At 30.9% G+C, this 57671-nt stretch carries 52 protein-coding genes (1 of these 52 running past the window's edge); 43 read left to right on the forward strand and 9 right to left on the reverse strand.

Features of this window, described 5'->3' with window-relative positions; genetic code table 11:
- The first annotated feature begins 285 nt into the window (after positions 1-285).
- The 9 genes from Q361_RS10095 (at position 286) to acs (ending at position 11438) form a co-directional block, all read left to right on the forward strand.
- Complete coding sequence (locus tag Q361_RS10095) at positions 286-705, forward strand: IS1/IS1595 family N-terminal zinc-binding domain-containing protein (protein WP_103726613.1); 420 nt, start codon at positions 286-288, stop codon at positions 703-705.
- A gap of 91 nt (positions 706-796) precedes the next feature.
- Positions 797-2110 carry a hypothetical protein gene (locus Q361_RS10100; protein WP_146047006.1) on the forward strand — a complete coding sequence of 438 codons (1314 nt, stop codon included), beginning with the start codon at positions 797-799 and terminating at the stop codon, positions 2108-2110.
- A 34-nt stretch (positions 2111-2144) separates the two neighbouring features.
- Entirely contained in the window at positions 2145-3683 is a 1539-nt protein-coding gene (locus Q361_RS10105; RefSeq protein ID WP_103726615.1) for an MFS transporter, read from the forward strand.
- Between the two features lie 13 nt (positions 3684-3696).
- Positions 3697-3918, forward strand: a complete 222-nt coding sequence (locus Q361_RS10110) for a DUF6814 family protein (RefSeq protein WP_103726616.1) — start codon at positions 3697-3699, stop codon at positions 3916-3918.
- A gap of 97 nt (positions 3919-4015) precedes the next feature.
- Positions 4016-4210 carry a hypothetical protein gene (locus tag Q361_RS10115; RefSeq protein WP_103726617.1) on the forward strand — a complete coding sequence of 65 codons (195 nt, stop codon included), beginning with the start codon at positions 4016-4018 and terminating at the stop codon, positions 4208-4210.
- Positions 4203-6893 carry an ATP-binding protein gene (locus tag Q361_RS10120; protein ID WP_103726618.1) on the forward strand — a complete coding sequence of 897 codons (2691 nt, stop codon included), beginning with the start codon at positions 4203-4205 and terminating at the stop codon, positions 6891-6893. The genes Q361_RS10115 and Q361_RS10120 overlap by 8 nt, the downstream gene beginning before the upstream one ends.
- A 50-nt stretch (positions 6894-6943) precedes the next feature.
- On the forward strand, positions 6944-7306 hold the full coding sequence (locus tag Q361_RS10125; RefSeq protein WP_103726689.1) for a response regulator transcription factor: 363 nt from the start codon (positions 6944-6946) through the stop codon (positions 7304-7306).
- 167 nt (positions 7307-7473) lie between these two features.
- Positions 7474-9372, forward strand: a complete 1899-nt coding sequence (locus Q361_RS10130; protein WP_103726619.1) for an acetate--CoA ligase — start codon at positions 7474-7476, stop codon at positions 9370-9372.
- Positions 9373-9530: 158 nt separating this feature from the next.
- Positions 9531-11438: an acetate--CoA ligase gene (gene acs, locus Q361_RS10135; protein WP_103726620.1), complete on the forward strand. Its 1908-nt coding sequence runs from the start codon at positions 9531-9533 to the stop codon at positions 11436-11438.
- A 58-nt stretch (positions 11439-11496) separates the two neighbouring features.
- Here the strand turns inward: acs and Q361_RS10140 are convergent, their stop codons facing one another.
- On the reverse strand, positions 11497-13587 hold the full coding sequence (locus Q361_RS10140; protein WP_103726621.1) for an LTA synthase family protein: 2091 nt from the start codon (positions 13585-13587) through the stop codon (positions 11497-11499).
- A 153-nt stretch (positions 13588-13740) separates the two neighbouring features.
- Here Q361_RS10140 and Q361_RS10145 point away from each other — a divergent pair, with 153 nt between their 5' ends.
- The 6 genes from Q361_RS10145 (at position 13741) to ygiD (ending at position 22898) form a co-directional block, all read left to right on the forward strand.
- Positions 13741-14412, forward strand: coding sequence for a response regulator transcription factor (locus Q361_RS10145; protein WP_103726622.1), 672 nt, complete (start codon positions 13741-13743; stop codon positions 14410-14412).
- Positions 14405-15787 (forward strand): sensor histidine kinase, encoded by a 1383-nt coding sequence (locus Q361_RS10150; protein ID WP_103726623.1) that lies wholly within the window; start codon positions 14405-14407, stop codon positions 15785-15787. The genes Q361_RS10145 and Q361_RS10150 overlap by 8 nt, the downstream gene beginning before the upstream one ends.
- A gap of 74 nt (positions 15788-15861) precedes the next feature.
- Positions 15862-20208, forward strand: coding sequence for a CusA/CzcA family heavy metal efflux RND transporter (locus Q361_RS10155; RefSeq protein WP_103726624.1), 4347 nt, complete (start codon positions 15862-15864; stop codon positions 20206-20208).
- A gap of 13 nt (positions 20209-20221) precedes the next feature.
- Positions 20222-21343, forward strand: a complete 1122-nt coding sequence (locus tag Q361_RS10160) for an efflux RND transporter periplasmic adaptor subunit (protein WP_245874626.1) — start codon at positions 20222-20224, stop codon at positions 21341-21343.
- Between the two features lie 17 nt (positions 21344-21360).
- Positions 21361-21864, forward strand: a complete 504-nt coding sequence (locus Q361_RS10165; protein WP_103726626.1) for a DUF2231 domain-containing protein — start codon at positions 21361-21363, stop codon at positions 21862-21864.
- A 197-nt stretch (positions 21865-22061) separates the two neighbouring features.
- A complete protein-coding gene (ygiD, locus tag Q361_RS10170) occupies positions 22062-22898 on the forward strand; it encodes a 4,5-DOPA-extradiol-dioxygenase (RefSeq protein WP_211290375.1) in 837 nt (278 codons plus the stop codon).
- A 363-nt stretch (positions 22899-23261) separates the two neighbouring features.
- On the opposite strand, the gene Q361_RS10175 is transcribed toward ygiD, so the two are convergent.
- Both Q361_RS10175 and Q361_RS10180 read right to left on the reverse strand, forming a co-directional pair.
- On the reverse strand, positions 23262-24317 hold the full coding sequence (locus Q361_RS10175; protein ID WP_103726628.1) for a M28 family metallopeptidase: 1056 nt from the start codon (positions 24315-24317) through the stop codon (positions 23262-23264).
- A 2-nt stretch (positions 24318-24319) separates the two neighbouring features.
- Positions 24320-25375 carry a DUF3667 domain-containing protein gene (locus Q361_RS10180; protein ID WP_103726629.1) on the reverse strand — a complete coding sequence of 352 codons (1056 nt, stop codon included), beginning with the start codon at positions 25373-25375 and terminating at the stop codon, positions 24320-24322.
- 75 nt (positions 25376-25450) lie between these two features.
- Between Q361_RS10180 and Q361_RS10185 the strand changes: the two genes are divergently transcribed.
- The 23 genes from Q361_RS10185 to Q361_RS10295 all read left to right on the forward strand — a co-directional run bounded on the left by Q361_RS10185 (position 25451) and on the right by Q361_RS10295 (position 46687).
- Positions 25451-25915, forward strand: coding sequence for a DUF1801 domain-containing protein (locus tag Q361_RS10185; RefSeq protein WP_103726630.1), 465 nt, complete (start codon positions 25451-25453; stop codon positions 25913-25915).
- Positions 25916-25917: 2 nt separating this feature from the next.
- Entirely contained in the window at positions 25918-26559 is a 642-nt protein-coding gene (locus Q361_RS10190; RefSeq protein WP_103726631.1) for a Crp/Fnr family transcriptional regulator, read from the forward strand.
- A 56-nt stretch (positions 26560-26615) separates the two neighbouring features.
- The gene (locus Q361_RS10195; RefSeq protein ID WP_103726632.1) at positions 26616-27413 is read left to right on the forward strand and encodes a sulfite exporter TauE/SafE family protein; all 798 of its coding nucleotides are present in this window, start codon (positions 26616-26618) and stop codon (positions 27411-27413) included.
- Positions 27414-27502: 89 nt separating this feature from the next.
- Complete coding sequence (locus tag Q361_RS10200) at positions 27503-28927, forward strand: MBL fold metallo-hydrolase (RefSeq protein ID WP_103726633.1); 1425 nt, start codon at positions 27503-27505, stop codon at positions 28925-28927.
- Between the two features lie 123 nt (positions 28928-29050).
- Positions 29051-30457, forward strand: a complete 1407-nt coding sequence (locus Q361_RS10205; RefSeq protein WP_103726634.1) for an MBL fold metallo-hydrolase — start codon at positions 29051-29053, stop codon at positions 30455-30457.
- Positions 30458-30467: 10 nt separating this feature from the next.
- Positions 30468-30674 carry a hypothetical protein gene (locus Q361_RS10210; protein WP_103726635.1) on the forward strand — a complete coding sequence of 69 codons (207 nt, stop codon included), beginning with the start codon at positions 30468-30470 and terminating at the stop codon, positions 30672-30674.
- Entirely contained in the window at positions 30664-30966 is a 303-nt protein-coding gene (gene trxA / locus Q361_RS10215) for a thioredoxin (RefSeq protein WP_103726636.1), read from the forward strand. The genes Q361_RS10210 and trxA overlap by 11 nt, the downstream gene beginning before the upstream one ends.
- A complete protein-coding gene (locus Q361_RS10220; RefSeq protein WP_103726637.1) occupies positions 30967-31170 on the forward strand; it encodes a DUF6132 family protein in 204 nt (67 codons plus the stop codon).
- A 54-nt stretch (positions 31171-31224) separates the two neighbouring features.
- Positions 31225-31821: a TetR/AcrR family transcriptional regulator gene (locus Q361_RS10225; RefSeq protein WP_103726638.1), complete on the forward strand. Its 597-nt coding sequence runs from the start codon at positions 31225-31227 to the stop codon at positions 31819-31821.
- Positions 31814-33046 (forward strand): TolC family protein, encoded by a 1233-nt coding sequence (locus Q361_RS10230; RefSeq protein WP_103726690.1) that lies wholly within the window; start codon positions 31814-31816, stop codon positions 33044-33046. The genes Q361_RS10225 and Q361_RS10230 overlap by 8 nt, the downstream gene beginning before the upstream one ends.
- Before the next feature lie 105 nt (positions 33047-33151).
- The gene (locus Q361_RS10235) at positions 33152-34042 is read left to right on the forward strand and encodes an HlyD family secretion protein (RefSeq protein ID WP_103726639.1); all 891 of its coding nucleotides are present in this window, start codon (positions 33152-33154) and stop codon (positions 34040-34042) included.
- 5 nt (positions 34043-34047) lie between these two features.
- The gene (locus Q361_RS10240) at positions 34048-34947 is read left to right on the forward strand and encodes an ABC transporter ATP-binding protein (RefSeq protein ID WP_103726640.1); all 900 of its coding nucleotides are present in this window, start codon (positions 34048-34050) and stop codon (positions 34945-34947) included.
- A 17-nt stretch (positions 34948-34964) separates the two neighbouring features.
- Positions 34965-35684, forward strand: a complete 720-nt coding sequence (locus Q361_RS10245) for an ABC transporter ATP-binding protein (protein WP_394335863.1) — start codon at positions 34965-34967, stop codon at positions 35682-35684.
- A gap of 1 nt (position 35685) precedes the next feature.
- Entirely contained in the window at positions 35686-36798 is a 1113-nt protein-coding gene (locus Q361_RS10250; protein ID WP_103726642.1) for an ABC transporter permease, read from the forward strand.
- Positions 36799-36820: 22 nt separating this feature from the next.
- On the forward strand, positions 36821-37948 hold the full coding sequence (locus Q361_RS10255; protein ID WP_103726643.1) for an ABC transporter permease: 1128 nt from the start codon (positions 36821-36823) through the stop codon (positions 37946-37948).
- Positions 37949-38015: 67 nt separating this feature from the next.
- Positions 38016-38222 (forward strand): hypothetical protein, encoded by a 207-nt coding sequence (locus Q361_RS10260; RefSeq protein ID WP_103726644.1) that lies wholly within the window; start codon positions 38016-38018, stop codon positions 38220-38222.
- Between the two features lie 103 nt (positions 38223-38325).
- Positions 38326-38649 (forward strand): hypothetical protein, encoded by a 324-nt coding sequence (locus Q361_RS10265; protein WP_103726645.1) that lies wholly within the window; start codon positions 38326-38328, stop codon positions 38647-38649.
- 48 nt (positions 38650-38697) lie between these two features.
- Positions 38698-40302, forward strand: coding sequence for a hypothetical protein (locus tag Q361_RS10270; protein ID WP_103726646.1), 1605 nt, complete (start codon positions 38698-38700; stop codon positions 40300-40302).
- A 140-nt stretch (positions 40303-40442) separates the two neighbouring features.
- Entirely contained in the window at positions 40443-41753 is a 1311-nt protein-coding gene (locus Q361_RS10275) for a TolC family protein (RefSeq protein ID WP_103726647.1), read from the forward strand.
- Positions 41754-41772: 19 nt separating this feature from the next.
- On the forward strand, positions 41773-42873 hold the full coding sequence (locus tag Q361_RS10280) for an efflux RND transporter periplasmic adaptor subunit (protein ID WP_103726648.1): 1101 nt from the start codon (positions 41773-41775) through the stop codon (positions 42871-42873).
- A gap of 40 nt (positions 42874-42913) precedes the next feature.
- Positions 42914-46120: an efflux RND transporter permease subunit gene (locus Q361_RS10285; protein WP_103726649.1), complete on the forward strand. Its 3207-nt coding sequence runs from the start codon at positions 42914-42916 to the stop codon at positions 46118-46120.
- Positions 46121-46184: 64 nt separating this feature from the next.
- Entirely contained in the window at positions 46185-46490 is a 306-nt protein-coding gene (locus Q361_RS10290; RefSeq protein WP_103726650.1) for a hypothetical protein, read from the forward strand.
- Between the two features lie 11 nt (positions 46491-46501).
- Positions 46502-46687: a YgaP family membrane protein gene (locus tag Q361_RS10295; protein WP_103726651.1), complete on the forward strand. Its 186-nt coding sequence runs from the start codon at positions 46502-46504 to the stop codon at positions 46685-46687.
- Between the two features lie 32 nt (positions 46688-46719).
- On the opposite strand, the gene Q361_RS10300 is transcribed toward Q361_RS10295, so the two are convergent.
- The 6 genes from Q361_RS10300 to Q361_RS10325 form a co-directional block, all read right to left on the reverse strand.
- Positions 46720-48444, reverse strand: coding sequence for a sodium:solute symporter (locus Q361_RS10300; RefSeq protein ID WP_103726652.1), 1725 nt, complete (start codon positions 48442-48444; stop codon positions 46720-46722).
- Positions 48445-48626: 182 nt separating this feature from the next.
- Positions 48627-49160 carry a mechanosensitive ion channel family protein gene (locus tag Q361_RS10305; protein ID WP_103726653.1) on the reverse strand — a complete coding sequence of 178 codons (534 nt, stop codon included), beginning with the start codon at positions 49158-49160 and terminating at the stop codon, positions 48627-48629.
- Positions 49157-49717, reverse strand: coding sequence for a Maf family nucleotide pyrophosphatase (locus tag Q361_RS10310; protein ID WP_394335864.1), 561 nt, complete (start codon positions 49715-49717; stop codon positions 49157-49159). The genes Q361_RS10305 and Q361_RS10310 overlap by 4 nt, the downstream gene beginning before the upstream one ends.
- 1 nt (position 49718) lies before the next feature.
- Complete coding sequence (locus Q361_RS10315) at positions 49719-50648, reverse strand: geranylgeranylglycerol-phosphate geranylgeranyltransferase (RefSeq protein ID WP_103726655.1); 930 nt, start codon at positions 50646-50648, stop codon at positions 49719-49721.
- A gap of 2 nt (positions 50649-50650) precedes the next feature.
- Entirely contained in the window at positions 50651-51181 is a 531-nt protein-coding gene (locus Q361_RS10320; protein WP_103726656.1) for a KdsC family phosphatase, read from the reverse strand.
- Positions 51162-51926, reverse strand: coding sequence for a Rossmann-like and DUF2520 domain-containing protein (locus Q361_RS10325; RefSeq protein ID WP_103726657.1), 765 nt, complete (start codon positions 51924-51926; stop codon positions 51162-51164). The genes Q361_RS10320 and Q361_RS10325 overlap by 20 nt, the downstream gene beginning before the upstream one ends.
- Positions 51927-52086: 160 nt before the next feature.
- Between Q361_RS10325 and ccsA the strand changes: the two genes are divergently transcribed.
- The 5 genes from ccsA to Q361_RS10355 form a co-directional block, all read left to right on the forward strand.
- Positions 52087-55233, forward strand: a complete 3147-nt coding sequence (gene ccsA / locus Q361_RS10330; protein WP_103726658.1) for a cytochrome c biogenesis protein — start codon at positions 52087-52089, stop codon at positions 55231-55233.
- Between the two features lie 111 nt (positions 55234-55344).
- A complete protein-coding gene (gene pyrR, locus Q361_RS10335; RefSeq protein ID WP_103726659.1) occupies positions 55345-55878 on the forward strand; it encodes a bifunctional pyr operon transcriptional regulator/uracil phosphoribosyltransferase PyrR in 534 nt (177 codons plus the stop codon).
- A 24-nt stretch (positions 55879-55902) separates the two neighbouring features.
- Positions 55903-56829 (forward strand): aspartate carbamoyltransferase catalytic subunit, encoded by a 927-nt coding sequence (locus Q361_RS10340; RefSeq protein WP_103726660.1) that lies wholly within the window; start codon positions 55903-55905, stop codon positions 56827-56829.
- A gap of 35 nt (positions 56830-56864) precedes the next feature.
- On the forward strand, positions 56865-57194 hold the full coding sequence (locus Q361_RS10345) for a ribonuclease Z (protein ID WP_103726661.1): 330 nt from the start codon (positions 56865-56867) through the stop codon (positions 57192-57194).
- 206 nt (positions 57195-57400) lie between these two features.
- Positions 57401-57671 carry the 5' portion of a ribonuclease Z gene (locus tag Q361_RS10355; protein ID WP_103726663.1) on the forward strand. The gene runs 638 nt beyond the window's last position, so the window shows 271 of its 909 coding nt (coding positions 1-271); it begins with the start codon at positions 57401-57403; its stop codon lies beyond the right edge, outside the window.

Consider the following 57671-nt stretch of genomic DNA (forward strand, 5'->3'; position numbering starts at 1 on the left):
ACTCTAACTTCTATTCAATTTTTTAATAAATTTGTATTTCAAAGAAACATTAACAACTTAAAAATAAATCTCGCTTAATAATGCACAACGGGTATATATAATTTAAAATATATGCTATTCTTTTTCTTTTTTGAGAATAGACAAATGTTAAAAATGGTATTTTTATGAAAATAATGTAATATTAGTTCTTAATTTTTTTATTTATTAAAAAATAATATTAAAAAAAATACGAAAATCATTTTTATATATTTGCTAAATTGGTATATTTATGCAAAATTTATATATATGGAAATTTTAGCATGTCCTAAATGTGCAACAGACAATATTGTAAAAAGCGGTGTAATAAAAGATAGACAGCGTTATTTATGCAAATCGTGTAATTACTATTTCACTGTAAATAAATTAGGAAAAAAAATAGATGTATATTATGTTACTAAGGCTTTACAGTTGTATCTAGAAGGGTTAAGTTTTAGAGAGATAGAACGTATTATAGGTGTTTCGCATGTAACTGTAAGTAATTGGGTAAAAGAGTATAAAATAAAGAAACCTACCCACACAGATTATCATCCTACCTACAAAATATTCAACCATTTAGAACTTGTTGAATTTTTAAAAAATAAAGAACAACTTTCGGGCGCAGGTATGATAATTACAGAATTGGGCGATAAGTTTATGATGATAAAATGGGAACGTTTTAAGGGATAAACTATAGAATTAACAAAAATATACACATATTTTTTTTTCATTCATAAAAATTTGGAATTTGGTCGCAGTTAACAACCAAAAACCAAAATTTATGAAAAAAATAATGATGTTATCGTTTGCAGCACTTTCTTTAGCAGGATATGCACAAACACCAACAACAACTCCAGCTGCTCCAGCTGCAAAAGACTGGGATGTAAGTTTGTATGGATTTGTTCGTACAGATTATATTTGGGATACTAGAAAATCTGCTCAAGTGCGAGAATTAAATCTAAACTTGTATCCATTAGATGAATCTAAATTAGCCGATGGTTCTGATCAAAATGCAGTTGGGCAATCAAATTTCTTATCTGTAGTATCTCGTTTGGGCGTAAAAGTAAAAGGACCCGATGTATGGGGAGCAAAAGTTGCAGGAACATTAGAGGGTGATTTTTTTGGAAATACAGAGCCAGCATCAAATACTGTTACAAACTTAGATGGAACTAAAACCACTATCAATCAAAGTTCTTCAATAGGTATGTTTAGACTACGTCATGCTTATGCTACTTTAGATTGGTCTAAAACTCAATTAACTTTTGGTCAAACATGGTATCCTACATTTATACCAGAATGTTTTCCAGGGGTAGCCAACTTTAGTACAGGAATTCTTTTCAATCCTTTTGGTTGGGCTTCTCAGGTTAAATTAAAACAAAACTTTACAAAAGAATTTTCATTTGCATTAACGGCTTACAAAGATAGAGAGTTTGCAGCCACTAACCCAGGCACTCAAAACTCTGCATCTATAAATTCAGCACTCCCAACGCTACATGGACAATTTCAATATAAAAATCAGCATTGGTTATTTGGTTTAGGAGCCGAATACCGTTCTTTAAAACCTCTAACAGTATCTAATGGCAAAATGTCTGATGAGACACTAAATACTAGTTCTGTAGTAGGTTTCTTAAAGTATTCTAATGATAAGATTATCGTAAAAGCTTATGGAATTTCGGGTAAAGATATGAGTAATTTAGTTATGGTAGGTGGATTTGCAGGATATACAGCAAATACAACAGAGCCAGAAAAGTATGAAGGATTAAAAACTACATCTGGTTGGATAGATATTGCTAGTAATGGTAAAAAAGTAGCTCCAGGAATGTTCTTTGGTTATACTAAAAATGGTGGTACAGGCGTAGATGGAGCAACGGCATTTTATGCTAGAGGAGTTTCATCAACAAGATCTATTGATAATGTTTGGAGAGTATCAGGTAGAGTAGATTTTAAAAGCAATAAATTTAGAATTTCACCAGAATTAGAATATACAGCAGCAACTTGGGGAGATAATACTACCGCAAAAAATGGAACTGCAGATAATAATCAAGTTAAGGTATCAAACTTTAGAACAATGGTATCTTGTGTTTACGCATTTTAATAATAAAAAAACCAACTAATATATAAAAATAATTATGGATCAAAACGAGAAAAAAGGAATCTGGAAAGTAATTTCAGCTTCTTCAATGGGTACCATGATCGAATGGTACGATTTTTACATCTTTGGTAGTTTGGCAGTAGTAATATCTACAAAATTTTTCCCTGCCGATAATCCAACAGCAGCATTTCTTTCAACCTTGGCTACTTTTGCTGCAGGATTTGTAGTAAGACCATTTGGGGCTTTATTCTTTGGTAGATTAGGAGACTTAATTGGTAGAAAATATACATTCATGGTAACTTTATTACTTATGGGTGGGGCTACTTTTGTAATAGGTTGTATACCTAGTTATGAAACTATAGGCTTTATGGCGCCATTACTAGTACTCGTATTACGTTTGTTGCAAGGTTTAGCTCTTGGTGGTGAGTATGGTGGAGCGGCTACTTATGTGGCAGAGCATTCTCCAAAAAACGAAAGAGGATATTGGACATCATGGATACAAACTACAGCAACAGTTGGTTTGTTTGTTTCGTTAATGGTTATATTAATTACTAAATCGTTAATGACAAAAGAAGCTTTTGAAGATTGGGGTTGGAGAGTTCCATTTTGGGTTTCTATACTTATGGTTATTGTATCATACTATATTCGTAAAGGAATGCACGAATCTCCAGTTTTTGCAAAAGCAAAATCTGAAGGTAATATTTCAACAAACCCTTTAAAAGAAAGTTTTGGACATAAATACAATCTAAAATTTGTTTTACTTGCTTTGTTTGGAGCAACTATGGGGCAAGGAGTTGTTTGGTATACAGGTCAATTCTATGCTATGAATTTCTTAAAAACAGTGCAGTCTGTAGATTCATCTCAAGTAGATACTTTACTCGGTATAGCCTTATTAATAGGTACACCTTTCTTTGTGGTATTTGGATGGTTAAGCGATAAAATTGGTAGAAAAACAATCATGATGTTGGGTATGTTTTTAGCAATAATAAGCTATAGAGGTATCTATAAACAAATGTACAAAACTACCGATGTAACTTTAAAAACTGAAATTGTTGATCAAACAAAAACAGTTCCTTCTATAAAAGAATTAAAAGATGGAAAACTAGACTCACTTTACACTACTACAAAAGCCTACACAGATGGTACAACATTGGAAGAAGTGAAAACGATTCATTTTGAAAATGGAAAAGTAATGGTAGATGATAAAGGAAAAGACAAAATAGAAACAAAAGTTACCAAAAAAATTAATAGTAGCGACCGATTTATGCTTATTTTGCTTGTATTAATTCAGGTAATATTTGTAACGATGGTATATGGTCCAATTGCGGCTTTCCTTGTTGAAATGTTCCCAGTAAAAATTAGATATACATCTATGTCATTACCATACCATGTTGGAAACGGTATCTTTGGAGGATTATTGCCAGCAATATCTACTTATTTAGTAACTACTTCTAAAGAAGCTGGAGATCCAGAGTTTTACTTAGAAGGATTATGGTATCCAATTATAGTAGCCGCTGTTTGTTTGGTTATAGGAATGATTTATATAGACAAAAAAATTAATACACTTCACGAATAATAAATAAAGAAATATGAATGCATTAAAAAAATATTTAGGAGCTGTATGGCTACTTTTGGCCGCAGTAGTTTCATACTATTGTATCTCTATATTTGGTGGTAAATTATCATCAGGTAAGCAAGAAGATTTAGTATTTGGTATTATTATATTCTTTATTTTATTACCTTTGGTAGTAACAGGTTTGGCTTTGTTTGGCTACTACTGTATTACGAATGAGTACGACGAAGAATATTAGAATACAAAAAATTATCAAAACCTATAAAGCTCTTAGTTTCTAAGAGCTTTTAGGGTTTTATTAGAAATGCTTTTTGGCATAATTTTATTTGTTTATAATGAAAAAAAGACATCAACAAAAGTTAGTAGTATTATCTATTGTATTATTGGTACTTTTTAACCTACCAATAGTACTTCTTTTTGATATATCTTCTGGAATAGTAGGTATTCCAATAGTATATGTATACTTGTTTTCTGTTTGGTTGGTGTCGATTTTGTTGTCTTTTTATATTGTAAAAAAATACCATGAGTAGTGTAGGTTTATTAATAATACTTGTAATGTATTTGGCGCTTCTTTTTTTTATTGCACATTGGGCAGAAAAAAAAAGAAATTCCAAATGGACAAATAATAAATATATTTACTCACTTTCTTTAGCTGTATATTGTACCGCATGGACCTATTATGGTAGTATAGGCGTGGCTGCAGACTCGGGCTTGTCTTATCTATCGGTTTATATAGGTCCTATCATTATAATACCTGCTTGGATATTAATTTTAAAAAAAATAATTAGAATATCTCGGGTTAATAAAGTTTCTAGTATTGCCGATTTTATTTCGCTTCGTTATGGTAATTCAAGATTTTTAGGAGCTGTGGTTACGATTATTTGCCTTTCGGGTATTTTACCCTACATAGCCTTACAACTCAAAGCCATTTCAGAATCATTTCATTTAGTAACACAAACCGTTTCCAATAAGTTTATTTTTGACGATTCTACTACTTATGTAGCCATTGCATTGGCACTATTTTCTTCGTACTATGGTACTCGGTATGTAGATGCTTCCGAAAAAAGAAGAGGCATTGTTACAGCCGTAGCCTTAGAAAGTATACTAAAATTGGTATTTTTTCTCATGGTTGGAATTTACGTAACCTACTTTGTTTTTGATGGATTTGAAGATATCTATCAAAAAGCATCATTACTTGAAAATTTCCATAAAAAAAATACAATAGGAGGATTGCCTCAAGCAATCAATTGGTTTTTTTTGTGCATCTTATCTATTTTTGCTATATTTTTATTACCAAGACAATTTCATGTATCTGTTATCGAAAATAATAGAGAAAACCATATCAATACAGCCATTTGGCTTTTCCCATTATACTTGTTATTGTTTAACATATTTGTTTATCCTATTGCTTGGGGCGGAAATGTACTGTTTGATGGCAAAAGTGTAAATTCTGATACGTATTCGCTTTTAATACCGCAATTTTTTGGTAATAAAGTACTTACTGTTTTGGTATTTCTTGGAGGATTTTCGGCAGCTATTTCTATGATTGTTGTTTCTTCTATAGGACTTTCAACTATGGTAAGTAACAATTTAATTATACCGTATGGCTTTTTAGGTCAATTGCAAAATGAAAACCAAGATACAATTAATAAAAAAATTGTAAATACCAGAAAAGTAGGTATTTTTTCGCTCATAATTATTTCGTATTTTATTTATAGATTTTTTGCACTCGATTATAATCTATTCTCCATAGGTTTAGTAGCTTTTGTAATTATTGCTCAATTAGCTCCTGCATTTTTTGGAGCTCTATTTTGGCGAAGAGGCTCAAGGCTAGGCGCAGTATGGGGTATTATTGTAGGGTTTGTACTCTGTTTATATACTTTACTAATTCCGTATGCAATTGGAATTTCTTCTGCTCAAACCACCTTTATTTCCAAAGGATTATTTGGCTTAGAATTATTAAAACCTTTCCAACTTTTTGGTTTAGATTATCTCAATCCTGTACCGCATGCTTTGTATTGGAGTTTACTTTTCAATTTTATTACGTATGTTGCTGTTTCTGTTAGTTTTAAAGGAAATTATAGAGAGCGTAACTATGCCGAAATGTTTTTGGATATAAACAAATATATTACCAATCATGAAAACGCCTTTGTATGGAAAGGTACTGCCTATAGAACCGATATAGAAAAAGTATTAATACGATTTTTAGGAGAAGAGCGTACAAAAAGAGCGATGAATATTTTTAATTTAAAATACAATGTAGATAAAAATGAAGAACTTGCAGATGCCCGTTTAATTAAGTTTTCCGAAAATTTGCTTACAGGTCATATTGGTACAGCATCTGCCAAGATATTGATTTCTAGCGTAGTAAAAGAAGAAAAAATTACACTACCAGAAGTATTAAAAATATTAGAAGAATCAAAAGAAAATATTATCATTAATAAAAAACTCATCGAAACTTCAAACGAACTTCAAGAAATATCTGCAAAATTGCAAGAAGCCAATGAATCTTTAATAAGAAAAGACAAACAAAAAGACGAATTTCTAGATACGGTAACACACGAGTTGCGAACACCTATTACGGCTATTCGGGCATCAAGTGAAATATTGCACGACGATGATGACATTCCAGATGATTTAAAAAAGCAATTTCTTCAAAATATTATTTCAGAGTCTGATAGACTTAATAGATTGATAGATAAAATATTAGATTTAGAAAAATTTGAAACCGGAAAACAAAAAGTCAATCTATCCAACAATAAAATTGTAGAAACTATAGAAAAATCGGTAGAGCCACTCATACAGCTTATTAATAATAAAAATATTTCATTTTATATAGAGGGCAGTCATGTGCTTGAGGCTTATTATGACGAAGATCGAATTTTTCAAGTAATGACAAATCTACTGTCAAATGCAATCAAATTTTGCCCCGATAGCAACGGACTTATAACTATTTCTGTAAACGATAGAATAGATCATATTTTAGTTCAAGTGAGCGACAATGGAAAAGGAATAAGTAAAAATGATTTTGAAAATATATTTGACAAATTTTACCAATCTACCAATCAAAATTTCAAAAAACCAATAGGTAGTGGGCTAGGGCTTGCTATTTGCAAGCAAATTATTGAACATCATAAAGGTAAAATTTGGGCTTCGAATAATGTTACAGGAGGAGCTTGTTTAAGTTTTACACTTTTAAAAAATAAAAATTAGATTTTTAAGTTATAGAGAGATACGTTATATTGCCAAACAAAATTGCAACTATGAAAAAGATATTAATAGTAGACGACGAACCCAATATCGTAATGTCTTTGGAATACACATTCAAAAAAAATTCATTTGAAGTCTTCATTGCTAGAGACGGACAAGAAGCATTAGATATTTTACAATCAAATCTTCCCGATGTTATTATTCTAGATGTAATGATGCCTTATGTTGATGGTTTCGAAACCATTGAGCGCATAAAGCAAAATCCAAAGTTAAACCATTGCAAGATTATATTTTTATCAGCAAAAAATAAAGATTCTGATATTGAAAAAGGACTGTCACTCGGTGCAGATGCTTATTTAACCAAACCTTTTTCTATCAAGAAAGTAGTAGACCAAGTTTTTGAATTATTGCATTGAAAAGTCATTAAACTTTATTCTAAATTAGAATAGAAATTTCGGTATTTGATATGGTTTACGAAATCGATTTCGTATATACCTAATTAGCAACAAAATTTAGATTTTAATAGATATATTGGTTATATTTACTTCACTATTACATAATCAAAATATCTATAAGAATACTAATGAAATATCAAGAATTTTACCAAAAAAGTATTGAAAATCCAGAACAATTTTGGGCTAATCAAGCTGAAGCAATTAATTGGTTTAAAGCTCCAGAAACTATTTTGTCTTACGACCATAACAATTACCCGGTTTGGTATAAAGATGCCGAGCTGAATGCGTGTTACTTAGCTGTAGATAAACATATTGAAGATGGTTTTGGAGAGCAAACAGCGATAATATATGATTCTCCAGTAACTCAAACTGTAAAAAAATACACGTACAACCAAATAAAATCTGAAATTGCAAAACTTGCAGGTGGTTTGCAATCATTAGGTTTAGAAAAAGGCGATACAGTAGTAATTTATATGCCTATGATACCACAGGCTGTTTTTGCTATGTTGGCTTGTGCAAGAATAGGTGTTACACATTCTGTTGTATTTGGAGGTTTTGCTCCACACGAATTAGCCATTCGAATAGACGATTGCAAGCCCAAAGCCATTATTACTGCATCATCGGGTATAGAAATTGAACGCCTTATTGCTTACAAACCTTTGGTAGACGAAGCTATAGAATTGGCAGAACATAAGCCTCAAAATGTAGTTATATTAAACAGAAAATTAGGAGCAAGAATTCCTTTCAAAAAATATGATATAGACTATGATGCTTTGGTGTACGGATCGGAAGAGGCTTCGTGTGTGCCTGTAAATGGGCAACATCCTTTATATGTTTTATACACATCGGGTACTACAGGAAAACCAAAAGGAATTGTACGTGATACAGCAGGCTATGTTACTGCGTTAAAGTTTTCAATGAAATATATCTATGGTGTAAATGAAGGAGAAGTTTTTTGGGCAGCTTCTGATGTAGGTTGGGTAGTAGGGCATAGTTATATTGCATATGGTCCGCTTTTAAATAGAAATACTACGGTGGTTTTTGAAGGAAAGCCTATTCGAACTCCAGATGCAAGTACATTTTGGAGGGTAATTTCAGAACACAGAGTTTCGGTAATGTTTACTGCACCAACAGCTATTAGAGCTATTAAAAAAGAAGATCCGAACGGAGAGTTTATTAAACAATATGATTTATCTTGTTTGCGCACACAATTTTTAGCAGGAGAACGATGTGATATTTCAACTTTAGAATGGTATAGAAGCCATATTCCAGTTCCAGCTATAGATCATTGGTGGCAAACAGAATCTGGTTGGCCTATGATATGCAACATGATGGGAGTGGAATATTTACCAATAAAACCAGGCTCTGCGGGCAAATCAGTTTCGGGATATAATATTCAAATTTTAGGAGAAAACGGACAAGAATTAGGTCCTAATGAAGAGGGGTATGTTGTTATTAAATTGCCATTACCACCAGGAACTTTAACGGGTTTATGGAATGATGAAATGCGTTTCAAAATGGGGTATTTAAACAAATTTGAAGGCTACTATTTTTCTGGAGACGGAGGCTTTAAAGACGAAGATGGATACATTTATATAACAGGTAGAGTAGATGATGTAATAAATGTTGCTGGACACAGACTTTCTACAGCCGAAATGGAAGAAATAGTTTCGTCTCATCACTCTGTTGCCGAGTGTGCTGTAATAGGTATAAACGATGAGTTAAAAGGACAAATACCACTTGCTTTGGTAGTAACCAAATCTGGGGAAGATATAGAACATTTTCAATTACAACACGAAATAGTTCAGCTTGTACGCGAACAGATAGGTGCAGTAGCTTCGTTAAAAGATGTAGTTATAGTACAAAGATTACCCAAAACACGTTCGGGTAAAATACTTAGAAAATTATTGCGTAGCATAGCCGATGGCGAAAACTTTCAAATACCTTCTACCATAGATGATGAAGCTATTATTGATGAAGTAACAGAAGTATTAAAACACGATAAAATAGGATGTTTCAAATCTTAAACAAAAAACCTGAGTATAGACTCAGGTTTTTTGTTTTAGCGTAAACTATATTAATTTAGCAATAATTTTCTTTTTTTCATCATCAGAATATCTAAATTTACATTACTAAATAATAAAAGTTAAATTTACATTAATTAAACAGAAAAAAGTCGAATATAATGAGTTATTATAAAATTTCGAATCTTGAAAATTATTTCAAGATGTATAAAAAATCGGTAAGAGAGCCTAGAAAATTTTGGGATAGGATAGCCGATGAAAATTTTACTTGGTATCAAAAATGGGACAAAGTTTTCGAATTTGATATGCAAGAAGCCAAATTTAAATGGTTTGTAGATGCAAAAGTTAATATTACTAAAAATTGTATCGATCGTCATTTAGCAAAAAGAGGAGAAAAAACCGCTATCATTTTTGAACCAAACGATCCAAACGAACAGGCTCAACATATTTCATACAATGAATTGTACGCTCGAGTTTCTAAAATGGCAAATGTACTTCGCGATTTAGGTATTCAAAAAGGCGATAGAGTATGTATTTATTTACCCATGATTCCAGATTTGGCCGTAGCTGTATTGGCTTGTGCTAGAATAGGAGCCATACATTCGGTAGTATTTGCTGGCTTTTCAGCCTCGGCATTAACTTCTCGTATTAATGATTGTGAATGTAAAATGGTCATTACTTCAGATGGTAGTTATAGAGGTAATAAAGCGATAGATTTAAAAGGTATTGTTGATGAAGCCTTAGAAAAATCACCTTGTGTTGAAAAAGTATTAGTAGTAAAAAGAACCAATACTGAAGTGCAAATGAAAGAAGGTCGTGATATGTGGTTACAACCTCTTTTAGATAATGCTTTGGCAAATTCGGTAGCAGAAATTATGGATGCCGAAGATCCATTGTTTATTTTATATACTTCAGGTTCTACAGGTAAACCAAAAGGTATGTTACATACTACAGCAGGTTATATGGTGTATACTGCATATACTTTTAAAAATATATTTAATTATGAAGAAGACGATGTATATTGGTGTACTGCCGATATAGGTTGGATAACAGGTCATTCATACATACTTTACGGCCCTTTGTTAAATGGTGCAACTACAGTTATTTTTGAAGGAGTACCATCGTATCCAGATTTTAGTCGTTTTTGGGAAGTAATTGAAAAACACAAAGTAAATCAATTTTATACAGCACCTACAGCTATACGCTCTTTAGCGAAAGAAAGTTTAGAATATGTTCAAAAATTTCCGTTAAGTTCTTTAAAAGTTATTGGTTCTGTAGGAGAACCTATTAATGAAGAGGCTTGGCACTGGTATAATGACCATGTAGGCGGAAAGCGTTGTCCGCTTGTAGATACTTGGTGGCAAACCGAAACAGGTGGTATTATGATTTCTCCAGTACCTTTTGTAACACCTACAAAACCTACCTATGCTTCATTGCCATTACCAGGAATTCAACCTGTATTGATGGACGAACTTAGAAATGAAATAGAAGGAAATCAAGTAACAGGTAGTTTGTGTATTAAATTTCCATGGCCTTCTATGGCACGAACTATTTGGGGAGATCATCAACGATACAAAGAAACTTATTTTACAGCTTTTCCAGGTAAATATTTCACAGGTGATGGTGCACTACGAGACGAAGTAGGTTACTATAGAATTACAGGTAGAGTAGATGATGTTATAATAGTTTCTGGTCATAATTTGGGTACAGCACCAATAGAAGATGCAATAAATGAACATCCAGCTGTAGCAGAAAGTGCTATTGTAGGTTTCCCTCACGATATAAAAGGAAATGCACTCTATGGTTATGTTGTATTGAAAGATGTAGGGGAAAGTCGTGATAGATCAAATTTATCAAAAGAGATAAACCAATTAATTTCTGATCAAATTGGACCTATTGCCAAACTAGATAAAATACAGTTTGTGAATGGATTGCCAAAAACACGTTCAGGAAAAATTATGCGTAGAATATTAAGAAAAATTGCCGAAGGAGATTTCTCTAATTTTGGAGATATTTCTACTTTATTAAATCCAGAAGTTGTGGATGAAATAAAAGAAGGTAAGGTCTAGTTATTTTTGTTTATTTAATTTTATGAAAGCTATATTTAAAATTTAAGTATAGCTTTTTTTATTTATTTAACTTTTTGTTTTTAAGTAAATAAGACGCCGTTTGGTAAAACGAAATTGTACTTTTTTCTAAACTAGCATCTATTTTTTCTAAAGGCTTTTCTTCATAATACAGTTGAAAATCAGCACCTAACTTATTGTTTGTTTGTTTTATCAACTCAAATTGTTTTACTTTCTTTACAGGAGAAATAATAGTGAGTTTATTATTTTTAATCAATCCTAAATCTTGGTAAGTAGCAATAAAAGCTCTTGGGCTGTAAGTAGGTTTGAAAATATCCTGTCCATAAAATTTAGATTGATAACTAAAATTAAGCAGTCCAAATACGGTAGGCATCAAATCTATTTGCGATACTAAAGTATTTACTTTTTGAGGTTTTATAAAGTTTGGAGCATATACAAATGCAGGTATTCTATATTTATCCAATGGCAATTCAGTTTTACCAGAGCTAGAAGCGCAATGGTCGGCTACAATAACAAAAACTGTATTAGCAAACCAAGGTTGTTTTTGTGCATTTTCAAAAAATTTGCGCAAAGCATAATCTGTATATTTTACACCACCTTCTCTCGATTTTGAATGCGAGTCGATATCTATTTTCCCTTCTGGATAAGTAAAAGGACGATGATTGCTTACAGTCATCCAATGATTAAAAAAGGGTTTGCCTTGTTTTGTTTCTTCATTCATAACCTTGATTGCTTTGTTTGCCATATCTTCATCGCAAACACCCCAAATATTTGAAAAAGTAATTTCGTTCGGTAGTAACGATTTTTTATCTACAATATCATAACCATTTCCAGAAAAGAAATCTTCCATATTATCAAAATATGCATCTCCTCCATATAAATATTTTACTTGATATCCTTTTTGCTTTAATACAAATCCTGTAGAAAATTTATTTTTATTATCGACTCTTTTTACAACACTTTCTCCAGCAGTAGGAGGTAGGCAAAGAGTAACAGCTTCGAGTCCACGTACAGTTCTGTTTCCAACGGCATATAAATTGGTGAAAAATAAACTTTGCTCTGCTAATTCATCTAAAAAAGGTGTAATATTTTGTTCATTACCGTAATGTTTCATAAAATCTGCGCTAAAACTTTCTATGGTGATCAGTACAATGTTCTTTTTGTTCTCAATAGAATCAGATTTAATAAATCGTTCACTCGTTAAATTAGTATTTCCTATTTGTTGTTGTAACAAAGCAAAGGCTTCATTGTTTGGCATAGTTTTGTAAAACTTATCATACTCTAATTCACTGTTTTTAAAAGCTAAGAAAAATTTGTAAAGACCATTTGCTTGCAATTCGTTTGCAAATATATTATTTGAATTTTCTAATTTGGAAAGTTTAGGTATAATAAATAGAGAAAATAAAAACGCAAGAGCATATAAAGTTAAATCTGATAATTTTTGTTTTAATGTAGGTAGATTTTTAAGAAAAGCATTCGATTTTTTTACAATAAAATAAGTTACCAAAGCCGAAATAATTCCTACAGCCGAAAATAATGGAACAACAGGATAAGATTCCATAATATTTCCAATAACAGTATTAGTATATACTAAATAATCTACTGCAATAAAATTATAACGAACACCAAATTCATTCCAGAAAAAAAATTCACTAATACTATTTTGAACAATAACTAATACAAAAATGAATATAGCGATACTAAATAATATTTTTCGTAGTAAAAATCGTTGTTTCGGAAAAAATAAAAGTAGCCCAAATAAAACAGTTTTTATTCCTATAAATGTAATACCTATTTCGGGTAATGAACCTCCATATTCATTCAAAATAGTATTTCCAAAATATACATAGGCGAGTAAACTTAAAAGTAGTAAAAATATTATATGACCCCAAGGTTTATAATACTTTGAATTGGATAAAAACAACAAGTATAACCATAAAAATGCCGAAGCAATTATAAATACAAAAAAATCTGAAATAAAACCTAATCCAAAAATTTTTAAGCTTTCAAAAAAAGAAAATTTACTTTGTGTGATAGGGTGAAACAGTAATACAATACGCAAAATAAAACTGCATAATAAATAAAATATTGTAATAAAATATAGAGGAGATTTTTTAGAAATAAAGCTCATGGGTAAAAATTTCTACAAAAATAGATTTTTTTTGGGCTAATTAAATAAATATTCTTTTAATAATCTTAAATTTAGCTTAATATAAAATGTATATGTATTCAGTTTGTTTGTAAGCATTTATATTTGACAAAATAATATGTAAAGAGTTTTAAAATGAAAATTCTAATTGTAGAAGACGAAATAGGAATTTCCAATTTTTTAAGTCAAGGACTTCAAGAAGAAGGTTTTACTGTAGATGTTGCCAATCAAGGCGATTTAGGTTTACAAAAAGCCTTGACAGAAAAATACGATTTAATATTGCTCGATTGGATGCTTCCAAAGTTATCAGGATTAGAAATTTGTCTTAAAATAAGAGAACAAAATAAAGTAGTACCAATACTTTTTTTAACAGCAAAAGACACAGTACAAGAAACTATAGAAGCCTTACAATCGGGAGCAAATGATTATATAAAAAAACCTTTTAGTTTTGAAGAATTACTCGAACGTATTAAAGTACATTTTAGAACCGCAACTCATTCTGAAGTTCTTAGCTTGGGCACAATAAAAATAGATTTAGGTAAAAGAAAAGTTTTTCAAAATGATAGCGAAGTTATTTTTACACAAAAAGAATTTGATTTGCTTGCTTATTTGGTAAAAAATAAAGGAACTATTTGTAGTCGAAATAAAATTATTGAAGATGTGTGGGATATACATTTTGAATATGACAGTGGTGTGATTGATGTTTTTATGAATGCCATTAGAAAAAAATTAAACTTAACACCCGATGTGCCTCTTATTAAAACCATACGAGGTGTAGGGTATATAGCAGAAGATAATCATGAATAGTTTTTCTTTTAAAAACCGTATAGCATTTTACTATATCATTTCGACAGCTATGTTGGTTTTAATTGTATTTATAACCATACATGTTGTGGCAAAAAAATCGGTTTATGTACATTTGGATGCTGATATTCATACTGAAATAAATAAACTTTTTGGGTATATAAATGTTCAAGATAATGCTATTGTGCTTACCAATGCTCAAGAGTGGAAAGAGGAAGAACATAGTACAGAAGAAGTAAATCCAATATTTGTAGAACTTTTGGATTTGCAAGGAAATTTGTTTGATAAATCTCCCAACTTAAAAAAAAGTCGATTACATTTTAGTAACCACGATAATGAAAAAGAAATTTTTAATGCAAAACTCAACGGAAAATCAGTTCGCCAAATAAAAGTCCCCATTTTTGATAAAGATAAAAAAGTAGGATTTATACAAGTAGCTATTTTACTTGAAAGCTCAAGTTATGTACTCCAACTACTTAATACAATATTAGTTGTAAGTTTTCCTATAATTTTACTTTTGTTGTTTTTAATTGCTCGTTTTTTTGCAGGCAGAAGTATTTCTCCTATTTACAATGTAATTGAAACATCAAATTTAATTTCTACAGATAATTTATCTTCTCGCATCGCTTTACCAAATACCAAAGATGAAATTTATGTTTTATCGCAAACAATCAATAATTTATTAGATAGAATAGAACGTGCAGTAGAGCGCGAAAAGCAATTTACATCAGATGCCTCACACGAACTTAGAACACCTCTTGCAGTAATTCAAGGTACGCTAGAAGTGTTGATAAGAAAACCAAGAACAGAGCAAGAATACAATCAAAAAATTGCCTATTGCATATCCGAAGTAAATAGAATTAATACTATAGTAGATCAATTATTACTTTTGGCTCGATTGGAAAATCAAAAACAATCAATTAGTAATGCCGAAGTTTCAATAACCAACATAATTCATGAAACAATAAACCGATATTCTGCAGAAATAGCAAATAAAAATATAAAAGTACTCACTACTTTTACTGAAAATTTTTGGGTTCATTCAGATGCTTATTTCCTTTCTATTATTATTAATAATTTATTTTCAAATGCTGTAAAGTATTGCTATGATGCTGCAACGATTAACTTGTTTGTTTTAAAAGAAAATGAACAAATTAAGTTTGTCATTCAAGATGAAGGAATAGGTATATCGCAACCAGAAATTGAAAAAATATTCAATCCATTTTTTAGAGCAAAAAATACATTAGATAATTCTAAAGAAAAAGGAATAGGTTTAGGGTTATCTATAGTAAAACGTTTGTGCGACATTTTGTCTATTCAAGTAGAAGTAGAAAGTAAAGATAATGTAGGTACAAAATTCACACTTTATTTTCCTTAACATCTTAAGTTGTTCTTAAGTAATTATAATTTTCTGTATCGTACCTTTGCTACAGTAAATTAATAATAAAAATTGTGTTAGAAAAAATCATTGCATTTAGTTTAAAAAATAAACTTATAGTATTACTCTTTACGGCAATAGTATTGGGTTTTGGTTTATTTTCTGTATTTCAAATATCGATTGGGGCAGTACCAGATGTTACCAACAACCAAGTTCAAGTTATTACAACATCTAGAAACCTTTCTACACAAGATATTGAGCAGTTTATTACTTACCCGGTAGAAATAGAAATGGCCAATTTACCTGATGTAAAAGAAATTCGTTCCATTTCAAAATTCGGATTATCTGTAGTAACAATTGTTTTTGAAGACAAAATGGGGGCTTATTTGCCTAGACAGCTTATTGCCGAAAAAATAAAATCGGCTTCCGAAAAAATTCCGCAAGGATTTGGTACCCCAGAAATGGGACCAATTACTACAGGTTTGGGAGAAATATACCAATATATTCTTGATGTAAAACCAGAATACAAAAGCCAATATACAGTTACCGACTTACGAACGATACAAGATTGGGTTGTAAAAAGACAATTATCGGGTATAAAAGGAGTTGTAGAAATTAATACTTGGGGTGGTTTTTTAAAACAATATGAAATAGCCATAAATTCTTCCAAACTTAAAGGAATGAATATTTCAATAAACGATGTGTATTCTGCATTGGAAAAAAACAATAGTATTGCGGGTGGTGCTTATATAGAAAAAGTAAATCAAAGTTATTTTATAAGAGGAGAAGGAAAAGTAAATAGTATAGACGATATTAAAAATATTGTAGTAAAAAATAGTTTAGGTACACCAGTATTTGTAAGAGATATTGCCACTGTTCAATACGGAAGTGCCAATAGATTTGGAGCTATTACAGGTAATGGAGAAGGAGAAAAAGTATTAGGACAAGTTATGATGCTTAAAGGAGCAAACTCCAAACAAGTTATTCACGATGTAAAACAACGAGTAGCCGAAATTCAAAAAACATTACCAAAAGGAGTTTACATCAATCCTTTTTTAGAACGAAGCGAATTAGTAGGGAAAACTACTTTTACAGTAGCCGAAAACTTAATATTAGGATGCTTAATCGTAATTTTTGTAGTAGTCTTATTGCTTGGTAATTGGCGTTCAGGTTTGGTTGTGGCTTCAGTAATACCATTGTGTTTATTGTTTGCTATTTCATTTATGAATATTTTAGGTATTGATGCCAATTTAATGAGTCTTGGTGCAATCGACTTTGGTATTATTATCGATGGAGCCGTAATTATTGTAGAATTTATCGCATTTCAAATTACACACAAATCAGCACACTTAAATAGGCTTTCTGATCAAGAAAAACAAATTGAAATTGATGAAATAACCTACAAAAGCGCTTCCAAAATGATGAATTCTGCCGTGTTTGGGCAACTCATTATACTTATAGTATTTATACCAATCTTATCTTTATCTGGTGTTGAAGGTAAAATGTTTAAACCAATGGCAATGACGTTTAGTTTTGCGCTTTTGGGAGCGATGTTGTTCTGTTTTAGCTATGTGCCTGTGGTTTCTTCTATTTTTTTAAAACCAAAAGAAGAAAATCCGAACTCTATTTCGAATAAGCTAATTACCAAATTAAATAATTTATACCTTCCGGTAATTACTTGGGCATTAACTAATACCAAAAAGGTAATTTATGGAGCTGCCACTTTATTGGTCTTAGCCATTACGTTATTCTCAACAATGGGGGGCGAATTTATACCTACATTAGACGAAGGCGATTTTGTAATTCAGCCCGTATTAAAAACAGGAACTTCATTATCAAAAACCATACAAACTACCACGATTATAGAAAAAACCATATTAAAAAACTTTCCAGAAGTACAACAAGTAGTGAGTAGAATAGGAGCTGCAGAGGTGCCTACCGACCCTATGAGTATGGAAGAAAGCGATATTATTGTAAAACTTAAACCCAAATCAGAATGGGTGTCTGCAAGTAGTAAAGATGAGTTGGCAGATAAAATAAAATCTGCCGTTGAAAGCCAAATTCCAAATATGGAAATTGAGTTTACACAGCCTATAGAAATGCGTTTTAACGAACTTATTTCGGGAACAAGAAGTGATGTTGCTATTAAAATTTTTGGAGAAGATTTGAACGTATTAGCCAAAAGAGCCCAACAAATTAAGTTTGCTATTGCTGGTGTTGAAGGAGCATCAGATATTATTATCGAAAAAACAGAAGGTCTTCCTCAAATGAGCGTACAATACGACCGAACCAAAATAGCCAAATATGGGTTAAACATTTCCGATTTAAATGATATGATTGCACTAGGTTTTGCAGGTAAAACAGTTGGAACTGTATTTGAAGGAGAAAAACGTTTTGATATGGTTATTAGGCTTGATAAAGAAAATAGACAAAGTCTTGAAGACCTAAAAAACTTATATGTTTCTACACCATCTGGTATGCAAATACCACTGCAAGAATTGGCAAATATTACCTATACCGAAGGGCCAGCAAAAATATCTAGAGATAATACACGCCGAAGAATTGTAGTAGGAATAAATGTAAGAAACCGCGATATGCAAAGTGTAGTAGATGATGTACAAAAAATAATTAGTGAAAAAATAAAACTTCCCGAAGGCTATTACATTACCTATGGCGGACAATTTGAAAATTTACAAAGTGCCAAAGCCAGACTTATGATAGCTGTACCCATTGCTTTGTTTTTAATTTTTGTATTGTTGTATTTTGCATTCAATTCTGTAAAAGAAGCACTTATGGTATATTCTGCCATACCGCTTTCGGCAGTTGGAGGTATTTTATTTTTATGGATGCGAGGTTTGCCGTTTAGTATTTCGGCAGGAGTTGGTTTTATAGCCTTGTTTGGTATAGCGGTTTTAAATGGAATTGTACTTATAGAACATTTTAAAGAATTAAAACACCACAGCGGTATAAAAGATATGAATGAACTTATTATTAAAGGAACTACCGATAGACTACGTCCTGTATTACTTACAGCTATGGCAGCAGCTTTAGGCTTTCTACCTATGGCAATATCATCTTCGGCAGGAGCAGAGGTGCAACGTCCTTTGGCTACAGTTGTAATAGGTGGTTTATTTACAGCAACGATATTAACAATGGTAGTTTTACCTTTGTTGTATAAAATTTTCGATGAAAAAGAGATGAAAAAACCAAAATTTAAAAAACATCAAGCAAGTGGAACCTACATAATTATAGGTTTGCTTATCTCATCGTTGTCATTTGCTCAAAATAGAAATCAACCAGAATTGGATACTTTAATTGCAAAAGCTTTACGAAACAATAAAGAAATTCAAGCAGCCAATACAATCGTTTTAAAATCTAAGCAGGCTATAAAAACATATTTTTCTGTAGAAAAAACAAACATTTACTACAATTATGACCAGAATAATTTAGCGCTCAATAATGTACCGCTAAAAGTATTGGGAGTACAGCAAAAGTTTCTTTTTCCTACCGTGTATTCGGCTCAAAAAAGTGCTTATACAGCAGAATATGAAAAAGATAAAGCTCATTTTGAACTTAAAAAAAATAAAGTTTCACACCAAGTAGCTTTTGTATATAATGAAATTGTGTATTACCAAAATCAAGAAAAATTATATAAATATTTAGACAGTTTGTATCAAAATTTTTCTAAAGCTAGCAATAGAAAATTTGAATTAGGAGAAAGTAATTATCTCGAAAAAATAACCGCCGAAAGCAAATACAGACAAATAAAAACAAAATTAAGCCAAATAGATAAGTCTAAAAAAACGGCTTTAGAGATGTTGAAGTCTATAGTACAAACCGATGAAGCTCTTGCTGTAACTCAAAATAAAATGCAACCAATTTTGTTTACAACTTTTACTCCAAATAAAGAACTTTATAATTCATATTTTGATAGAGTTACAAATACTTATAGTTCATATATGGCCTTACAAAAAAAGCAACTTTTACCCGATGTAAGTTTAGAATATTTTCAAGGTAGAAATAATGGGTTATCACAGTCATTATACGGCTTTCAAGTAGGTGTTTCTGTACCTATATTCTCTTCTAGTTATCATGCAAAAAATAAAGTAGTTGCCTTAGAAAAACAAGCTTGGGAACAACAAATGGAGAATGAAAAATTGAAAATAGATTATTTTGTAAAGCAAAAGCAAGAGGAGCTTCAAAAATTTCAAGAAGCGATAGATTATTATAACCAATACGGCGATAAGTTATCAAAAGAAATTATGAAAGTAGCCGATATGAGTTACAAGCATGGCGAAATAGATTTTTTTCAATATATATTAAGTTTAGAAAACGCAACCACGATTAAGCAAGAATATTTAGAAAATGTATTTCAATACAACAAAGTAGTTTACGATTTAGAATACCTTAATTACAATTAAAATGACACAAAAAATGATGATAAAAAAGAATATCATAGCACTAGCTGTAATAGTATTTTTTTACAGTTGTAAAGAAACCCAAAAACAAGAAGCTCCTCAAAATCAAAGCTATATTACAGTTTCTGACACTCAATTTAATACCATGAAAATGGAATTAAGTTCGCCTGTTGAAAGAAATTTTGATGTTGCTGTTTCATGTTCTGGAAGAATTGATGTACCACCTCAAAACAAAGCAAAAGTTACAGCACTTGCCAATGGTTTTGTTAAAAACACCAAACTTTTAGTAGGAGATAAAGTAACAAAAGGGCAAGCATTGCTTTCTATACAAAGTACCGAAATTGTAGATATTCAAAAAGAATACTTAGATGTGGCAGAGCAAATAAGTTTTCTTAAATCGGAATACGATAGACAAAAAACACTTTATAACGAAAAAATTACGTCGCAAAAAAATTATTTAAAGGCAGAGAGCGAATACCGTAGTGCTATGGGTAGATACCAATCATTACAACAAAAATTATATATTTTTAACATAAGCCCTAGCAATGTTCAAAAAGGGAAAATAGTATCTGCTATAACCATTTTTGCACCTATATCTGGTGTAGTATCTGTTATGAATGCGGTAAACGGAATGGCTGTTTCGCCTACAGATGTATTGCTAGAAATTGTAAATAATAATGATTTACATATAGAAATGAGTGTATTTGAAAAAGATATATTAAAAATAAAAGAAGAACAAACTATTAAATTTACAGTTCCAGAAGCAAGCAAAGATGTTTTTACAGGCTATGTGCATTTAATTGGTAAATCTGTAGAGGGAGAAGATAGAAGTATTAATGTTCATGGGCACCTAGATGATGCTACAAAACAAAAACTACTTAGCGGCATGTTTGTGCAAGCCAATATTTTAGTAGATTCGCAAAAAGGATTTTCGGTTCCAAAAGATGCTGTATTTTTAGAAAATGGTAAAAATTATGTTTTAGTCTTAAAATCACATCAAAAAGGTGTTTATTCTTTTGACAAAGCATTTGTTGAAAAAGGTTCTAGCAATGAAGATTTTATTGAAATAAAACTAAATGATATTGTTACAAATAAAACGTCTATATTAACCAAAGGAGTTTTTGATATTATTAATTAACACAAACTTTATATATTATGAATGAAGCGCATTTACACATGGTAGTTAATCATTTTCCAATTATAGGAATGATTTTAGGATTAATAATTCTTTTAGGAGGATTATTCTTAAAAAATAATACAGTTAAAAATGTTTCTTATTTTTTAATTATTATAGCAGCAGTATTTTCGGCAATAAGTATGGCTACTGGTGAAGGAGCAGAAGAACTTGTAGAAAATATGCCCGAAGTTGGTAAAAAAATTATTCATATACACGAAGAAGCTACAGAAAAATTTGCTATAGTAGCCTATTTGTCTGGAATTGCATCGTTAATAGGTCTTTATATGAATATAAAACAAAAAGCAAAGGCAAACTTAGTTTCGTATGTAGTTGTAGTCTTAGCAGTAGTAGCAGCTTTTTTATCGAAGTCAGTTGGCACAACAGGTGGTGAAGTTCGTCATACAGAGATAAGAGAAAATGGTACTTCAAATCAACAAATGAATACTTCGAGTGAACACGAAGATAATGAACATGAAGAGTAAATAAATTATACATATCACCGTATTATATTAGGATTAATTTTATACAAAAATCTAGCAGATTTTCTATAATCTGTTAGATTTTTAATTTTAATATTTTTAATCATTTACGATGCAGATTTATATAAATTTGTTTTACTTAATTTTATAAGCAAATGCACCGAAAACGATTTATTCAATTAACTTTAGGAGGAATTATTATGTCTGGTTTAGAACCATTATTTAGTTTATCAAAATCTTTAAAAGAAGAAGATTATACTTTGCCAGCCTACTTTATTGGTCACGGTTCTCCTATGAATGGTATAGAAAATAATGTGTTTTCTCAATCGTGGGCACAAATAGGTAAAGAATATCCCACACCCAATGCCGTATTGGTCGTTTCGGCACATTGGCTTACTAGGGGAACTTATATTACGGCTATGGAACACCCAAAAACAATACACGATTTTGGTGGATTTCCCCAGAAACTGTTTGATGTACAATATCCAGCACCGGGCAATCCAAGTTTAGCTCTCGACACTACCAAATTGGTTACTTCTACCAAAGTAGAACTAGATCATGAATGGGGTTTGGATCATGGAGTGTGGACTGTAGTAAGACATATGTATCCAGATGCTAACATTCCTGTATTACAACTTAGTATAGATTATGGAAAACCAGCTCAATTTCATTATGATTTGGGTAAAGAATTGCTAGCATTAAGAAAAAAAGGAGTATTGGTAATAGGTAGCGGTAATATGGTACACAATCTTGGAGCCGTAGCTTGGGATAAACTCAATGAACCCGAATATGGTTATGATTGGGCAATAGAAATGAATACTGTTTTTAAAGATAAAATAAGTAAAGGCGATGTAAAGTCGTTAATAGAGTATACAAAATTGCACAAAGCTTCATCATTGGCTATTCCTACACCAGATCATTACTTCCCATTATTATACACTTTAGGATTGCAAGCCCAAAAAGACACGATAACATTCTTTAACGACAAAGCTGTAGGAGGTTCGCTAACAATGACTTCAGTAAAAATAGGGTTGTAATAGTTTGAAGAATTTTTGGATTAATATTAAAAAATTATCTCAAAAAAAAAATTCACCGTGAATAGATTACTAATTTAGTTTTTATGTTTTTCCTTAATTTGGTAACTAAATGAATTACATTACTCGATTTTTTAACATTAATTTTTAAACTACTTTCTTTTTTTAAAATTAGAAACGGATTCATCATATAGTCAACTACAACTTTTGCATTATAACGTTGCTTATAGTGTAAAATTCACTACTTAATTGTTTAAAGAATTTTACAAGTGTATATAACTTTTTTTGAGTTTTTATTGATAAGATTATTTTATTGAAATCGAGTAAAATAAATTTATCTTAAAGATTTAAAATATTTTATCAATACTAGTTTTTATCGGTTGTTAGTTTATCAACTTTTAGTTTTTCTGGTCTATTGGCAATTTCCCATACAATAGCCAAAGCAAATTTTGTTCTTTTTTCTAAGGCGTCAAATTCTATCTTATCAACATCGTCTGTTGGTTTGTGGTAATCTTCGTGCGTACCATTAAATAAAAATACAGAGGGAATATTATGTTTAGCAAAATTGTAATGATCAGAACGATAATAAAATTTATTAGGATCTTTTTTATCATTATACTTATAGTCTATTGTAGTATTGATGTATTTTTTATTCATATCTTCACATACTTGATATAATTCTGACGATAGATAATCAGAACCTATTAAATAGATATAATTATTAGAATTTTGATGAAAGTTATCTCTTCTTCCTATCATATCAATATTTACATCGGCAACAGTATTTGATAATTCATAAACCGGATTTTCAGAATAGTAGCGAGAACCATGTAAGCCATGTTCTTCGCCTGTTACATGTAAAATAAGTACTGAACGTTTAGGGCCACGTCCTTCTTTTTTTGCTTTTTGTAAAGCTTGTGCAATTTCAATAAGCGCTACAGTACCTGAACCGTCATCGTCTGCACCATTGTATACTTCACCATTTTTTACACCAACATGGTCATAGTGCGCAGATAAGACTACAATTTCGTTTGGTTTTTCGGTACCTTCTATAAAAGCCATTATATTTTCAGAATCGGGCAAACCTTCATTCTTTTTTGCATTGAGAAATGCAGCAGGAACAGTTTGGTAGTAACTTCCTAATTTTGTAGGCGCTGGTATTCCAAACTTTTTATATTGTTCTACTAAATAGTTTCCAGCTTTTTTTTGTCCTTGACTTCCAGTTTCTCTTCCTTGCATATCATCTGAGGCGATAATTGTAAGATGTTCTTTAAGCTCGGTGGCAGTAATAGTATTGAGATATTCACGAAGGTTTACAGCCGTATTTTTATTTTTGTCTGAGCTTATTCCTTGAGAAGATTTACAAGAAATAATAGAGACTACTACTCCTAAAACAATTATGTATTTACTTAGTTTAAGCATAATTAGTGGATATTAATGAACGAATAAATAACGAGAGCAATCACTATAAATAGTATTAAAAAGAAATTAATAAATAACAACGCCAGCGATTTAAAAAATGAAACAGTTCTTGATTCTCCATAAAAACGATGGTGCGCAGGAAAGAAATAATAGAAAGTCCAAATAAATAAACCGAAGTTAATTATCACTACTAAACTAGTAAAAAACCAATTATCAAAATATGAAAATATATAACCTATTAATACACTTAGTAATATCATTAATAATAAAAATGAAAAATAATGAAGCGTAAATATACCATGATCAAAATAGTACCATTTCTTTTTACCATGAAATAACCATAATGCAAAGGCAAATAAAGGCATGTATAGAAATAAGCTTTTTGGAATATTATGTGTTAAACTTTCAAAGAATTTATCTTTTATTTCTTTATTGGTATACTTTTGATGAATTGGAATAGATTTTTTCAAAAACCAATATTCAAGAGCATTGAATTTTTCAGGATGTAAATTTCTATCCTTTTCTAACTCTTCAATCGTTTTATAATCGGTATTAAAAAAATGACCATCGCCATATTTTTCTTTTTTTAACTCTTTAGCCGTTTTTAGTTCGAGTAGTAACGAGTCGGCTTCTTTTTTTCCAATTTCGCCACTTTTTTGTAATTCAATAATTTGTTTTTCAACAGATGATAGCGTTTCTTTTTCTGGTTTTGATTTTTCTAATTCATGTTCTTCGGTAGTGCTATCTAGTATATTTATGGTTAAAAAAGTAACAAAACTTATAAAAATATACAGTCGAATAGGAGCCAAATACGACATTCTTTTTCCAGAGAGATATTCTTTGGTAAGAGATGCAGGTTTTGTAATAAGATTTTTTATGGTTTTCCAAAAAGCATTTTCATAATGCGTTAAATCTTCAAAAAAATGAATAAAAAGTTCATAAAAGCTTTTTCTAGAATCTATATTTTCTTGTCCGCAATTGCTACAATATCTTTTTTCTACTACATGATTGCAATTTAAACAAGTTTTATCGGTTCTAAGTTTATTTTTTCCAGACATATATTAATGTGTTTTTTGAAGTTGCTAAACTATTAAAAAAAATAATAGTATTTTTGTTTTACAAAGAAGACCTATATGAAACAAAATAATGTAGAAGAAATTACCCAGTATATTCAGGCATTAGAACCCGATAGAAAACAAGCTTTTGAAAAGCTTAGAAATCTATGTGTAGAGAATTTACCACAAGGGTTTGAAGAAGGCTTTACCTACAATATGTTAGCCTATTTTGTTCCAAAATCTATGTACCCAGCAGGTTATCATTGCGATAGTTCTTTGCCATTACCTTTTATTAATATAGCTTCACAAAAAAACTTTATAGCGCTTTATCATATGGGGTTGTACGCTAATGAAGATATTAAAAATTGGTTTGAAACAGAATATCCAAAACATTCCAAATATAAATTGGATATGGGTAAAAGTTGTATTCGTTTTAAAAAAATGGACGATATTCCATATACTTTGATAGCCGAATTACTTACAAAATTCACCGTTGAAAGTTGGATAACTACTTATGAATCAAATTTTCGAAATACAAAATAAGTATGAATATTAAAGAAATTTTACAAGAAAGTTACGGTCATATTTTTGAAGAAAAATTAATTGATGAAATAGCTCATGTATCATTATTAAGAGATTTTGAAGAAGGAGATGTGCTTATCGATTTTGGCGATTACATAAAAAAAATGCCAATTTTGGTTCATGGTGCTATTAAAATATTACGAGAAGATTTTGATGAAGGTGAATTACTTTTATATTTTATAGAAAAAGGGGATACTTGTGCTATGTCTATGGCTTGCTGTATGGGTGATAAGCGCAGCGAAATTCGTGCGGTTGCAGAGACCAGTGGTCAAGTAGTAATGATACCCGTGAGCAATATAGAAGAGTGGATGGGTAAATACAAAAGTTGGCGCAATTATGTATTTAATAGCTATAATAATAGGTTAAAAGAAATGCTTTCTGCTATAGATAGTCTTGCATTTTTGAATATGGACGATAGATTACTTAATTATTTGTATGATAAAGCAAAAATAAATAAGAGTAATCAAATTCAAAGTACGCATCAAGAAATTGCTTACGACTTGCACACCTCTAGAGTTGTTGTTTCTAGATTACTCAAGGCATTGGAAAACGACGGTAAAATTAGACTCCACAGAGCATCAATCGAATTGCTAAACCGTAAGTAACAAATATTACAAATATTATTGCTCAGTACGGTTATTTTTACCTCAAATATAGGTGTATGTATACAACGCAAATAATAGGCTATTTACTAGCAGTATTTATAGGTATAAGTCTTGGGCTTTTAGGAAGTGGAGGTTCTATATTATCGGTGCCTATTTTTGTATATGTGTTTAAAATAGAACCAGTTTTGGCTACAACATATTCATTGTTTGTAGTTGGAATTACCGCTTTGTTTGCTGGCATTCAAAAAGCCTTGCAAAAATTGGTAGATTTTAACAAAGTAGTTTTATTTGGTATTCCAACAATAGCAAGTGTATTGTTTACTCGAAAAATTATCGTAGCACATATTCCTAAATATATTACGATATACCCAGAATATAGTGTATCAAAATCAATGCTAATTATGCTTGTATTTGCTGTAGTTATGTTTTTTGCAGCATTGCAAATGATACGTCCTTTACAAATCACAAAAGAAAAAGAAACTCAATCATCATACGTACTCATAATTTTTTATGGTTTATTAATTGGTGCGATAGCTGGCTTTGTAGGAGCTGGTGGCGGGTTTCTTATTATTCCGGCGTTGTTATTACTTGCCAAAACACCCATGAAAATAGCTGTAGGCACATCGCTATTTATTGTTGCTCTACAATCACTTATGGGTTTTTTAGGAGATGTTTCGTCTTCGAATATCGATTGGAAATTATTACTTCAGTTTACCTCTTTTGCTTTTTTTGGGGTGTTTATTGGGAATAAATTATCTTACAAAATCCCTGCAAATACCTTAAAAGTTTACTTTGGTTATTTTATTATAGTAATGGCTATATTTATAGTTTTTAAAGAGGTTGTTCTTGCTTAAATAATTGATTTTTAGTAGTTTTTAAAACTTGATATTTGTCATGTTAATAGAACTTTCAAGATGTTAATTTTGAAAAAAATACGATCATTATGAAAATAGAACAAATATACACAGGATGTATTGCTGAAGCAGCTTATTATATAGTTTCTGAAGGAGAAGCAACCATTGTAGATCCGTTACGAGAAACCCAACCTTATATAGAAAGATTACAACGAGATAATGTAAAGCTCAAATACATCTTTGAAACTCATTTTCATGCCGATTTTGTTTCAGGTCATGTCGATTTAGCCAAACAAACAGGCGCAACTATAGTATATGGGCCTACAACCATGAAAACAGGTTTTGAAATGTATGTTGGCACAGATGAAGAAATTTTTGAATTAGGTTCATCAAAAATAAAATTAATACACACACCAGGGCACACGTTGGAAAGTTCTTGTTTTTTATTAATTAATGAAAAAGGTATAGAAGAAGGTATCATTACAGGAGATACTTTATTTATAGGTGATGTTGGCCGACCCGATTTAGCCCAACATGTAATCGCAGATTTAACGCAAGATAAGTTGGCAAGATTACTCTATCATTCTTTGAGAAATAAATTAATGCCACTTTCAGATGATTTAATTGTATATCCTAATCATGGAGCAGGTAGTGCTTGTGGTAAAAACATGAGTAAAGAAACTACCGATACACTTGGCAATCAAAAGAAAACCAATTACGCCTTAAATCCAAATTTGAGCGAAGATGATTTTGTACTAGCCTTGCTTACAGGTTTAACAATGCCACCACAATATTTTCCTAAAAATGTTTTAATGAATATCAATGGTTACGAAAGTTTAGATACCATAATGCACCGTGCACACAAACCTTACGATGCTAAATCTTTTGAAATTGTTGCCAATGAAACTAGAGCATTAATTTTAGACACCCGAAGAGCAGAAGAATTTGCCAAAGGTTTTATACCTAATAGTATTAATATTGGGTTAGAAGGAAATTTTGCCTCTTGGGTAGGCGAACTTATTTTTGATCTTAATCAAAAAATTCTCATTGTTGCCGAAGATAATAGTAAAGTAGACGAGGCTATTATCCGTCTTTCTAGAGTAGGCTACGACCACGCTATTGGGTATTTAGACGGTGGATTCAAATCTTGGAAAAATAGTGATCGCGAAATAGATAGAGTACAAAGAATTACTGCTCAAGAACTCGAAAGAAAATATAAAACAGAGCCTAATTTAAAATTAATCGATGTTCGAAAATCTAGCGAGTACGAATCTGAGCATATAGAAGGATCGCTTAATATTCCACTAAATGTACTTTCAAGTCGCTTATCAGAATTATCAAAAACAGAGCCTTTTATAGTATATTGTTTAGGAGGCTATCGTAGCATGATAGCAGCATCTATATTAAAACAAAAAGGATTTGATAATTTTGTAGATGTAGAAGGCGGTTTCAATGAAATAAAAAAAACAGCTCTACCAAAATCAGATTATGTTTGCCCTACAACATTGTTATAATTAGGTAATCCGTTTTATAAAATTCTTAAAGCATCTTTCGAGATGCTTTTCTATTTGTTAAAATGTAACAAACGTTGCTTACTATATTGTAAAAACTGACTACTTTTACTTAAAATTTTAAACATGGTTATAGAACAAATATATACAGGTTGTTTAGCTCAGGGTGCTTATTATATAGAATCGAATGGAGAAGTTGCAATAATAGATCCGTTGCGAGAGGTACAACCTTATTTAGATAAAGTAAAACAAAATAATGCTACAATAAAATATATTTTTGAAACTCATTTTCATGCCGATTTTGTTAGCGGACATGTTTCTTTGGCGCATAAAACAGGAGCTAAAATTATATATGGGCCTACGGCTAAACCGAGCTTTGAATCGTACATAGCCAAAGATAACGAGGTTTTTACCTTAGGAGATATTACAATAACCTGCCTACATACTCCCGGACATACTATGGAGAGTTCTTGTTATTTATTAAAAGACAAAACAGGTAAAAATTACGCTTTATTTAGTGGAGACACCTTATTTTTAGGCGATGTTGGTCGCCCAGATTTGGCTCAAAAAGCGGCAAATATGACTCAAGAAGAATTAGCAGGTCTTTTATACGATAGTCTTCGTAATAAAATTATGCCATTAGAAGACGATGTTATTGTTTATCCAGCACATGGAGCAGGTAGCGCATGTGGTAAAAATTTAAGCAAAGAGACCGTTGGTACTTTGGGAGAACAAAAAAATACCAACTATGCTCTAAGAACCGATATGACTAAAGATGAGTTTATAAAAGAAGTAACCGATGGTTTATTACCACCACCCGCTTATTTCCCTATGAATGTGCAACTCAATAAGCAAGGTTATGATGATGTGTATACTATTGTAGAAAAAGCATCAGCATTCAACTCAGATGATTTTGAGAATATAGCCAACGAAACAAATGCGCTTATTTTGGACGTTAGACACCAAGATGAATTTGAAGAAGGACATATTCCAAACTCAATTTTTATTGGTCTTTCTGGCGGATTTGCTCCTTGGGTGGGTGCGCTTATTTTAGATTATAAACAACCAATACTATTAGTTACACCAAAAGGTAAAGAAGAAGAAACCATTATTCGTTTGTCGCGAGTAGGTTATGATAACACAATAGGTTACCTTGATGGAGGTTTTGAAACTTGGAAAAAATCGGGTAAAGAATATGATACCATAACTTCTGTAACCGCTACTCAATTGGCTCAAAAATGGCATGAAAACCCGTTAGTATTTGATGTGAGAAAACCAGGTGAGTATCAATCGGAGCACATTGAAAATGTTTCTTCTACACCTTTGGATTTTATAAACGATTTTGTTGCAGAATTTCCAAAAGAAAAACCATTTTATTTGCATTGTGCAGGAGGTTATCGCTCTATGATAGCGGCATCAATATTAAAATCTAGAGGATATCACAATGTTATAAATGTACTAGGAGGTTTCTCGGCATTAAAACAAACCGAAATACCTGTTACAAATTATGTATGTCCATCTACTTTAAAATAATCTAATTATTATGAAAACAATTTTATTTTCCAATTGGCATATCATGCGTATCATTCGCTTAGCCTTTGCCATTTTTTTGTTTTTTCAGGCTTATACTACCCACGAATGGTTTTTTATTGTGTTTGGTTTGTTTTTCTTGTTTCAAGCATTATTTAATGTAGGATGTAGTACAAATTCATGTGGTGTAAATTATAAACAAAAAGAAAATGAAAAGTAGTTTTGGCGATTTAATAAATTCAGAAAAACCTGTATTGATTGATTTTTTTGCAACTTGGTGTGGCCCTTGTCAAATGTTAGGACCTATACTTAAACAAGTAAAAGATAGTTTAGGCGATAGAATAACAATACTTAAAATTGATGTAGATCAAAACCAAGAGATAGCTTCGAGTTACCAAGTACGCGGTGTGCCTACTATGATGCTCTTTCAAAATGGTCAAATGTTGTGTAGACAATCGGGTGTTTTATCAAAAGAAGATATTATTCAAGTAATAGTAGACAAATCAATATAAATGAAATACATTTCAAAAAATATTATTTTAGCTTTTGTAGGAATATTTGTAGGTGCTTTATGCGGTTACTTGTATTATAAATATGTTGGATGCGCCTCGGGTACATGTGCTATTACTTCAAAACCAGTAAATAGTACACTTTATGGTGCATTAATGGGTGGATTGTTATTTAGTTTGTTTTCTGATAATAAAAATAAAAAATAGAGTAATCTATTTTTTTGTATATTTGCTAACCAAATGGTTAAACTAAAAAGTTAAATGACAACCGAAGAAAAAATTTTTCAAGCCGCTCAAAAAATATTTGAAAAAAAAGGATACGCAGGTGCTAGAATGCAAGAAATTGCCAATGAAGCGGGAATAAATAAAGCAATGTTACATTATTTTTTTAGAAGTAAAGAACAGTTATTTGAAGCCGTTTTTTTGAACGCATTCTATAAAATAGCTCCAAAAATGAATATAATATTCATGTCTGAAATGTCTCTTTTTGATAAAATTCGAAGTTTTACAGATGAATACATATCGTTTATAGTTCACAATCAATATTTGCCGGCTTTTATTATACAAGAAATGAATAACAACCCCGATTTTGTTCAAAAAGTACTTCAAAATGAAAATGCTCCTAAGCCTACAGTATTATTTAAACAAATAGAAACCGAAATTGCTCAAGGAATTATTAAGCCTATAAATCCGAAACAATTACTATTAAATATTTTTTCAATGACTGTTTTTCCGTTTGCAGCCCCTATGTTGGTTAAGGGCTTGTTACAAATTTCTCAAGAAGAATTTAATACGCTTATGCACGAACGAAAAACACTTATTGCCGAACAAATTATAAATGCAATTAAAAATGAATAAAATAGTAGCTTTACTTCTGTTTTTTACTTCAGTAGTATATTCACAAAATATTTCTTTGCTCGAATGTTATCAATTGGCAGAAAAAAATTATCCATTGGCACAACAAATTTCGTTATTAGACCAAAAAAATAATTTTGATACAAAAGCATTGTCAAAAAATAAGTTACCAAAAATAGATGTAAATGCTCAAGTTACATATCAGTCGGAAGTAACAATGATGCCTATTTCATTGCCAAATGTATCTATCAGTCCGCTTAATAAAGATCAATATAGAACTACGCTAGATGTAACACAATTAATTTACAACGGAGGACTTACAGATGCTAGCATCAAATCAAAAGCAGCACAAACAGCATCACAAAAACAATCTGTGCTTGTAAACTTGTATCAATTAAAGCCAAAAATAAATCAGTATTATTTTACAGTTTTACTTTATCAAGAAAAAATAGAATTACTCAAAGCAAAACAACAGTTGTTACTTTCAAAAATAAAAGAGATAAAAGTAGCCGTAAAAAATGGAGCTGTTTTACCCGCATCTGAACAAGTTTTGGAAGTAGAAAATATAAAAATAGATCAGCAAATTACAGACTTTCAAACAGAAAAATTAAAGAATATTTCAAATTTATCACAAGTATTGGGTGCAAAAATTGCTGACGATGCAAAGTTTCAATACGAATTTTCAGAAATAACAAGTACAAGACCTGAATATGAGTATTTTAATTTGAAAAATAAAGAAATTGAGTTGTCCAAACAAGTTTTAGACAAATCTAGATTGCCAAAAATAAATGCTTTTGCACAATTGGGTTATGGAAATCCAGCTTTAAATATGCTTAAAAATTCATTTGAGAGTTTCTATTATACAGGAATAAAATTAAACTGGAACCTATTTGATTGGAATAAAATCAAAATTGAAAAACAAAGTCTTCTTATTAATTCTCAAATCATAGAAACTGAAAAAGAAGTCTTTGATTTAAATAAAAATGCACAACGTAAAGAGACCGAACTCGAAATACAAAAATTAAAGTCTTTTCTTCAACAAGATCAAGATATTATTGCTCTTCGAGAAAAGATACTTAAAAGCGCCGATGCTCAAATGCGTAATGGAGTAATTACTTCTGCCGATTATTTGGTAGAAGCAACGAATCTTTTTGAAGCAAAAACAAACGAAAAATTACATAAAGTACAACTTTATTTAGCTCAAGCTAATTATCAAATAATAAAATAAATACATATCTATGAAATCGCCATTATCAACAAGTTTGTGTAAGCAAACACCTATGATTAAAAAGGCGATACCATAGGTTACCATTAAAAAATAAAATTTAAACATATGAAAAAGCTTACAAAAAATATAATTTATTTAACCTTATTTCTAGCTATTTTTTCTTGTTCTAAAAAAAATGAAAAGGCAGATGGTTATGGAAACTTTGAGGCTACAGAAATTACAATTTCTTCAGAATCTAGCGGAAAAATAACAAAAATAATTCCAGCAGAAGGCGACTTTGTTAAAAAAAACCAACTATTGGCAGTAATAGATACTACACAATTGTATTACATAAAACAACAATTGCTGGCAACAAAAAATACTGTATCTTCAAAAACGGAGTATGTAGCGACACAAGTTGAGGTTTTAAAACAGCAGTTAAAAACGGCTCAAATAGAACAAAGTAGAGTTGTAGCTATGTATCGTGAAAATGCTGCAACCAAAAGACAAGTAGATGAAATTGATGGAAAAGTAAAAGTCATTTTAGAGCAAATTAAAAACGCAAAAACCCAAAACACACCCATTGCGACCGAAGTTAAATCGGTAGACGTGCAAATAGAAAAAATAAACGATCAGATAAAAAAAAGTAGCATTTATAGTCCAATTTCGGCAACGGTATTAACCAAATATGTAGAGCAAGGAGAAGTTACGGCTTTTGGTAAACCTCTTTTTAAACTAGCAGATATATCAAAATTGGAACTTCGAGTTTATGTAAGCGAAAAACAATTGTCGAATATTAGAATAGGACAAAAAGTTACTGTAAAAGTCGATACAGAAAATAGTATGAAACCGTATCAAGGAACAATATCTTGGATTTCTTCTCAAGCGGAATTTACCCCAAAAGTAATTCAAACCAAAGAAGAGCGTGTAAATTTAGTCTATGCTGTAAAAGTAACCGTAAAAAACGATGGCTATTTAAAAATAGGAATGCCCGCAGAAATGTGGCTTAAACAATAAATAATATGGGTATTCTAGTAGAAAATATTTCTAAAAAATATCAAAATACTACAGCCATTCAAGATATTTCTTTTGAAGTAAACAAAGGAGAACTTTTTGGTCTTATTGGTCCAGATGGTGCTGGTAAAACTACTATTTTTAGAATCGTTACTACTTTGCTTATTCCAAATAGTGGTAAGGTTACTGTTGCAGGTTTAGATGTTGTACAGCAATACAAACAAATACGAAATATAGTTGGCTATATGCCTGGTAAATTTTCGTTGTACCAAGATTTAACAGTCGAAGAAAATTTGCAGTTTTTTGCCACAATTTTTGGAACAACTATTTCTGAAAATTACCATTTAATAAAAGATATTTACACGCAAATAGAACCCTACAAAGCCCGTAGGGCAGGGGCATTATCTGGCGGTATGAAACAAAAATTAGCATTATGCTGTGCACTAATTCATAAACCTAAAGTATTATTTTTAGACGAGCCTACAACAGGCGTAGACCCTGTATCTAGAAAAGAATTTTGGGAAATGCTCAAAAGACTAAAGCAATTTGGAATTACAATTTTGGTTTCTACACCATATATGGACGAAGCTTCTTTGTGCGATAGAATTGCACTTATTCAAAAAGGTAAAATTCTTAAAATAGATACACCACAAAGATTAATACAAAATTTTTCAAAGATAATTTGGAATATTAAATCGTCAAACAAATATCTATTGCTTGAAGATTTAAAAGCATTTGAACACAAACATAGTGTATTCGCATTTGGAGATTCGATGCACTTTATAGCAAAAACAGATTTGGTATCGAAAAAGGAGATAGAAAATTATTTGAAAACTAAAAATCATTCTGATATAGAAGTAAATAAAATAGAACCAACTATAGAAGATATTTTTATGGATTTAAGTTAGTTATGCCACAAAATACAATGATAAAAGTAGAAAACCTAACCAAAACTTTTGGCAATTTTACAGCCGTAAAAGGTATAAGTTTTGATGTTAAAAAAGGTGAAATTTTTGGGTTTTTAGGAGCAAATGGCGCAGGAAAAACCACTGCAATAAAAATGCTAATAGGAATTTCAAAGCCTACAAGAGGCACTGCTGTTGTTGCAGGTTTTGATGTACAAACAGATAGCGAAAAAGTGAAAAGAAATATTGGTTATATGAGCCAAAAATTTTCAATGTATGACGATTTAACAATTCGTGAAAATATTGTTTTTTTTGGAGGAATTTATGGATTATCAAGACAAGAAATTAAACAAAAAACCGAACAATTAGTACAAGAACTTGAATTGGAAAACTACATAGATCAATTGGTAATTTCTTTACCCTTGGGTTGGAAACAAAAATTGGCGTTTTCGGTGGCTATGCTACACGAGCCTCAAATTGTTTTTTTAGATGAGCCAACGGGTGGTGTAGATCCAATAACAAGAAGACAATTTTGGGAAATGATTTACGCCAAAGCACATACAGGTACTACCATATTTGTAACAACACATTACATGGATGAAGCCGAATATTGTGATAGAGTATCGATTATGGTTGATGGAAGTATAGAAGCACTAGATAGCCCCAAAGGATTGAAAGAAATCTATGGAGTAAACTCTATGAATGATGTATTTTTAAAATTGGCACGTAATATAGAATAGCATGAACAGAAAAGTTTTTATTGGGTTTGTAAAAAAAGAGTTTTTTCATATTTTTAGAGATAGACGCTCTATGATTATTCTTTTTGGAATGCCATTGGTACAAATTTTACTTTTTGGTTTTGCCATTACAAATGAAATTAATAATGTTTCTATTGCCGTATTGGATAAATCTAAAGATGTTGAAACCCAAAAAATCATTCACAAAATTGCTGCTTCACCTTATTTTGAAATAGAAAAAGTACTTCATGCAGAAAGCGAGATAGAACCTATTTTTAAATCAGGAAAAGTAAAAGCAGTACTCATTTTTGAATCTAATTTTAATAAAAAAATTCAAACAACATCACTAGCCAAAGTTCAAGTAATAACAGATGCTACTGAGCCCAATACCGCCAATACCATTACTGCTTATGTAAATGCCATACTTCAAAATTATTCTAAAGAAATAAATCACAATGCACATTCAAAATACGATATAGCCATAGAATCACAATGGCGATATAATCCAGAACTCAAGAGTGTATATACTTTTGTACCTGGTGTAATGACTGTAATTTTAATGCTTGTTTCTGCCATGATGACTTCTATTTCTATTGCACGCGAAAAAGAATTAGGCACTATGGAAATACTTTTGGTTTCTCCCTTAAAACCAATTTTGGTAATACTAGGCAAGGTTTTTCCTTATATATTTTTATCGATTATCAATGCCATTATCATTGTTGGATTGGGCTTTTTTGTATTTAAAATGCCTATAAACGGAAGTTTATTTTTACTAACTTTAGAAAGCATTTTATTTATAATAACCGCTTTAGCCTTAGGAATTTTAATTTCTACAATTTCCAATTCACAACAAACTGCCATGATGATTTCGCTAATGGGGCTTATGCTACCCGTTATCATACTTTCTGGGTTTATTTTTCCTATATCGAGTATGCCTTTGCCTATGCAAATTATCAGTAATATTATTCCAGCAAAATGGTTTATTAGTATTGTAAAAGCCATTATGCTTAAAGGTGTTGGAATTCAATTTATATGGAAAGAAACCCTTATTTTACTCTTTATGACAATGATTTTTATGCTATTGAGTATGAAAAAATACAAAATAAGATTGGAGTAAGTCTTAATAAAACGTGTATTACATGAAAATTATTTTATTTATAATTCAAAAAGAATTCAAACAAATTTTTAGAAATAAAGCGATGTTGCCTTTGTTGTTTGTAATGCCTTTTATGCAATTACTTATTTTATCAAATGCGGCTTCATTTGAAATAAAAAACATTAAAATTGGTTTTGTAAATCATGATAATTCTCAAACATCGTACAAACTTATTAGTAAATTTCAATCGGTATCTATTTTTAGTCTATCTGAAAATTTTTCTACGATAAAAGATGCCGAAGCGAGTATGGAGCAAGGTAAAGTTGATGTTATTGTAGAAATTCCAAATCATTTAGAAAAAAAACTTCTTAACGATAACCAAACTTCTCTATCTGTAATTATCAATGCTATAGATGGCGCTGCAGCGGGAATAGAAAATGTGTATGTTACTCAGGTTATTAAAGATTTTAACCAAAGCATAAAATCAGAATTGGTCATGACTTCTTTTGATTCTGAAAACAAACCTTATTTTAATGTAATTGCGATACCTTCTTTTTGGTACAATAACACACTAAATTACAAAACCTATATGGTACCAGGTATTTTAGTTTTATTGGTAACGATGCTAACTCTTTTTTTATCGGGAATGAATATTGTACGTGAAAAAGAAATAGGAACTCTAGAGCAAATTAATGTTACGCCTATAAAAAAACATCAATTTATTGTAGGAAAATTATTTCCATTTTGGGTTATCGGGTTGTTGGTTCTTACCATTGGTTTACTCATTGCCAAAATAGTTTTTTCTATTCCAATTTTGGGAAATGTGTTTATTATTTATGGTTTTGCAGCTTTATACCTTATGGTTATTTTGGGCATTGGATTATTTATTTCCAATTTTACCGAAACTCAGCAACAATCTATGTTTATATCTTGGTTTTTTATGGTAGTATTTATTTTAATGAGCGGACTTTTTACTCCTATAGAAAGTATGCCCGTTTGGGCTCAGAGGATAACGTATATCAATCCGATACGATATTTTGTAGAATTTACACGAATGGTTATGCTTAAAGGATCTGATTTTTATGAGGTTCGTATACATTTTATGATTATACTAGCGTATGCAATACTGGTAAATTTTTTAGCCATTTGGAGTTATAAAAAAGTTAATTAACTTTATTACTTTAAAAACATATTATATATTTACATCAAATTAGTATCAATTTTAAAAATAAAAAAAGATGAAAAAATTAGCATCAATATTGGCTGTATCGGCTTTATTATTTTCAATGAACGTATCTGCTCAAGAGCAAGAGCCAAAGCAAAAAAAGAAAAAAGCAAAAACAGAAAAATCTTGTTCTGCTGACGAGAAGAAATCTTGCGAAAAAGGAGAGAAAAAAGGAGGATGTTGCTCTCACAAAAAAGCAGAAGAGAAAAAAGCAGAATAATTTTTATTTTGTATCATAAAATTGCTAAGCGTTTCTTTATTGAAACGCTTTTTTTGTAACTATTGTTACCTAGATAACTCTTTGATTTATTTACATTTGTTTTATGCGTTTCATATCTATATTTATTTGTATATTTTTTGGTTTGATAACCTTTTTACCAAGTGTAAAGGCTATAAAAGAACAAATAAAGCCATCTATTTGTAACGAAAAATCTATTCTAGACAATACATCAAAAGCGGGAAGTTGTCAAAATGAAAAGTGTTTGTTAAACTTCTCATCTTCTATTTCTGTATTTATTGTTTTTGAAACTAATGAGCCAGTATTTAGTAATACTTTTTCGTATGTTATTAAAAATAATATACATATAAGCAATTTTATAAAGTCAAAATTTAATAATACGCCTTGGCAACCTCCAGAATTACTGTAATATTTATTAAAACATATTTAATTTAAAGTTTAATCAATTATTACATTAATGAAAAATACTATCATTTTTGTATTGTTGATGAGTGTATGTATAGCGTATACTCAAAACAATACATCGTTTAATTATCAAATTCAGCTTACTCCAGTTTCAATACCCAATTTTCCAGGTATACACTCTTTTGCTTTTGGGCAGCACAACGGCAAATGGCTTATTGTAGGAGGCAGGCTAGACGGCATACATGCTAGACAACCTTTTAATGCTTTTCCTGCATCTAGTAATAATACCAATTTATATGTAGTAGATGTTGCTACTTCTCAATTTTGGACAAAGTCTATTGCAAATTTGCCTATACCTTTAAAAGAGCAGTTGCAGGCAACAAATTTTAATTTTTATCAAGATAATACAACGCTTTATTTAATAGGAGGTTATGCATTTTCAGAAACAGCTCAAGACCATATTACTTTTAATAAGCTCACAGCAATAGATGTACCTAATTTAATAGATGCTATTATAAATAATGGCAATATAGATACTTATTTTAAACAAATTTCAGACGAAAATTTGGCTATAAATGGAGGTCAATTAGGTAAAATTGCTAATACATTTTATTTGGTGGGTGGGCATCGATTTGATGGCAGATATAACCCTATGAATAACCCAACATTTACACAAACGTATTCAAATCAAATTAAAAAATTTACGATTAACAATACGGCAAATGGCTTAAGTATTTCCAATTATGAAACCATTACAGATGCAATTCATTTGCATAGAAGAGATTACAATTTAATGCCTCAAATTTTTCCAAATGGAGAACAAGGATATACTATTTCTTCGGGTGTATTTCAAATAAATGTTGATTTACCTTTTTTATATCCTGTAGATATAAAAGCTAGTGGGTATTTTCCTCAAACAAATTTCAACCAATATTTGAGTAATTATCATAGTGCAAAAGTTTCTTTATATACTGCCGAAAACAACCAAATGCACAACTTGTTTTTTGGCGGAATGAGTCAGTATTATTACAATGGTACAACGTTAATACAAGATACTAATGTTCCTTTTGTAAACACAATAAGTAGAGTAACACGATTTGCCGATGGTACTTTGCAAGAATTTCAACAACCAGAAGTAATGCCCGCATTAAAAGGAGCTAGTGCAGAGTTTATTACAAATAAAGCGCTTCCTCATTATGAAAATGAAGTTGTAAAATTAGACGAAATAACTTCAAACGAAATTGTACTTGGGCATATAGTAGGTGGTTTATACAGTCCGTCTCAAAACCCTTTTACAGCCAATCAAACGAGTACAACACAAGCAAATAGTACAATATATGAAGTAAAATTAATTAAAAATCAAGATTTAAATAATTATAGTGTTCCAGGTAAAAACCCTTATGATATTGTTGTTTCTCCAAATCCTAGTTATACAAACAAAGTGAAATTACAGTATTATGTAGATAAAATAGTAACATTAGATTATTTTATAAGCAGTTTAGACGGTAAGATTATAGATGATGGAGAAATTCAAGGTTCGCATATTGGAAATAATACTCTTGATTTTGAAATAGATGCTCCTAACAACTCCACAGTGATGCTTACATTTATTTTTGATGATAAATATTATGTAACCAAAAAAGTAGTATTAAATTAAGACTTTTTCTATTTCATAAATAAACACATTGTTTACTTAAGCAATGTGTTTTTTTGTTACTAATGTTACACAGTAACAATTGTAACTGTACAGCCATTTTAAGCAAATTATTTTTGTTTCGTAATAATTATAAAATCATTATGAATAAAAAAATAATAGGATTAGGAATTTTAATATTGTTTTCAGGTACTTTTTTGTATGCTCAAGATACGATACCTGTTTCCAAAAGTCAAGTCTTGCAAAAAGTCATCGAGGGTAATTTGCAAATTAAAATCGCCGAAAAAAATGCGCAAGTAGCAAAGGCCGACTATAAGCAAGCGCAATCACTTTTTTTGCCCAATATAAACACATCATACAGCGGAATATCTACTACCAATCCGCTTATGGCTTTTGGTTCAAAGTTGAATCAAGAAATACTAACCATGGCAGATTTCAATCCAGACTTATTGAACAATCCTGCAAAGACTCAAAATTTTTCTACTGTAATAGAAATTCAGCAACCACTTATTAATATTGATGGATATTATGGAAGAAAGGCAGCAAAAGCCAAGTATGAAGCATACCAACTACAAACAGAGCGTATCAAAGAATATTTGCAGTTGGAAGTAACAAAAGCTTATATGCAACTTCAGTTGGCTTACAATGCTGTAACTGTTTTACAAAAAGCCGAGAATACAGCCAAAACCAATTTAAAATTAATTGAAAACTATTTTAAAAATGGAATGGTTCAAAAAACAGACGTGCTCAATGTACAAGTAAGGGTAAATGATGTTACCAACCAATTGCAATATGCTAAAAGCAATGTAAAAAATGCTTCCGATTATTTAATGTTTTTGTTGAATGAAGATATGAATGGTAAAATTTATAAGCCAGCAGAGCTTTTTGATACTACTTTTAGTAACCATACTTTTTTGGAGTTTTCAAAAAGTAGAAAAGATTTTTTATCCTTAGAAAAATCAAACGAAGCCTATCAAAATATGATACAATCCAACAAGTTTAGTTTGTTACCACGTTTAAATGCTTTTGGAAATTACCAATTATTTGACAGTAAATTTTTAGGAACAGCAGCAAAAGGTTATTTGGTGGGTGCGCAATTATCTTGGAATTTATTTGATGGTCTAAAAACGTATGGCAAAATAGACAAAGCAAAAGCCGAATCGCAAAAAGCAGTTTTAGAAGCAGAACAATACAAAAAGCAGAGTGAGTTAGAATTTAACAAAACCAACAGGCAACTTTTAGATGCTCAAAATAAAGTATCTCTAGCACAGTTGGCGTTGCAACAATCTCAAGAAGCTTATAGAATTCGACAAAATAGATTTTCTCAAGGTTTAGAAAAAACGACCGATTTATTACAGTCTGAAACACTACAATATCAAAAAGAATTAGAATACCAACAAGCTCTATTTGAATACAATTTTTTATCACAATACTTACAGTTTTTGTCTAATTAATCCTTAAAATTATTTAAAAATGAAATATTTATATTCACTACTTATAGTTACTTTTTTCAGTTTTCTACTACAATCATGTAAAAATGATGAAGCAAAAGTTGCAGATGATAGCATTGCAATAAAAGTTACTTTAAACAAAAATAATAATACACAAAATATGCCTTATGTAACAGCTAGCGGAAAAATAGAAGCCGAAAATAGCGCAAATGTAAGCACACGAATGATGGGCTATGTTACTAAAGTACATGTAAAAGTTGGGCAAAAAGTAACAGCAGGACAACTTTTGATAAGTATAAACAATACCGATTTGTTGGCAAAAAAAGCACAAGTAGACGCTTCGATTATTCAAGCCACAGCAGCCTACAATAATGCTAAAAAAGACTACGATCGCTTTGTAAATTTATTTCAACAACAAAGTGCTTCTCAAAAAGAATTAGACGACATGACTTCTCGTTACGAAATGGCAAAAGCTGGGCTTGAAGCCGCAAAACAAATGCGAAATGAAGTGATGGCACAATTTAATTATTCTAATTTAAAAGCTCCATTTTCTGGAGAAGTAACCAACACATTTGTAAAAGAAGGCGATATGGCAAATCCAGGTATGCCTTTGTTAAGTGTAGAAGGAGCTTCTAGAATGCAAGTAACTGCTATGGTATCTGAATCGGATATAGCAAAAATTCATAACGGTATGAGTGTGAAAGTTTTGGTAAAATCGTTAAATAAAGAAGTTTCAGGAACAGTGAGTGAGGTAAGTATGTCTGCAAAAAACACGGGTGGGCAATATTTGGTTAAAATCAATCTTTTGGGCACCAATACATCGGTACTATCGGGTATGTTTGTCAATGTTCAATTTCCGATAAAAAATAGTACTATAAATGCAGCAGAATCAAGCAAATCAGATAAAATTTTAGTGCCTCAAGATGCTTTAATAAAACAAGGACAACTTACAGGAATTTACACCGTAAGCTCAAGTAATACAGCTATTTTACGTTGGTTAAGAACAGGAAAACAATTTGGCAATCAAGTAGAAGTGCTATCGGGATTATCGGCAAATGAATCATACATCGTTTCAGCTGAAGGAAAATTGTATAACGGAGCTAAAGTTCAATTAGCCAATTAATTGGTTTATCGATACAGTATCTCATTAACAAATTAAAATTATGCAAGAAGGTATTTCAGGAAAAATAGCCCATTTTTTTATCAACTCAAAACTAACTATTTTATTAATGGTTGCTTTGATGATAATAGGCACATATAGTTCTTTTTTAATTCCTCGCGAAGAAGAGCCTCAAATTAATGTCCCTATGGCCGATGTTATGGTAGGATACCCTGGGGCTAGTCCAGCAGAAATTGAAAGTAGAGTAATAAAACCTTTAGAAAAAATTATAGGAAACATAAAAGGAGTAGAGCATATACATAGTATGGCAATGAACGGTCAGGCTATGATTATTGTTCAGTTTTATGTAGGGCAAGATATAGAACGTTCGTATGTAAAACTTTACGATGAATTGATGAAACATGAAAATATGTTCCCTCAAGGTGTTTATAAACCTATGGTAAAAACACGCTCTATAGATGATGTACCTATGTTGGGTATTACACTTTGGAGCGAAAAATACGACGATTTTGAACTTAAACAAATAGCCGAAGAAGTAACCACCGAGATAGAAAAAGTAAAAGATGTTGCTATTACCAAAGAAATAGGCGGTAGAAATAGAGAAGTAAAAGTTATCTTGGATAAAGATAAAATGGCCGAAAATGGAGTAGATGCTTTAGGCATTATGCAAATGATTCAAGCTAATAATGGTAGCTCTCAATCGGGTAGTTTTGTAAATACAGACAAAGAATATTTACTTACAACAGGACAATTTTTATCAACTGCCGAAGATGTTGAAAATTTGGTGGTAGGTGTAAACAAAAATATGCCTGTTTATTTAAAACAAGTAGCGCAAATACAAGACGGAGCATCAACACCAAGAAGTTATGTTTCTTTTGGTTACGGAAAAGCCAATGCAGCTTTCAGCAAAAACAAATCGGAATATCCAGCTGTAACTATCTCTGTAGCCAAAGTGAAAGGAGCTGATGCTATGCAAATTGCAGAAAAAATAGAAACTCATTTAGAAACATTAAAAAAATCGTTACTACCCAATGATGTTCATGTAGAAGTTACACGTAACTATGGCGAAACAGCCTCACACAAGGTTGGAGAACTATTAATGCACTTAGGTATTGCTATTCTAGCTGTTACAGTACTGGTAATGTTGGCAATGGGTTGGCGAGGCGGTTTGGTTGTATTCTTTTCTGTACCCCTAACATTTGCTTTAACCTTGTTTAGTTATTACTTGCTAGGATATACATTAAACAGAATTACACTTTTTGCTTTGGTTTTTGTAGTTGGTATTGTAGTAGATGATAGTATTATTATTGCCGAAAATATGCATAGGCATTTTAAAATGAAACGATTACCTTTTAAACAAGCGGCTATTTATGCCATAAATGAAGTAGGAAACCCTACAATTTTAGCCACCTTTACGGTAATAGCAGCCATTTTGCCTATGGCATTTGTATCTGGAATGATGGGGCCTTATATGAGCCCAATGCCTATAGGAGCTTCTATTGCTATGATATTATCATTGTTTGTAGCCTTAACCATAACTCCGTATTTGGGTTACCATTTTTTACAAGAAAAAGATGAACAAAAGCACAAAGAAGAACAAGGTTTAGAAACATCTTGGATATATAAAATGTACAACAAGCTTGAAAGACCATTTTTAGACAATCCAAAAAGAAGAAATGTAATGCTTTTAATTACTGTATTGATGCTTTTGGGGTCTATAATGATGTTTTTTACAAAAAGTGTAGCTGTAAAAATGCTTCCTTTTGATAATAAAAATGAGTTTCAAGTGGTAATAGATATGCCCGAAGGTACTACACTAGAAAGAACTACAGTAGTAACCAAAGAAATCGCACAATATTTAACAACAATACCAGAAGTTGTTAATTACCAAAACTATATAGGCACTTCTGCTCCAATTACTTTTAATGGATTAGTACGTCATTATGATATGCGTGGTGGTAGTAACATGGCAGACATTCAGGTAAATTTATTGCATAAAGAAGATAGAAGTAATCAAAGTCATGATATTGCTAAAATTGTAAGACCCGAAATACAAAAAATTGCCAAAAAATATGGTGCCAATGTAAAAATTATTGAAGTACCACCTGGACCGCCCGTTTTATCTACACTTGTGGCAGAAATTTATGGACCAGATTATAATGAACAAATAAAAGTAGCCAAAGAAGTAAAAAATATACTTCAAAATACTTCAGATATTGTAGATATAGATTGGATGGTTGAAGATAACCAAACAGAATATAAACTAGAAGTTGATAAAGAAAAAGCTATGCTAAATGGTATAGCGCCACAACAAATTGTTGGAAATTTAACCTATTTGCTTCGCGAAATGCCTGTTTCCAATTTGTATGATGAGCGTTCAAATAATCCCGTAGGAATAACACTTGCTCTAGATGATAAAGACAAAACATCATTACAAGACATTCAAAACATTAAAATAAAAGGAAGTCAAGGTAATGTAATTCCAATAGCTGATTTAGTTAAAATAAAACAAGATACGCTACAAAAAACCATTTACAGAAAAGACCAAAAAAGAGTAGTGTATGTTACTGCAGATATGGCAGGAGTTTTAGAAAGCCCCGTGTATGCTATATTGGGAATGAACGAAAAATTACAAAAAATAAAATTACCACAAGGCTATAAAATAAATGAGTTATATACCGCTCAACCTGATGATGAGTCTGATTTTACAGTAAAATGGGACGGTGAATGGCAAATTACACTCGAAGTTTTTCGCGATTTGGGTGCAGCATTTTTAGTGGTAATCATTGTAATTTATATGCTTATTGTAGGTTGGTTTCAAAACTTTAAAACACCAATGGTAATGATGCTTGCTATACCATTATCATTAGTAGGAATTGTATTAGGACATTGGCTACTTGGTGCATTTTTTACGGCAACATCGTTTATTGGAATGATTGCTTTAGCCGGAGTTATGGTTAGAAATTCTGTTCTATTAATAGATTTTATCGAAATTAGATTAAACGAGGGCATACCTTTAAAACAAGCAATTATTGATGCTGGAGCTGTACGAACAACACCAATATTGCTCACTACAGGAGCTGTTGTTATTGGAGCCTCGATAATATTGTTTGATCCTATTTTCCAAGGACTTGCAATATCACTGGTAGCTGGAGCAATTGTATCTACATTGCTTACGTTGATTGTTGTACCAATAATCTACTATATTACCGAACGAAAAAAATGGGAAAAACTTGCTGAAAAAGAGTAAAACAAAAAACTTATTCTGTGAGCATTATTGTTTTCAGAATAAGTTTTTTAAAAACAACATCGACATGAAATTATTATTAATTACCGCAGTATCCGATTTTGAAAAAGAAATCAAACAGTTGTTAAAAAAAGTAAATGTAAAAAGTTACTCATACAACAACGTAAAAGGCGTGAGTAATACCACCACCGAAGAGTTAAATTCAAACTGGTTTGGTGCAGAGCATATAGAAAACGATTCGGTTGTATTCTATGTATTTGTAGACAAAGAAAAAGTAGATCATTTTTTTGAACAAGTACATCTATTTAATTCAAAATTAGATTCAGTTTCAAAAATTCATCTAGCATCATTTAATATTGAAAAACACAATTAAAATTTATAAAAATGAAAAATAGAATAATAAGAGGCATTGCAGGAACATTTATTTTAATGAGCTTGCTATTGGGTATTTATGTAAATGAAAATTGGTTTTGGTTTACAGGTTTTGTAGGGCTTAATCTTTTGCAATCATCTATTACAAAATGGTGTTTAATGGAAGATATTCTTGCAAAACTTGGCGTTAAAGAGTAAGGTTTTTAATGTGATGAAACCCATCGAGATAATTATTCTAAATCGATGGGTTTCTTTTTAGTTAAAATCAATTCTAAAAATATTGAAATACTCATCGTTAATACAGCACCAATAAAATTGAGCCATAAATAACCTAATTTTTCTTGCCCGCTTGGATAAATATGAATGGCAAAATAATAAATACAAAAAATACTAACTTGAGATATACAAGCCGCTATAAAAATAGATTTTGCCTTTACAAATTTTACTAAAAAACCCACTAAAAATATACCAAGCACAGTACCATAAAATATAGAACCTAATAAATTTACCAATTGTATTAAGTTCTCAAAAAGTGAGCAAAAACAAGCAAATAGAATAGCAATAATACCCCATAATAAGGTAAACAACTGCGTAATTTTTAAATAATGAGTTTCGCTATGCGTTACTTTTTGATTTCTTTTATAAATATCTAATGCCGTTGTAGAGGCTAACGCTGTAAGCTCTGAAGCAGATGATGCCATAGCCGCCGAAAGTATTACAGCCAGCAGCAAACCTATAAGCCCTGTAGGTAAATAGTGTAGTATAAAATGTAAAAACACGTAATCTTTATCATTGGTTTCTGCTTTTTTATCTACTTTTTCAATCAATTCTTTGGCTTGATCACGCAAATCATTTTCTTTTCCAGACAAAGAAATTAATTTCTTACGCAAAATTGGATTGTCATAATTTTGATTTAAGTGATCTATATACAATAAGTTGAATTCTTTTTTTTCTTCGGAAAGAGCTTCAAGTTGTAGTTCAATTTTTTTATAATCATTTTTGTAGATAGAGTTTTCTACCAGTTTATTATTATTAGGATTAAAATTAATAGGTACTGGATTAAATTGAAAAAATACAAAAACCATTACACCAGTTAGTAGAATAAAAAACTGCAAAGGCACTTTTAAAAAACCATTGAGTAAAAGTCCCATTTGACTTTCTTTATCAGATTTTCCTGTAATGTATCTACCTACTTGCGTTTGATCTGTGCCAAAATACGCCATAGCAAGAAAAAATCCACCTGCAATACCACTCCACACAGTATATCGTGTTTCGGTATTAAACGAAAAGTCTAAAATATTCATTTTATTGTTTGCTCCAGCAATATGCAAAGCATTAGAAATAGTCATTTCGTTGGGTAGTTTTCGTAGTATGATAAAAAAAGTAATAAACAAACCCGTAATAACAATAAAAAACTGTTGCTTTTGTGTGATATTTAAAGCTTTCGTTCCTCCAGAATAGGTGTATATAATAACAAGAATACCTATAATGATATTTAAGATATTCATATTCCAACCTAACAATGTAGATAGTATTATAGAAGGCGCATAAATTGTAATTCCTGCAGCTAAACCACGTTGTATTAAAAATAGTATGGCAGCTAGAGAACGTGTTTTTACGTCAAATCTTTTTTCTAAATATTCGTAGGCCGTAAATATTTTATACCGATGATAAATGGGTATAAAAACCAAGCTAATTACAACCATAGCAATAGGCAATCCAAAATAAAACTGAACAAAACCCATACCATCATGATAGGCTTGTCCTGGAGTAGATAAAAATGTAATAGCACTAGCTTGTGTTGCCATTACAGATATGCCTACAATCCACCAAGGTGTTTTTTTTTCATTAAGCAAGTACTCTTCTACGCTTTTACTGCCACGTGTTTTATAAACTCCATAAAAAACAATAAATAACAGAGTAAGGGTAAGTACAATCCAATCTAGTTTGTGCATAGCTTATGAAAATATTTGCATTAAAATATAAAACACAACAATAAAAATGGCATTGGTAATTAATACCCATGTATAACTAATCTTCCAATGTTGTTTTTTTGGTTTCATATCTACAATTTTATTGTTTTCTTAAAAGGTCAATCGCATTGTTTATCTTTCATACAGTTTTAAATAGTTTCTATTTAATCTGTAAATTCTTTATGTTCAAAGTTATCATTAATTATAGAAATTCCTTTTTGTAAAAGTAAATTATTGGGATAGGTCATTTCTTCATATTCATCAGATTTTAATGTAATATGAAAAGCACTTATGTTTGTTATTTCTCCAGTAACAGGAAAATCTTTATCATGAATTTTTATTTTATTACCTATTTTAAATGGAAAAAAGAAAAATAATATTACGCCAGAAGTTATATTACTCAATATAGACCACTGAGCAAACATAGCAACTCCAATTACTGTAGTAATAGACGAAAGTGTGAGTAAAATATCTTTTTGATCAACACCCCATATTACGATAAAAGCAACTACAGATATACTATTAATTAATATATGAATGTATTTTATAACCAAATTGGCACGTTGTTCTAGATTATGATTTTTTTTAGCAAAGTTCATCACAACTTTTCTAGCTATATACCTTAGCACTACAGCCAAGGCAATCACAATAATAGATTCTATTAGTTCAGTATAAAATACTTTTAAGGCTTCGTTCATAATTTATCTTTTAAGTATGCAAATACTTTTTCGGTTGGTAATCCAACTACATTGGTATAAGAACCTTCAATTTTTGCAATTCCTACCAAACCTATCCAATCTTGAATACCATAACTGCCCGCTTTGTCAAATGGCTTGTATTCATTTAGATAATATTCTATATCATCGTTGGAAAGTGCAGAAAAAGTTACTTTGGTTATATCAGAAATAACTTCGGTAGAAGTTTTTGTTTTAAAACATACAGAAGTAATTACTTCGTGTGTTTTATTAGAAAGTTTTTGAAGCATTAAAAAAGCATCGTTATAATCTTTAGGTTTTCCTAAGGCTTCATTGTTTAGCCAAACCAAAGTATCGCTTGTAATAATAATTTCATTATCTGTTATTGCATTATCAAAAGCAGATGCCTTTAGTTTTGCCAAATATTCGGTAATTTCTAAATGCTTTAAATGATTGGGATACACTTCATCAATTTCTTTCAATTTTATTTGAAATGGGAAATTCATTTCTTTAAAAAATTGTTGCCTTCTTGGAGAACCCGAAGCTAAAGTAAGAATCATTTTAGCCATTATTTTTTATATTAAAAGTAACAATTAGTAAAGATAGTATACCAAAAAACATAATGATTTTGTATAAAAAGCTTATCGAAGCAAACGTTTTAGTATCATTGGCAGAAAAGAATTTTATACTATTTAAAATAAGCGGACTTAATACAAACACCAGCATATACAAAGTTGCATAATACAAATTATTATTCATAAAATAAGTATAAGTGTAATACCCTAAATAAAGGGTTAGTAGTATTGAGAGAGCAAATGCAATATATTTTGTATTTTGAACTCCGAGTGTTACTGCTGTTGTTTTTAAACCAGTTTCAAAGTCGCCTTTGTAATCTTGAATGTCTTTTACAATTTCACGTATTAAGGTGATAACAAAAGCAAATTTTGCGTAATCTGTAAGTATTTCCATTAATACGGTCATTTGAGCTTTATTACCTTCATACAAAGTGGTATAAATATCAAAAACTCCTATAATAAGTATAGTTATCGCTGCCAAAAAAGAGATGACTAAATTTCCTAAAAAAACGGTTTGTTTTAAGTATGTGGCATAAACGTAGAGTAGGGCAGCAATAAGTATAAAAATAATAAAAAACTTAGGTTGTAATACCATACGCGATAAAACAAAACCTACGCCAACACCAATAATATTGAGTGCTACATAAATATTATAGGCACTACTTTCTGAAATGTATTTGCCTACAATGACTTTTGAGGGTTTATTTATTAGGTCTGTATCTTGGTCAAAAATGTCGTTGATTACATAACCTGCCGCAGCAATAAATACAGTGGCTACAACCAACAAGCAGTACTGAAAATTAGACATCCCTGTAACAATATTGTTTAATTTAAAATATCCAAATCTAAAAATGAGTTGCACAAAAGCAATCATTACTAAATTTTTATAGCGTATAAGTTTAAAAAAATGTACCATTATTAATCAAATTTTCCGTTGTAGTAACTATGCCATTTTCCTTGTACTTTCATTACTTGCTCAATTACATCTCTCACAGCACCTGTGCCGCCATTTTTATGCGATATGTATGTGGCAATATTCTTTATTTCTGGACTAGAATCTTGCGGACAAGTAGGTAAACCTACCAATTGCATAACGTGAAAATCAGGAATATCATCACCCATGTATAACACATTTTCAGGATTAATACTATAGATCTCACAATATTCTTTAAACGTTTCAACTTTATCTGGCGAACCTAAATAAATATCTGTTATGCCTAAATTTTTTAATCGAATGCGAACGCCTTCGTTACTTCCTCCCGAAATTATACATACATTATAACCACTTTCTAGGGCAGCTTTCATGGCAAAACCATCTTTAATATTCATTTCTCTAAGCATTTCGCCTGTAGGCGTAATATGCACTGTTCCATTGGTTAGAACGCCATCTACATCAAATATAAATGTAGTAATTTGGTTCATTAATTCTTTATAACTTTTTGTTGGCATCTTTTTGTATAGATTGAGTCAATAATGTGTAAATTTCTTTTTTTGTTATGTCGTTTAGCATCTCCAAATGCTTATTTATAGTGTTATTGTCGTTTCGTATAGCTGGGCCTGTTTGGGCTTCACTTGGTGTTAAATATTCTATTTTTGAAGCTGTTTCTTCAATTAAGGGCAATAATATTTCAAAAGGAATGTTGTTTTCTACACAAATATCATTGCCTATTTTGTATAGATGATTTACAAAGTTGCAAACAAAAACAGCCGCTATATGTAACGATTTTCTTTGTTCTGAAGAAATAGAATATACTTTTTCCGATAATGAAAATGCGAGTTTTTCTAGTATTTTATAATCGCTTTCACTCTCTGTTTCTAAGCAAATTGGAACGGTTTTAAAATCGACTTCTTTATTTTTTGAGAAAGTTTGCAACGGATAAAACACACCTTTTCTATTTTTATCATTTATACACTGCATAGGCATAGTGCCCGAGGTATGCACAACAAATTGATTGGTAAAAGGTAAATTTTCACTAACTTCTTGTATAGCACTATCACTCACAGCAATAATACAAACATCTGCTTGAGTCAAATGGGCAATATCAGTAATAATTTTTGATATGTGCAAATTGCTAGGTAGCGCATTGCTATTTCGAGCATATACTTTTTTTAGAATTACTGTATCAGAATTCTCAAAATTTGTAATTAAATGCTGTGCAATATTGCCCGAACCAATAATATTTACTGTTATCATACTGCAAAAATATCAATAAAAAAGTAAATTCTTTTTTTCAAATCTGTTTTCAACAATTTATATCTGTTAATTCTCTTAAAAAACTCTTAAATAGGAATTGTTGAAGCAATCAATATTTAAAATTAGCTTACTTTTGCATCGTTTATTTATATTTTTTCTTATGCTAAAGAAACTACTTTCTGTTCTGTTTTCCACCCGATTAATGGCTGTTTTATTTATAGTTTTTGCGGCAGCAATGGCAGCAGGAACTTTTATAGAAGATGCATACAATACAGATGCTGCTAGAGTTTGGATATACAATGCGTGGTGGTTTGAAGCGATTATGTTGGTGTTTGTAATCAATTTTTTTGGAAACATTAAAAAATACCAATTGTATAAAAAAGAGAAATGGGCTACCTTGTTATTGCACTTATCTTTTATTTTTATTCTAGTTGGAGCATTTATTACAAGATATATTAGTTACGAAGGTATGATGCCTATAAGAGAGCATAGTGTCTCGAGAGCTATATATTCAGATAAAAGTTTTTTAACACTCTATGTAGATGGTATGTACAAAGGCAAAATGATGCGTCGTAGTTTTGAAGAACCTCTAATCTTGTCTCCAGCTGTGTACCCACCATTTGCTAGTAATAATTTTTCTATTAGTACTAAATTTAATCAAACACCATTTTCGGTTTCTTATAAAGATTTTATTGCAGATGCCAAAGAAACTATCGTAGAAGATAAAAACGGAAAGTTATTTTTAAAGATGGTTGAATCGGGCGGAGGTTCTCGACACGAGCATTATTTGGAAGAAGGACAAATAGCAAATATTCATAATATTTTATTTACATTAAACAAACCTGTTGCAGGAGCTGTAAATATTATTTCTAAGCTAGGTGTTACTACAATAAGCACACCATTTGACGGAAGCTATATGCGAATGTCAGATAAATTGCAAGGCAAAGTTACAAAAAACACTACAGATTTGTTAATGTTTCGTTCACTCTACAATGTTGGCGAAGCACAATTTGTATTTCCAGAGCAGCCTATTAAAGGGAGTAAAAAATTAATTTCTGGAGGAGATTTAAAAGCCAAGCAAAATGAAAATGCACTTATTGTAACAGTTGAAACCGAAGGTAAAACAAAAGAAGTGGTGTTAAAAGGAACAAAGGGTAAACAAGGAGAAGGACAAACATTTAAGCTCGGTAAACTAGAATTTACATTAGCTTATGGTTCTAAAATTTACGAAACACCTTTTGCTATCAAATTAAACGATTTTATTGCCGAAAAATATCCAGGAACAGAAAAATCATATTCTTCATTCAAAAGTAAAATTACTGTAATGGATACTTTATATGGCAATAACAAAAGGTTTGATACTGATGTATATATGAATCATGTTTTAGACTATCAAGGATTTCGTTTTTTTCAATCGTCTTTCGATCCAGATGAACAAGGAACTATACTTTCTGTAAATCATGATTCTTGGGGAACCAATATTACTTATTTGGGTTACTTTTTGCTATACTTTGGTTTAATGGCTATTCTATTTGTTAAAAACACACGTTTTGCCGATTTAAAAAGAAAATTAAACGATATAAAAAAGAAAAAAGCATCGCTTTTATCAATTGCAGTATTGTTATTGTTTTCAAGTTATGCAATAGCCCAAAATCATAATCATAAAATAAATTTTCAAGATTCTATCCTTAAATACAAAGTTCCCGAAATTCAAGCCGAAAAATTTGGAAGACTAATCATTCAAGATGAAGGTGGTAGAATGAAGCCTATCAATACGTTTTCATCAGAACTTTTACGAAAAATAAGTAAACATGATAACTTTTTTGGTTTGAATTCTGATCAGGCTTTTCTATCGATGACACAATACCCAAATGCTTGGTTTGAATTGCCTGTACTTTACATTAAAAAAGGGAACGATAGTTTGCGTGGTATTATTGGTGTAAATAAAGATGAAAAATATGCTTCGTTAAGAAACTTTTTTGATGAAAAAGGTAATTACAAGCTTTCTAGATATTTAGATGAAGCAAATAGAGCTTCAGTTCCCAATCAATTTCAAAAAGATTTTATCGATATAGACAAACGTGTCAATTTATATTACAGAGCCTTATATGGTGGTGCATTAAAAGTATTTCCAATTCCAAACGATAAAAACAATAAGTGGGTATCTTATTTAGAATTGAGTACACCTACAGGTACGGCATTAGACACCATAAAAAATGCCTTACCTATTTACTTAAACGCTTTGAGCAAAGGTATAGAAAGTAAAAATTTTACTATGGCAAATACCATGCTCGATGGTATCGATAAATACCAACAAAAGTTTGGTAAAAGTGTTATTCCTACCAAAGAAAAGGTTGATGTAGAAATTTTGTATAACAAATATGATGTTTTTAAAAATCTATTTGCAGTACTGATGGTTACCAGTGTAATTATGATAATACTGGTAGTTTCAAATATATTTTTTAATCCAAAATGGTTAATATTAACTATTAATGCTACTCATATATTTATAGCTATATTATTTGTGGTTCATACACTTGGGCTTATAGCTCGTTGGTATGTGTCTGGGCACGCGCCTTGGAGTAATGCATACGAAAGTATGATTTATGTTTCTTGGGCAACATCGTTTTTTGCATTAGCATTTGATACAAAATCGAAGCTTACAGTTGCTGCAGGAGCTTTTGTTTCTTCTATGATATTAATGATTGCTCATTGGAATTGGATGGATCCAGATATAGGCAATTTACAACCTGTACTTAATTCGTATTGGCTAATGATACATGTTGCAATAATTGTGGCAAGTTATGGTCCTTTTACACTAGGAATGGTGCTTGGTTTGGTTTCACTATTGCTAATTATTTTTACCAATAAAAATAACAAACAAAAAATGGAACTTAACATCAAAGAGATTACTTACATTACAGAAATGGCTCTAACTATTGGTTTGGTTATGCTTACTATTGGTAATTTCTTGGGCGGACAATGGGCAAACGAATCCTGGGGGAGATACTGGGGTTGGGATCCAAAAGAAACGTGGGCTTTAATAAGTATAATGGTGTATGCATTTGTAATTCATGCACGATTTGTACCTGCTTTGCGAGGCTTATTTGCCTTTAACTTTATGAGTGTTTTAGCATTTGCTTCTATTTTAATGACATATTTTGGTGTGAATTTTCATTTATCGGGTATGCACTCGTATGCTACAGGTGAAAGACAAAATGTACAAATTTATTTATACATACTCGTAGGTTATTTCATTTTATCAGCAATTGCTTATGTTAAGTATAGAAAATGGTATAAAAAATAGCAAATACTTTGTTGCTTAAAAATTAAAAGCTTGTTACATAAAACGTAACAAGCTTTTTTTGTACAGTATAAATACGTATTTTTACACACCAAACAGCACACTTCTTTATTTATGAGTCAAAAAGTATTACTCAGTTCCAAAGAAATGGCAATTATGCTACAACGTTTGGCTTGCCAATTGGTAGAAAAGCATGCCGATTTTTCAGAAACTGTATTGATAGGCATACAACCTAGAGGCACTTTTCTAGCCAATAGAATTCAGAAAATATTGCTTGAAAAGTATGCTATTCAAAATCTAAAGTTAGGTTTTTTAGACATTACTTTTTTTCGAGATGATTTTAAACATTCTGTAAAACCTTTGGAAGCCAATAAAACCCAAATTGATTTTTTGGTCGAAAATAAAAAAGTCGTTTTTATAGATGATGTTTTGTATACAGGCAGAAGTATAAATGCGGCACTTACGGCAATACAATCTTTTGGGCGACCAAAATCGGTAGAATTATTAACACTTATTGACAGAAGATTTAGTAGGCATTTACCCATACAACCCGATTATAAAGGCAAGCAAGTAGATGCTATTAATAATGAAAAAGTAAAAGTTTCTTGGCTAGAAACACAAGGCGAAGATGCTGTATTTATTATTTAAAATAACACAACAAACTACCAAACCATGTCTGAATTATCGGTAAATCATCTTTTAGGAATTAAATATTTAAAGAAACAAGATTTAGATTTAATTTTTGATACAGCCGCACATTTTAAAGAAGTAATAAATAGACCAATAAAAAAAGTTCCATCTTTGCGCGATGTAACGATTGCTAATATTTTTTTTGAAAATAGCACCCGAACCAAACTTTCTTTTGAATTGGCACAAAAACGACTTTCGGCAGATGTAATTAGTTTTTCTGCGGCACAATCATCTGTAAAAAAAGGAGAAACACTTATAGATACTGTAAATAATATTCTTTCGATGAAAGTAGATATGGTGGTTATGCGACATTCACACGCTGGAGCAGCTCATTTTTTGGCAAAAAATGTAAATGCAACAATTATTAATGCGGGCGATGGAGCGCATGAGCATCCTACACAAGCATTACTAGATAGCTTTACAATTAAAGAAAAATTAGGAGAAGTTGCAGGAAAAAAAATTGTTATTGTTGGCGATATACTGCATTCGAGAGTAGCGTTGTCAAATATTTTTGCTCTAAAAATGCAAGGAGCAGAAGTAAAAGTTTGTGGACCAAAAACACTTATTCCAAAGCATATAGAAAGTTTAGGTGTTACCGTAGAACCCAATTTAGCCAAAGCACTTCATTGGTGTGATGTAGCAAATGTATTAAGGGTTCAAAACGAAAGATTAGATGTAAATTATTTTCCTTCTACAAGAGAGTATGCTCAACAATATGGTATTACCTCAGAATTGTTGGAAACTTTAAATAAAGAAATTGTAATTATGCACCCTGGGCCCATCAATAGAGGAGTAGAACTTACATCAGAAGTTGCCGATTCATCTCACTCTGTTATATTAGAACAAGTAGAAAATGGAGTAGCGGTGCGCATGGCAGTTATTTATCTTTTGGCGTCTAAACTAAAGTAGAATTTGTAAATTAGCATTTTAATATTATCTGTTAAATGAAAGTAGAAAAAAAGCATCAATGTACTGTTTTAAAAGATACACAAGAACTTGTTTCTGTATTTTTAGAGAAAGTAACACATGAGTATCAAACATTTCATAATGACAATTTAGTACTCGATATTTCAAAAAAAGAGATTTCCCTCGATGACATTAAGGCATTTTTACCATTACAAAAAACACATAAAAAAAATAAAAAGTCATTGGTAATCGTAGCGTCAAACATCGATTTTAATAAAACTCCTGCTCAACTTACTGTGGTTCCAACTTTGCAAGAAGCTTTTGATATTATTGAAATGGAAGAAATAGAGCGCGATTTAGGATTTTAAAATAAGTAATTTATGAACCCAAAAATTATACTTTACGGCAACGCTATATTGTTGTTTTTTTTTACATTTTTACTAGCGTCACAACTTATAATAGGTATTAAATCGGGCAATTTTGATTGGTTTAAAATCGTTTTGTTTTTTACCGCATTACTATTCTCTCTATTTACGATTGTAAAGTACGCTAAAATTATCAATAAAGATAAATCTTGAAAATTACAATTCTTGGCTGTTATGCCGCTACTCCGCGTACCTTTTCCAACCCAACATCGCAAGTTTTGGAGATAAAAAATCATACTTTTTTAATAGACTGTGCAGAAGGAACACAAGTGCAATTAAGAAAAAGTAAGGTAAAGTTTTCAAAAATCAATCATGTTTTTATTTCACATTTGCATGGCGATCATTTTTATGGGCTTATTGGTTTGATTTCAACTTTTATGCTTCTTAATAGAGAAAACGATTTGCATGTTTATGGTCCAA

The sequence above is a fragment of the Flavobacterium croceum DSM 17960 genome (assembly GCF_002917885.1).
GTDB classification, from domain to species: Bacteria; Bacteroidota; Bacteroidia; order Flavobacteriales; family Flavobacteriaceae; genus Flavobacterium; species Flavobacterium croceum.

Bases quoted from the DNA above. Each gene is read 5' to 3' on its own strand.
- Q361_RS10250 (WP_103726642.1), top strand. From the start codon at position 35,686: ATGAACAGAAAAGTTTTTATTGGGTTTGTAAAAAAAGAGTTTTTTCAT.
- Q361_RS10115 (WP_103726617.1), top strand. From the start codon at position 4,016: ATGAAAAAAAGACATCAACAAAAGTTAGTAGTATTATCTATTGTATTA.
- Q361_RS10320 (WP_103726656.1), bottom strand. From the start codon at position 51,181: ATGCCAACAAAAAGTTATAAAGAATTAATGAACCAAATTACTACATTT.
- Q361_RS10185 (WP_103726630.1), top strand. From the start codon at position 25,451: ATGAAACAAAATAATGTAGAAGAAATTACCCAGTATATTCAGGCATTA.
- Q361_RS10100 (WP_146047006.1), top strand. From the start codon at position 797: ATGAAAAAAATAATGATGTTATCGTTTGCAGCACTTTCTTTAGCAGGA.
- Q361_RS10260 (WP_103726644.1), top strand. From the start codon at position 38,016: ATGAAAAAATTAGCATCAATATTGGCTGTATCGGCTTTATTATTTTCA.
- Q361_RS10150 (WP_103726623.1), top strand. From the start codon at position 14,405: ATGAATAGTTTTTCTTTTAAAAACCGTATAGCATTTTACTATATCATT.
- Q361_RS10105 (WP_103726615.1), top strand. From the start codon at position 2,145: ATGGATCAAAACGAGAAAAAAGGAATCTGGAAAGTAATTTCAGCTTCT.
- Q361_RS10275 (WP_103726647.1), top strand. From the start codon at position 40,443: ATGAATAAAAAAATAATAGGATTAGGAATTTTAATATTGTTTTCAGGT.
- Q361_RS10270 (WP_103726646.1), top strand. From the start codon at position 38,698: ATGAAAAATACTATCATTTTTGTATTGTTGATGAGTGTATGTATAGCG.
- ccsA (WP_103726658.1), top strand. From the start codon at position 52,087: ATGCTAAAGAAACTACTTTCTGTTCTGTTTTCCACCCGATTAATGGCT.
- trxA (WP_103726636.1), top strand. From the start codon at position 30,664: ATGAAAAGTAGTTTTGGCGATTTAATAAATTCAGAAAAACCTGTATTG.
- Q361_RS10255 (WP_103726643.1), top strand. From the start codon at position 36,821: ATGAAAATTATTTTATTTATAATTCAAAAAGAATTCAAACAAATTTTT.
- ygiD (WP_211290375.1), top strand. From the start codon at position 22,062: ATGTCTGGTTTAGAACCATTATTTAGTTTATCAAAATCTTTAAAAGAA.
- Q361_RS10245 (WP_394335863.1), top strand. From the start codon at position 34,965: ATGATAAAAGTAGAAAACCTAACCAAAACTTTTGGCAATTTTACAGCC.
- Q361_RS10140 (WP_103726621.1), bottom strand. From the start codon at position 13,587: ATGAGCTTTATTTCTAAAAAATCTCCTCTATATTTTATTACAATATTT.
- Q361_RS10125 (WP_103726689.1), top strand. From the start codon at position 6,944: ATGAAAAAGATATTAATAGTAGACGACGAACCCAATATCGTAATGTCT.
- Q361_RS10310 (WP_394335864.1), bottom strand. From the start codon at position 49,717: ATGATTCTTACTTTAGCTTCGGGTTCTCCAAGAAGGCAACAATTTTTT.
- Q361_RS10265 (WP_103726645.1), top strand. From the start codon at position 38,326: ATGCGTTTCATATCTATATTTATTTGTATATTTTTTGGTTTGATAACC.
- Q361_RS10305 (WP_103726653.1), bottom strand. From the start codon at position 49,160: ATGAACGAAGCCTTAAAAGTATTTTATACTGAACTAATAGAATCTATT.
- Q361_RS10210 (WP_103726635.1), top strand. From the start codon at position 30,468: ATGAAAACAATTTTATTTTCCAATTGGCATATCATGCGTATCATTCGC.
- Q361_RS10220 (WP_103726637.1), top strand. From the start codon at position 30,967: ATGAAATACATTTCAAAAAATATTATTTTAGCTTTTGTAGGAATATTT.
- Q361_RS10280 (WP_103726648.1), top strand. From the start codon at position 41,773: ATGAAATATTTATATTCACTACTTATAGTTACTTTTTTCAGTTTTCTA.
- Q361_RS10295 (WP_103726651.1), top strand. From the start codon at position 46,502: ATGAAAAATAGAATAATAAGAGGCATTGCAGGAACATTTATTTTAATG.
- Q361_RS10340 (WP_103726660.1), top strand. From the start codon at position 55,903: ATGTCTGAATTATCGGTAAATCATCTTTTAGGAATTAAATATTTAAAG.
- Q361_RS10315 (WP_103726655.1), bottom strand. From the start codon at position 50,648: ATGGTACATTTTTTTAAACTTATACGCTATAAAAATTTAGTAATGATT.
- Q361_RS10130 (WP_103726619.1), top strand. From the start codon at position 7,474: ATGAAATATCAAGAATTTTACCAAAAAAGTATTGAAAATCCAGAACAA.
- Q361_RS10225 (WP_103726638.1), top strand. From the start codon at position 31,225: ATGACAACCGAAGAAAAAATTTTTCAAGCCGCTCAAAAAATATTTGAA.
- Q361_RS10190 (WP_103726631.1), top strand. From the start codon at position 25,918: ATGAATATTAAAGAAATTTTACAAGAAAGTTACGGTCATATTTTTGAA.
- Q361_RS10230 (WP_103726690.1), top strand. From the start codon at position 31,814: ATGAATAAAATAGTAGCTTTACTTCTGTTTTTTACTTCAGTAGTATAT.
- Q361_RS10120 (WP_103726618.1), top strand. From the start codon at position 4,203: ATGAGTAGTGTAGGTTTATTAATAATACTTGTAATGTATTTGGCGCTT.
- Q361_RS10285 (WP_103726649.1), top strand. From the start codon at position 42,914: ATGCAAGAAGGTATTTCAGGAAAAATAGCCCATTTTTTTATCAACTCA.
- Q361_RS10195 (WP_103726632.1), top strand. From the start codon at position 26,616: ATGTATACAACGCAAATAATAGGCTATTTACTAGCAGTATTTATAGGT.
- pyrR (WP_103726659.1), top strand. From the start codon at position 55,345: ATGAGTCAAAAAGTATTACTCAGTTCCAAAGAAATGGCAATTATGCTA.
- Q361_RS10175 (WP_103726628.1), bottom strand. From the start codon at position 24,317: ATGCTTAAACTAAGTAAATACATAATTGTTTTAGGAGTAGTAGTCTCT.
- Q361_RS10235 (WP_103726639.1), top strand. From the start codon at position 33,152: ATGAAAAAGCTTACAAAAAATATAATTTATTTAACCTTATTTCTAGCT.
- Q361_RS10205 (WP_103726634.1), top strand. From the start codon at position 29,051: ATGGTTATAGAACAAATATATACAGGTTGTTTAGCTCAGGGTGCTTAT.
- Q361_RS10290 (WP_103726650.1), top strand. From the start codon at position 46,185: ATGAAATTATTATTAATTACCGCAGTATCCGATTTTGAAAAAGAAATC.
- acs (WP_103726620.1), top strand. From the start codon at position 9,531: ATGAGTTATTATAAAATTTCGAATCTTGAAAATTATTTCAAGATGTAT.
- Q361_RS10345 (WP_103726661.1), top strand. From the start codon at position 56,865: ATGAAAGTAGAAAAAAAGCATCAATGTACTGTTTTAAAAGATACACAA.
- Q361_RS10110 (WP_103726616.1), top strand. From the start codon at position 3,697: ATGAATGCATTAAAAAAATATTTAGGAGCTGTATGGCTACTTTTGGCC.
- Q361_RS10160 (WP_245874626.1), top strand. From the start codon at position 20,222: ATGATGATAAAAAAGAATATCATAGCACTAGCTGTAATAGTATTTTTT.
- Q361_RS10200 (WP_103726633.1), top strand. From the start codon at position 27,503: ATGAAAATAGAACAAATATACACAGGATGTATTGCTGAAGCAGCTTAT.
- Q361_RS10240 (WP_103726640.1), top strand. From the start codon at position 34,048: ATGGGTATTCTAGTAGAAAATATTTCTAAAAAATATCAAAATACTACA.
- Q361_RS10095 (WP_103726613.1), top strand. From the start codon at position 286: ATGGAAATTTTAGCATGTCCTAAATGTGCAACAGACAATATTGTAAAA.
- Q361_RS10325 (WP_103726657.1), bottom strand. From the start codon at position 51,926: ATGATAACAGTAAATATTATTGGTTCGGGCAATATTGCACAGCATTTA.
- Q361_RS10165 (WP_103726626.1), top strand. From the start codon at position 21,361: ATGAATGAAGCGCATTTACACATGGTAGTTAATCATTTTCCAATTATA.
- Q361_RS10300 (WP_103726652.1), bottom strand. From the start codon at position 48,444: ATGCACAAACTAGATTGGATTGTACTTACCCTTACTCTGTTATTTATT.
- Q361_RS10180 (WP_103726629.1), bottom strand. From the start codon at position 25,375: ATGTCTGGAAAAAATAAACTTAGAACCGATAAAACTTGTTTAAATTGC.
- Q361_RS10145 (WP_103726622.1), top strand. From the start codon at position 13,741: ATGAAAATTCTAATTGTAGAAGACGAAATAGGAATTTCCAATTTTTTA.